Origin of the sequence: Corallococcus sp. bb12-1 (assembly GCF_026626765.1) — a bacterium.
Classification (GTDB): domain Bacteria; phylum Myxococcota; class Myxococcia; order Myxococcales; family Myxococcaceae; genus Corallococcus; species Corallococcus terminator.
Genome location: NZ_JAPNJZ010000037.1, coordinates 115,344 through 173,014 on the forward strand (window position 1 = coordinate 115,344; position 57,671 = coordinate 173,014).

Sequence of the window (57,671 nt, forward strand, 5' to 3'; positions counted from 1 at the left end):
CTGGCTCCTATCCTCGTTGTTGCTGCTCTCCGCATGCGCCACCACGCCCTCCGTGCCTCCTGGGGAGAATGGCGTGGATCCCCTGCATCAGGTGCGGCGCGTGCAGGTGGCCCAGGGCGTGGAGCTGGAGGTGCTCGACTACGGCGGCAAGGGACCGGCGCTCGTGTTCCTGCCGGGGATGGGCAGCACTGCGCATGTCTACGACGTGCTGGCGCCCGAGTTCGTCGCCACGCACCACGTCTACGCGTTCACCCGTCGCGGGTACGGCGCGTCGAGCTGGCCCGCCACCGGCTACGACAGCGCCACGCTGGGGCACGACGTGCTGGTCGCGCTCGACGGGCTGGGGCTCGCGAAGGCGACGCTCGCGGGGCACTCGCTGGCGGGGGATGAGTTGAACTGGCTGGGCAGCCACCACCCGGATCGCGTGGAGGCGCTCATCTTCCTGGACGCCACGGACAACCGGGGGGAGATCGCCGGGTTCCTGAAGGACGGGCCCCTGCCGCCGCTGCCGTTCTCCGTGCTCGATGGCCAGCCCTCACGCGAGGCCGTGTCCGCCATCCTGACGCGTGACCTGGGCGGCAGCTTCCCGCCGCACGAAATTGATCAGGCGTACGAGTTCGACGCCGCGACGGGCGCCTACCTGCGCTACCACCGGCTCCCCGAAGCGACGGAGCTGTCGGTGCGCGGCGCGGCACTGCCGGACTTCGCTAAGCTGAAAGGGCCGGTGCTGGCCCTCTCCGACGGGCAGGCGTTCTCCGCCTGGGTCGGAGCCCTGGCCACGCGTGAAGGTGTGCCCGCGGACCTGGCGGAACGCGCCCGGGCCTTCCTTCCCGAACTGAGCCAGCACGAGGCCGCGCAGGACGCGCTGCTCCAGGGCATGCCGAACTGGAAGCTCGTGAAGCTGGACGGCGCCGGCCACTACCTGTGGCTCACGCGGCACGCGGAGGTCGTGTCCGCGATGCGCGACTTCCTCGCTCGCTGACGCCGAAGCGCCGTCCGCAGGCCAGGCCCGGTGTGATGGGAGCGCCTCGCGCGCCGGATCCGCCTGACGGCTGAATGGAAGGGCGATGCCATCACCCACAGGGCAGCCGGCCCGGCGTGCTCCGGGTCCTCCCCTCTGCCCGGACGATGACACCGGGACGCAGTGACTAGTTTCAAGGCGTCACCTCCTGGCGTTCCGAATGAGCGCCTGGGGGCCCCGTGGACCGGAGGGCGCAGCCGCTGGAGGTGCCCTTCCTGGTGGTGGCGCAGCGGGAGCTGGCCCGCGGCGACCGGCCCGCGGTGACGGCGCGCATGTCGCGCGCGCAGGGCGAAGGTCGCCATCCGTCCGTGACGGGGAGCCGCGTGCTCCAACCGGAGGTCCGATGCTCAAGCCCTTCGAGGTGCACGTCCAGGCCGAACCGCTGATGCGCTTCGAGCCCGGACTGGATGCGGCCGGTTGGAGCGCGCTCCAGGCGCATGCCGCTCGGGCCCGGGCCCTCATGGCGGGCCGCACGTTCTGGAACGTGAGCTCCACGGCGCGGGGCGGCGGCGTGGCGGAGCTGATCCCCCGGCTGGTCGCCTACGCGCGCGGGGTGGGCGTGGACGCGCGCTGGCTGGTGCTGACCGGGACCCCGGAGTTCTTCCACATCACCAAGCGGCTGCACCATGCGCTGCATGGCTCGCGCGGGGATGGGTCGCCGTTGGGGGCCGGCGAGCACGACCGGTACGACGAGGTGCTCCGCGACAACGTGGAGGAGCTGCTGGTCCTGGTGCAGCCCGGGGACGTGGTGCTGCTGCACGATCCGCAGACCCTGGGGCTGGCGCCCGCGCTGGCCTCGGCGGGCGCCCGCGTGGTCTGGCGCTGTCACGTGGGCTGTGACACGCCCAACGCGGAGGTGGCGCGGGCGTGGGAGTTCCTCGCGCCGGGCCTGTCCGCCACCCGGCTCACCGTCTTCACCCGCGCCGCCTACGTGCCGCCCCAGTGCGCGGACCGCGCCATCGTCATCCAGCCCTCCATCGACATCTTCGCGGTGAAGAACCAGCCCCTGGCGCCCGAGGTCGCGCGCGCCATCCTCGCCACGACCGGCCTGCTGCGCGGGGCGCCGGACGCGCCCGAGCCGGTCTTCATCCGCGCGGACGGGGTGCCCGCGCGCGTGTCGCGGGGCGCGGACATCGTGCGGCTGGGCGCCGAGCCAGCGCCCGACACCCCCCTGGTGGTGCAGGTGTCGCGATGGGATCCGCTGAAGGACCCGGCGGGCGTGATGAGCGGGTTCGCGCTGCTGCTGCGGCAGTCGCCCGACCTGCGCGCGCAGCTGGTGCTCGCCGGTCCGGCGGTGACCTCCGTGGCGGACGATCCGGAAGCGACGTCCACGCTCCAGGACGTCATCTCCCTGTGGCGGCAGCAGCCCCACTTCGTGCGCCAGCGCGTCCACCTGGCGTGCCTGCCCATGGGGGACCTGGAGGAGAACGCCGCCATCGTCAACGCGCTCCAGCGCCACGCGGCCGTGGTGGCGCAGAAGAGCCTCCAGGAGGGCTTCGGGCTCACCATCACGGAGGCCATGTGGAAGGCCCGCCCCGTGGTGGCGAGCGCGGTGGGCGGCCTCCAGGACCAGGTGGTCCACGGAGACAACGGGCTGCTCGTGCGCGACCCCGGGGACCGGGCGGAGTTCGCGGGCGCGGTGCGCTCGCTCCTGGAGGATCCGGAGCGCGCCGCCCGCCTGGGCCGCCGGGCCCACGAGCACGTCCGCGCCCACTTCACCGCCGTGCGCCACCTCACGGACTTCGTGCGCCTCATCGAGCGGCTGGACGCGCGAGGCTGAAGGCGTGGCGTCACCCCGGGACGCGGGCGACGACACCAAGGCTTCCGCTCTTCGTGCTGCCGCTCCCGCCATCGAGTTCGGCCCGGACCGCTTCAGAAGGGGACGTGGGGCTCCGACCCCTGCGGCGCGGGGCCGAGGTCGCCCACCAGCGCCAGCGCTTCGGCCAGGCTCGCGGCCCAGCGCCGGATCTGCTCCAGGTCGCGCCAGTCCCCGGCGTGCTCGCGCGCTCGCGCTGGCGTCCCTCGGCGATGGGCTTGCGAGGTGCACGCCGCCCAGGGCCTTGGTGAGCATGAACTCCGCGATGAGGTGGCTCGTGTCTCCCGTCGCGGGGGCCACGGTGAACATGACGCCCGAGCGCGATGAGTCCACCATGGCCTATCGAGCAGTCATCCAGTCATCGGGGAAATCGGATCCGGGTATCAGCTCGCGTCGGTGCGGACCACGGCCGGCGCGGGCTCCGGCTCCACGTCCAGGGGCTGACCCAGACAGTCCTCGCCGTCCAGGGGCGCGGGCGTGCTGCGCGGTCGGTATTCCCAGTGCCATGGTTCCGAGGCCACCGTGCGGCGAAAGCCGAAGCGGCAGGCATTGCCCGCGAGCCACGCAGAGGTGGGCGAGTCCAGGTCATTGCCTACGACGAGGTCCACCGCCAGCCCACGGTTGTGATTGGAACGGCCCGGCCGCGCGGCCTTGGGCCCCCGGCCTTTGCGGTACAGGCGCCACAGGTAGCGCTGCTGCTGGTACGAACGCCATGCGCTCGTGATGAGCAGCGACTGCCCCGCAGAGCGAGCCTCCGTGGCCATGCGCTCGAAGGCGGCGGCTGCGTCGCGGTGCATCCGGTGGCCGCTGTGGACGCGCACCAGCCGGGACCCCGGAGCCTTGGCCTTGCGGACCTTCACATCCTTCGCGAACCCGGCGGGCGCCAGGAGACAGACGAGGAGCACGAGGCCCCAACGAAGCAGGGGAACCGACATTCGGAGGTCCAAGCAGTGGGCGAGGACACGAAGGTGCCGTGTTTATTCCGCGCTGAAAAGCAGGCGGGCCGCCGAGCGCTCCACGCCCGTACCCGGATGCCCTGACGCTCGGTGAGCCCTAGAAGAGCGTGAGCTGGGGGGACGGTGCCGGACCGTCCCGGGGCGGCAGCACGGTGAAGCCGTGAGCGCGGGCCCAGTCCTCGCTCGGGCCCTTCCAGTGGTGTGCCTCCATGCGCACGTGGCCCTTGTCATCGAAGGCGATCCCTTCGGCCTCCAGCAGCTCGCGCTGGCGAGCTCCGGACGTGCTGATACCTCCGGTGCGGTTGATGATCCGCTGCCAGGGCACGCTCGCCGCGCGCGAACCCAGCGCGGCCATCGCGTGGCCCACGGTGCGCGCATCGCAGCCCTGTCCGACGATGGCGGCGATGTCGCCATAGGTGGCCACCTGTCCGGACGGCACCTGTTCACAGACGACGTAGATGCGCTCGAAGGGGTCCTGCGTATCAGTGGGGGACGCCATCGGGGCCTCCGGGTTTGGGTTGTGCGGGGAGTACCCTACCCGGAACGTAGTCCGATGTCCTCTGTCAGCGTCCGTTGTCGGCCCCCACGGCCTCGGTCGCCACCCTGTCCGTGGACCTTCCGCGACGATTGAGAAGACCGACGAGGTAGAGCGTCGCGTAGCCGTGCGCCGCGGCGGCGTGATTCTCCAGATCAGCCTCGCCGGTCTCTCAGCCGCGTGTACGTGTACGACACCACCAGCAGCATCACCCCCAGGAGGATGAAGGTCAGCACCCGCTGATCCGGGGGCAGCCGCGCCACGTCCACCAGCACCAGTCGCCCCAGCGCGAGCCCCATCACCGCCAGCGCGGCCAGCCGGTACCACCGCTCGCGCACCGCGAAGCCCAGGCCGAAGAGCAGGAACGCGGCGATGACCCAGCCCAGCGTGACGAGCCCGGACGGCATCCGCGCGCCCACCAGCGCCACCAGTGCCAGGCCCGCGCCCACCGCGCCCACCGCCGTGAACAGCGTCCGTGTTTCCGGTTCAGGCAGGCCGGCCACGCGCACCGTCGCGCCGCGCTCCACCAGCACGAACGCCACCACCAGCCCGGCGAGCAGCGTCAGCCGTCCCGGCGTCTCCCACTCACAGGCCGCCAGCGCCACGAAGAGGGTGAGCACGCCCACGCCGCGCAGCACCGGGGACTCCACCCCGCGCGCTGCCAGTCCCGCGACGAGCCCCGTCACCGTCCACGCCGCCACCAGCGCCACGTCCTCGTAGCGGGCGGGCATCGCGAGCGCGAGCGTCACCGCCCCCAGCGCCAGGTATGCGTGCATCAGCCCCACGGGCGCGCGCTGGAGCCGGGCCACCAGCGCCCCCGCGCCGTGCGCCACGGCGACGATGAGCAGGAAGCGGAAGAGGTGCGACTCCTGCTCCTGGGCCACCTCGTACGCGCCCAGCGACGTGAGCCCCACCCAGTTGAGCAGGGTGAACGCGAGGCTCGCGCGCAGGGGCAGCTCTCGCGGACGGGCGAGCAGCGCCACGGAGAACAGCAGGAAGTAGAGCGCGAGGAAGCCCAGGCTCAGGGCAAGCCGGCTCTCCTCGGGCGCGCCGGGGGCCATGTGGCCTGTTCTCACCGCCCAGACGACGTGCGTGCTGTAGACGGCCACGAGGCTGGACAGCGGCACGATGACCCAGCGGTTGCGCACGAGGAAGAACAGCGCGCCCGCCGCGAGCAGCGTCGTGGACAGCAACGTGAACGCGGTGATGTCACTGAGCATCCCCGTGTGCAGCCCCAGGAACAACGCGATGCCCGCCACCGTCTCCGACTGCATCCGGTGCGCGATGGTGACGATGGCCACCACGAACGCCGCGAGCAGCACCAGCGCCAGCACCTGGCTGTCGATGACCCGCACCGACGGAATGAAGTGCAGCGCGTAGGTGACGAAGTACGCGAGCGCCAGCCCTCCGCCGAAGACGATGCGGCCGAACAGCTCATTGCGCCGAGACAGCCACAGTCCGAACGCCCCCAACCCCGCGCTCAACAGGTAGCCCGCGCCCACGCGCGCCAGCATCCCCAGCTCCCCGAAGCGGTAGGTGATGAGGTACGCGATGCCGATGATGAGCGCCACGATGCCCAGCCGGCTCAGCCAGTAGGTGCCGACGTGTGACTCCAGGTCCCGCTGCTCGGGCGCGGCCACCGGGGGGGCGACGGCGGGGGGCGCGGAGGCGGGAAGGGGAGCACCGGGGGCTTCCAGCCTCGCGAGCCGCGTCTCCAACGCCGCGACCGTGGCCTCCAGCCGCTTCACCGTCTCCCGGAGGTCCTGCCCATCACCTTCGTCCGACATGGACTTCCTTCGTGTTCCGGCAGGGACTTGCGTGTGTTCACTCGTCAAGAGCGTCACGCACCGGGGTGTGATGGAACCATGAATTCCATCTCCTATGCTCGCCGGAAATGAAAACGCTTCGACGGATGATGTCGACCTTCGTGCTTCTGCTGCTGGGCTCGGGTTGCACCAGCGTGGTCACCATCCACTACCGGCAGATCCACAATGTCCGGGTGTTGCACGAGGGCGTCAACCAGTACAACGCCCGCGGGAAGTACGTCCTGTATCAAATCACCCGCATCGATAACAAAGACACCAAGGCAATCCCTTTCTACTTCAAGCTCGACAAGGTGTATGTCTCGGCGGGCGCGGATTACTCTCCTAGTCCCCCTGCCTATCCCAATGGCGCTACACCCATGCAGGCGTTCCAGGCCCCGCCGGGCGCGACGGTGGCCCCGGGCGGGTCGACCTTCTATGGCGGTGATTTCGTCATCGACGTGGAGTCGTCCAACGAGGCCAGTGTCGACCAGCACGCCCAGTTCAACCTGCTCTACCGCAGTGACCCTGGCGAACATGTGGTGCTGACCCGTGAACCCGCGCTGCGCCCGGACCAGGCCAATCTCTACCAGCCCATCTCTCCCGGGGAGGCCTACTGGACGGACAACCTTCCGGAATGGGCCCTGACAGAGTTCCTGGCCTGCAACCGGAGCGGCAGGGACACCCACTCCAAGCCCTGCGTCCCACAGTGACGGGCCCGGCCCCCAAGGCACGAGGGGCCGGTCGTCGCGGCGGCGTCAGGCGAGGTTGTGGAAGACGTGCTGCACGTCTTCGTCCTGCTCCAGCATGTCCACCAGTTTGAGGACCTCGTGGGCCTGCTCCTCGGGCAGCTCCTTGAGGGTGCCTTCCAGGGGGATGTACTCGGACTCCGCGGACAGGGGCGAGAGGCCCTTGGCTTCGATGGCCGCCTGGAGCTTGCCGAAGTCGCCGAATTCGCAGCGCAGGAGGAGCTGCTTCTCTCCCTTCTCGCCCGTCGTCTCGCCCATCTCCTGGAGGCCGTGGTCGATGAGTTCCAGCTCCAGCGTCTCCAGGTCCAACCCTTCGGGGTCCAGGCGGATGGCGCCCATGCGCTTGAACATGCGGGACACGCCGCCGGAGGTGGCCATGCTTCCGCCCAGCTTGGTGAACGGGAAGCGGACGTTGGCCACGGTGCGCACGATGTTGTCCGTCGCCGTCTCCACCAGCACGCCGACGCCGTGGGGCGCGTAGCCCTCGTAGAGGACGATCTGGTAGTCGGCCTGGTCCTGGCCGCTGGCGCGTTTGATCGCGCTCTCCACGTTGTTCTTCGGCATGTTCGCCGCGCGGGCATTCTGGATGGCCCGGCGCAGCGCGGAGTTGGAGGTCGGGTCCGGTCCGCCAGCCTTCACCGCGATCACGATGTCCTTCGTGATGCGCGTGAAGACCTTCGCCATCTTGTTCCAGCGGGCGAACATCGTCGCCTTGCGTGTCTCGAAAATGCGTCCCATGGTGCCTCCGATTATATCGCGGCCCGTCCCGGTGGGTCGGGTTTCGCACGTCACGCGCGCGGGAAGCGGCTCGCCAGCGCGTCGGCCAGGGGACCCGCCCCCGTGCGCAGGGGGTCCACGCAGGGCAGGCCGTGCGCGCGCCCGGTGGCTTCCAGGAGCGTGAGGGCCGCGTCCTCGGCCAGGTGTTCGGTGTTGATGGCGATGCCGGTGCACTGGATGGCGGGGTTCGTCAGCCGGCCCTCCAGCACCGTGCGGTCGATGACCTCTTGAATCGACGGCAGCGCGTGCTTCACGCCGCGCATCGTGGTGCGCGTGGGTTCGTGGCAGACGATGAAGGCGTCCGGCTGCGCGCCGTGCAGAAGGCCCAGCGTGACGCCCGCGAAGGACGGGTGGAACAGTGAGCCCTGGCCCTCCACCACGTCCCAGTGGTCCGCGTCGTTGTCCGGCGTGAGCCATTCCGCCGCGCCCGCGACGAAGTCGGACACCACCGCGTCCAGCGCCACGCCGCGCCCGGAGATGAGGATGCCCGTCTGGCCCGTGGCCCGGAAGTCGGCCTTCCACCCGCGATGGCGCAGCTCCTTCTCCAGCGCCAGCGCCGTGTACTTCTTGCCCACCGCGCAGTCGGTGCCCACGGTCAGCACGCGCAATCCCTGGCGCTTCGTGCCCTTGCCGGTGGCGAAGTCCTGGTCCGGAAACCGCACGTCGTGCAGCTTGCTCCCGTGCCGCGCCGCCGCCTCCGCCACCGCGGGCAGGGACCCCAGCCGCTTGTGCAGCCCGGTGGCCACGTCCAGCCCGGCCTCCAGTGCCTGCACCAGCGTGGCGACCCACGCGTCCGCGAGCACGCCGCCCGCGTTCACCACGCCCACCACCAGCGTGCGCGCGCCCCGGGCCTTCGCCTGCGGGATGTCCATGTCGGGCAGACCACAGTCCGCCACGCACCCGGGCAGCCGCAGCTGTCCCACGCACCACTCGGGTCGCCAATCCACGATGCCGTGTGCCGTCTTGGCCGCGAGCTGATCCTTCACGTCCCCCAGGAACAGCAGATAGGGCTTGTCGATGTCCACGCTTCAGCGCCTTAGCACGGCGTGAAAAGGCCGTGGAAATGGCGCGGGGAATAAGCGCGACACCGGACGTAACAGGTCAGGGCCCAACACCGTCCTGCTCATCCACGCCCCCCTCCGGAGTCATCCCATGCGCTTCACCACTTCCGCCGCCTTCCTGTTCGCCGCCTCGCTCGCCACCGCCTGTGGAGGCCCGCTGGAGGAGGGCGCCGCGTTGACAGGAGCGGAGGGCGAGGTCGCCAGCGCCAGCGAGGAGCTGATCGTGCTCCCGCCGGTCCTCCCCTGTCTCACCAGCAGCACGGTGCTGGCGCAGCCGGACGGCGCGACGGTCCCCTACGTCTGGAACTGCCGGAAGACGGGCTTCGTCTCCACCCATGCCACGTCGGTGGACGCCACCTATCACCAGACGTCCTGCGTCGACCGCTTCGTGGTGGATGTGACGAACATCGGTGGCCGGCTCGCCAAGCCCTTCGTGGAGGCGGCCCCGACCTCCGCTCCGACCTCCAGGTCGGCCTGCGAGAACCAGTCCGTCTCCGCCGATGCCTGGGCGGTGACCACCTCCACCTGGATCTACCTGGGCGCGGTGACGGGCACGGGTTCGTGGCTCCCCTCGGCCATCCCGGGCATCCCGGGCTACTGCCGGACGCGCTTCTACGTCCCGGGCGACTCGGGCTACTCCAAGGTGCGGGTGACGGGCATCGCGACGTCGTACGGGACCAAGATCCCCGTGCGCGTGGGCGCGGAAATCCTCGAAGGAAACCCCTGCTAATCCCCAGGTAGGGAATACGCGCTGCCTCCGGCGTAACCCAAGGGGAGCCCCATCCCGGGCCCCCTTTCTTCGCCCCACCTTCCGAAAGCCCATCCCATGCGCACCTCCCCGACCTTCGCCCTCCTGTTCGCCGCCTCGCTCGCCACCGCTTGTGGAGGCCCGTTGGAGGATGCGCCCCCTCCTGTTGGGGACGATTCCATCGAAAGCCAGGAGCAGGGCGTGGACGAGTCCTGCGTGGGCTCGGGCGTGGTGTTGGCGCAGCCGGACGGCACGTCGGTCACGGCCATCTATCCGCGCTGCTCGACCGCGGACTTCGCCGGAACGTCCACCAATGGCTCCTACGATCAGACGTCGTGCCCCCGCCGCTTCGTGACGGAGATCACGAACCTGAACGGCACGTACGCCCGGCCCTTCGTGGAAGCCATCCCCTCGACGTCCAACATCACCGAGAGCGGTTGCAAGGGCATGCTGGTCGCGGGCGCCGCGTTCGGCTACGCCAACGGGTACTGGTACAGCCTGGGCAATGTCAGCGCGGCGGGCATCTGGCACCCGGCGGGCACGGGCCCCATCTCCTTCCCGGCCTACTGCCAACTGGGCTTCAACATCGGCAATGGCGGGTCGGGCTATAGCAAGATCCGGGTGACGGGCATCGGGGCCGCACTCGGTGTCTTCCCCACCCGGGTGCGCACGGGCGTGAACATCGGAAACGGCCCCTGCTAGCCCCCCGGGCGGCCCTGCGAGAGGGGCCTACCTGCCCGGTGGGAACCGCACGGGCGGGTATCGTCGGACTTCGCGGCCGGGGCGGGGCCTGCTAGGAACAGCCCCGTGGTGTTCCGCCCGAGATCGCCCCGTGCAGTCCCCCGGCCCGGGGAGTCCTCCGAAACCGTGAAGGAGGGAGGCCCGACCTCCCGCGAGGACGCCGCTGAATTCCAGGCGCTCATCGCCCGGTGCGCACCCGCGTTGGAAGAGCGGGCCCGCATCCTGTGTCGGGGGCGCAGTCCCTCCGACGCGAAGGACCTGTTGCAGGAAACCTACGAGCGGGCCTTCCGCGCGTTTCATACGTATGACCGGTCCGCGCCTCCCATGGCGTGGCTGGCGTCCATCCTCGTTCGACGCTTCCTCGATTGGTGCCGGCACGACCGGCGCCACCCCCACGAGGAGTTCACCGACGCGATGGGGGACACCCTGGCGGAGGCCGAAGCGCCGCCGGAAATCTGGGCGCACTACACGCTTGAAGACGTGTGGGGCGCGGTGGAACAGCTTCCCCCGGAGCTGCGCGAGGTGGTTCGCATGAAGGACATGGAGCGACAGAGCTACGCGGAGATCAGCCGACGGCTGGGCATCCCGTCCATGACGGTGGGCACCCGCCTGTTCCGCGCCCGCAAGAAGCTCAAGGAGCTGCTCCTCGCGCGACAGGGAAGCGCCGGGGTCCCGTCGTGACTCCGATGTGTGAACAGCTCGCCGCCTTCGTGGACGGAGAGCTGACCCCCGAGGAGGCCCAGGCGTTCAGCGTCCACCTGGCTGACTGCTCGGAGTGCCAGGCGGGCTTGGAGGATCAGGTGCAGGCCAGCGTCGCGGTGCAGGCCGCCGCGGACGCCCGCCCGGCCCAGCGCCCCCAGCCGGCGCCCGTCGCCCGTCCCGAGGCGCGTCCCCGCTTCCGTCCGTCCTGGGACCGCCGCCGCGTGGCCGGTTTCGCCGCGGCGGCCGCGGCCGTGGTGCTCGCCGTGCTGGCGGTGGTGCGGCCGTGGCGTGGAACCGAAGCGCCCAGGGAGCTGCCCTTCGCGCTCGCCTCCGCGCGTCCCCTGGAGGGCCGGCCCAGCCACCCCGCGCTGGAGGGCTACCGCGCCCTGGCCACGATGCGCAGCGGCACGGCCGGGCGGATGGAGTTGGACCTGGCGAAGCTGGCGGCGCTGGAGCAGCGCGGGGACCCGCACGGGATCGCGACCGCGTACCTGGCCTCCGGCGACTTCGAGCGCGCGGAGCGCATCCTGGAAGGGTTGCCCCCGTCGCCGGCCGTCCAGGGAGACCGGGCGCTGGCGGCCCTGGGCCTGGGCCTGCCGGAGCGCGCGCTGGGTCTGCTGGATGCGGCGCTGGAGACCGCGCCGGACGACGCGCGACTGCACTGGAACCGGGGGCTCGCGCTCCAGGCCCTCTCGTTGGAGCTGGCCTCCGCGGCGGAGTTCCAGCGGGTGGCACGGGCGAAGGAGCCGGGTTGGAGCACGGAGGCGGATGCTCGCGCGGACGGCCTGCGCGCCGGAGCGCTGGCGCGGCGCGACTCGTGGCAGGCGATGAACGCGGCCGGCATGGCCCTGGCGTTGGAGGGCACGCCGTATCCCTCCACGATGGCGCGGCGCAACCCGGACCTGGCGCGGCTGTACCTCTACCATGCGCTGCGCGCGGCGCCCTCCGCGGAGCGCGTGCGGGCGCTGCTGCCGCTGGCGTCGGTGCTGGATGAAGCCACCCGGACGAAGACGGCCACCGCCTATGTGACGCGCGTGGCGGAGGCGGACTTCAGCCGGCGCGGACCGCTGGCCCAGACCTACCACGCGGTGCTGGAGGGCACGCAGACGCTGGAGGGCGCGAAGGCGGACGCGTATCTGGCGAAGCTGCGGCGCTCCAGCGAGCGCGACCTGCTGCTGGGCGCGCTCCTGCTCCTGCGGCAGGAGGACCGGCACGTGGACGAGCTGGCCACGCTGGTGCGTCAGTCCAGCGAGCCCGCCTGGTACGAAGCGCCGCTCGCCCGGGGCCGGGCCCAGGCCGCGCTGGCCCGGGGCGACACGGAGACGGCGGAGAAGTCGCTCACGCAAGGCCTGGCGTCGTGCCGGAGCGCGGGCTTCCAGTACCGCTGCGTGGACCTGCAGCAGCACCTGGCCGCGCTCTACAACCGGTTGGACCGGCGCAAGGAGGCCGAAGGGCTGGCCAGGTCCGCGCTGGAAGAGGCGTTCCGGACCGACAGCTGGTTCCAGGAAGAGGTGCTGCTGTCGGACCTGGTGACGAGCGCGCGGCTGAGCCACGCCCCGGCGCTGGCCCGCGCGTACCTGGACGAATACGTCCAGCACGCGCCGGAGGACTGCGCGCGGCGTTCGGAGTACCACCACGCCCGGGCGCTCCTGGCGGTGGAGGACCTGGACGCGAAGGCGGCCCGGCGTGAAGTGCAGGACGCCATCGGCTGTCCCACCGCGCCCACGATGCTGGAGATCGCCGTCGCGGGCGACCTCTTGCGGTTGGAGGGCGGCACGGTACCGGGCCGAGAGCTGGACCGGGTGCGTGAGCGCATCCGCGTCCTGCGCGACGACGCTTCCCTGTCGGCCGGTGACCGGCTGCTCCTGGATCATCTGGAAGGCCGCATCCTCATCGAGCGCGACCGCGAGACGGGCCAGCGGCTCCTGCGCGGCGTCATCACCGGCTCCGCGCTGAAGCGCTCCTCCGACATCGAGGCGCGCAAGGCCTGGTCGCACAGCCACCACGTGCTGGTGATGGACGCGGGGCGCGCGAAGGAATGGGACGCGGCGGTGGCGCTGCTCGCGGAGGAGCTGGATCGCACCGCGCCCACGTCCTGTCTGCTGGCGCTGGCGGGCCAGGATGAGCGGCTGCTCTTCGTCGCCCGCGGGCCGGACGGCAAGGCGGAAGGGTTGTACCTCAACGCCCTGAAGCGGCCCCTGCGCGAAGAGGTGCCGGGCGTGCCCGAGCGCCTGCGCAAGGTGGTGGCCGCGTGCGAGTCGGTGCGCGTGCTCGCGGAGCCCATCCTCCAGGGGCGCCCCGGGCTGCTGCCTCCGGACCGGGCCTGGAGCTACCTGGCCCCCGGAGGGCAAGGCGTCGCCGCGCCGGCCATCGCGCCCGCGCCCAAGCGGCTCCTGGTGTCGGACGTGGAGCCGCCCGCGTCCCTGGGCCTGCCGCGCCTGATGCCGTGGAAGGGCGTGGCGGGGCCCAACGACGTGCACCTGCGCGGGCGCGCGGCGACGCCCGAAGCGGTGCTCGCGGAGATGGAGGACGCCACGGAGGTGGAGCTGCACACGCACGGGCTCTCCGGCACCGGCCTGTCCGACGCGGCCTTCCTGGCGCTGTCCCCGGATGGGGCCGGCCACTACGCGCTGACCGCGGAGGACCTGGAGGGTCACACGCTCAAGGGGGCCCCGGTGGTGCTGCTGGCCGCGTGCGACGCGAATGTCGGAGCGTGGCGCTACCATGCCGTGTGGAGCCTGCCGTCCGCGCTCATCCAGGCGGGCGCGCGCGCGGTGGTGGCACCGTCAACCCAGGTGCCGGACGTGGAGGCCGGGGCCTTCTTCCAGTCACTGCTGGAGACCCTGCGTCGCGGCGTTCCACCCGCGCAGGCGCTCCGGGACACGCGGGCCCGGTGGCTGCGGCAGGGCAGCGCGAAGTGGGTCCAGGACCTGGTCGCGTTCGAATAGGCTCCGCTGTCCGCGAATAACGACGGCCCTGCGCGTAAGGGATCCGGGAGGACTCATGCACCAGCGTTGGAAGTCCGCAGTGGGAGCGATGGCAGTGGGCGTGGTCGCGTTGACGGCGGCGAGCGCCGGGGCCCAGGGCAAGGGTGTGAAGCTGGCGCCCCGCACGACGCCCGTCGCCAGTCCGGCGGCCAAGAGCAGTGGCTCCGTGGACGTGGCGGTGGACGAGGGCGCGGCGGGCACGAAGCTGTACCGGTTCGACCGCGGCAGCGGGAAGCTCACGCTGGTGAAGTCGCTCAGCAAGACGGAAGCGGCCAGCACCGTGTCCCGATTCAAGGACCTCCAGGTCGCGCGGAGCCAGGCTCCCGCGTCGAAGCGCGATCTGGTCATCGCCGTCGCTCCGGAGGGCAAGCCCCCCAAGGGCGGGCCTCCGGGCGGATCGGATCCGGACCCCATCGTCCAGGCGGACATCAAAGCGCTCGACAGCGCGCTCGCGGGCCTGAAGCTGGGCAAAGATGCGAAGGTGATGGTCGGTTCTCCGCAGGCGCGTTAGGCCCGGTCGGCCTGCGTCGGGAAGTCTGGGGGCCGCGGCTCCGGGGTGGTGGCAGGTGTCCTCGCCCCGGGGGGCCGCGGCCTTCGTGTTTGTGGATGTCCCCGGACGCCCGCGTTCAGCTCGCGACGCGCGGAGTGTCCGCCCCGGCCCCTCGCCTGCATTCCCCGCACCCGTCACGCCTTGCCCCACGTACAACGTGCTCACACTTTTCGTGCGTGAGGGGGCCAGGCTCGCCCGTTTGTCTTTGACGTCCTCCTCCGTCCGAACGACCAGCGGGTGTCGTCCGGCCAACCCGCGAAAGCAGGGGAGGGTGCACATGGGGATCATCGAAAACGGGCGCCGTGGTGTCGTGGCGCGGTGTTCGGCGTGGGGCGTGATGCTGTCGTTGGTGGGAGGCGTGATGGGGACGGGCTGTGGCCCCACCGCCCAGGAGCCCGCGCCGCCTGATCCGGCGGGCACCGTGGAGCAGGCGGCCCTGAGCTACAACAGCCTGTCCTACAATGGCCTGTCGTTCAACGGGCTGTCTTTCAATGGCTTGTCTTTCAATGGGCTGTCTTTCAATGGACTGGCGTCGGCGGAGTTCGCGGCGTGGTTCGAGGAGGATCCGGTGCTGGCCGACGAGGTCATGCACTACGTCATCCGCTGCGCCGTGCCGGAGGGAGAGGCGCGCACGTTCACTGATGGCCGGACGGAAGCGCGGCACACGTGGACGGGCTCATTGGGATTGGCGCCGACCTGGGCCGGGGGCAAGCCGGCGACGGTGGCCGAACAGCAGCTCATCTCCGCGTGCCTCGCGGCGCACGCCAACCCGTTCGGCGTGAGCGTGCCCATCTCCGTGCAGGGCCGTAACGGGGCGGGGGTGACGATCCCCTCCACGCCCGCGGAGCTGGCGGAGTTTTCGCGGCCGGAGTCGTGCTTCTTCGGCAACCTCTTCAAGGGCGAGGGCGTCTACGCGGGCAGCCAGAATCCGCCGCTCGACGGCACCCAGAGCACGACGCGCGCGTGCGCGGTGGTGGATGGCTCCGGGATGCCGCGCCGGAACTGCGCGCCGCTCGTCTACGTGGGCAGCTGCGCGGCGTCCTGCACGCCGGATGGCACCTCCGGCCTGTCTTTCCTGAACTGCGCGGTGGGGGGCGTCACCTACAAACCGCTCACCACGCGCGTGCGGGACGCGGACCTGGCGGTCTGCGGAGATGGTACCTGTCAGGTGACGGAGGCGTGTGGCGCGTCCAGCACGTACGACGCGTGCGCGGCCGACTGCGGAGCGTGTCCCTGACGGCGGGGCGCTGCTGCTTCAGCCGGTGTGGGAGCCCAGCCCGGAGGTCGCGCCCGCGCGCAGCCTCTCGTGGAGCGCGTCGGTCAGCAGGTACCAGAACTGCACGTTGCCGAAGCTGAGGATGTCGCCGCCCTGGAGCGACACCTCGCGCCGCCCGATGGTGCTGGCATTGACGAAGGTGCCGTTGGTGGAGCCGAGGTCCCGCACGGTGCAGCGGGATTCGGCGCGGCTCCACCGCAGCTCCGCGTGCTGCTTGGAGACGGAGGCGTCGTCTAGCACCAGCTCGCAGTCCATCCTCCGGCCGATGCGCAGCGCATCCGAGTCCTTGAGGGTGGGCAGGGTGGCGACGAGCAGGTCGTCGAATTCGAAGAGCAGGGTGAGCATGCCCTGCTCGATGTCGCCTGGATCCGCCATGCGGGTGGGGGCGAGCACGGCGGCGGACAGCTCCGCGGGCGGGCGCTGCACCAGGGCGAAGGGGCCCAGTTGATGCTGGAAGGTGCCCACGGGCAGGGCGGAGGCGAGGGCGCGCATTTCCTGGACGGACAACACGGCGGGCAGCCTAACGGGTCAGCCGCCGGGCGCACAGCCGTTACCGGACGATGGGGGTACGGCTTTCGTTGACCCGCTTGTCACTCGTTCCCTACATTGGTCGTTTCCAGGCGGCGGCCGGGTTCCAGGAGGGAGCCCCGGTCCCGGATTTCTGGGCAGCCAGGTGATGGAAGGAGCGGTGTCGATGAGCGGCGACAGCATGCCGATGACCCCCCACGGTTTGCGGAAGCTCAAGGACGAGCTGAAGCACCTCCAGTCCGTGGAGCGCGGGAAGATTTCGCGTGAGATTGAAGTCGCGCGTGCGCACGGCGACCTGCGGGAGAACGCCGAGTACCACGCGGCCAAGGAGAAGCAGTCCCACATCGAGGGGCGCATCCTGACCCTCGGCGACTGGATTGCCCGTTCGGAGGTCATCGACCCGGCGAAGCTGGGCGGCGACAAGATCATCTTCGGCGCCAGCGTGGAGCTGACGGACCCGGAGACGGACAAGTCCATCACCTACCGGCTGGTGGGTGAGACCGAGGCGGACCTGAAGAAGCGGTGGATCGCCGTCACCTCGCCGGTGGCGCGTGCGCTCATCGGCAAGAAGGTGGGCGACGTCGCCACGGTGAACAGCCCGGGCGGCGTCCGGGAGCTGGAGGTCGTGAAGATCTTCTTCGAGGATCCACAGGACGACGCCCCGCCCGCCGAGGGGTGACGCCTGGTCGTCCGGGTGTCTTCCGGGGGAGTGGGCATGGGCTCGCTCCCCCGGTTTCGTTTTCCGGGCGGCGTCAGGCCCACTTCGTAGGATGGAGGCTGGAAATCGCGTGAACCACCCGCTCGCCAGCCTCGTTGGGCCCCTGAAATACGCCTGTCAGCGCGACTTCGCGCAGTTGGGCATCGTGAAGGACCTCCGCACCCTGATGGAGCGCACCCTGGCGGGGGCCAGCGGCGTGGACGCGCGTGCGCTCGATGATCTGCGGGCGGCCCTGCCTCACGTGGATCCCCCCGCGCCCCCCGAGCACCGCAAGGCGGCGCTGCGGCAGGTGCTGGGCGCGCTGAAGCTCAGCGGCGTGGCGCTTCCGGAGGAACTGGAGCGGGTGGTCGTCACGGGGGAACTCAACGCCGTGGCGGCGGGCTTCCCCCGGGCGCCAGAGCGTGCGCACGTGATTGAGGGGGAGCTGGCCGCCGCGCTTCCGCGCCGGAGGGTGACGCCGCCTCAAGGGGTGGCGCAGGCGGGCCGGAACGTCGTGCCGCCCTGGAAGTCCCAGGAGCCGGTGGTGTCCCCGGTCGGTGGGGCTCGTGCTCCAGATGCGGTCGGCGGGGCCACCGGCCGCGCTGGGTCCGCACCGCCGCGCATGGCTGAGCCCTCGCCTCGTGGGACGCGTCCCGCGGGGACCGCGACGACCCGGGCTTCTGGCCCCAGCGGTCCGCCCGCACGCGAGTCGATGTCCCGGACGGGCGTCGGGGCCGACCCTCGCAATGGGCTCCCCACGGCGGAGGGCGCCGCTCCCGCCGAGAAGGGCAAGAAGAAGAAGAAGGCCAAGGCCGTGGGCGCCGAAGCGTCACGCTCCGAGGCGAAGCTCCTGTCCATCGCGCCGCGCTCCGGCCCCCTGTCCGCGCCGCTCAAGACGTTGGGCAAGCGCCTGGGGCCGCGCCTCGTCGCCGTGCTGGACAAGAAGGGCCTGCGCCGCACGGGCGACATCCTGTTTCTGTTGCCACGCTGTTACGAAGACCGCCGCCGGCTGCGGACCATCGCGGAGCTGATTCCTGGCGAGCGCGGCGTGACGGTGGGCACGGTGAGGACCGCGGACTTCGTTCCGGGGCGCGGTGGCAAGCGGATGTTCCGCGCCGTCGTGGGGGACCGCTCCGGCAGCATCGCCGCGACGTACTTCCACGCGGGGCCGTGGCTCAAGAGCCGCTTCTCCGTAGGCAAGCAGTTGGTGCTCTCCGGAGAGGTCCGCGCCTCCATGAATGGCCGGGAGATGGCCCACCCGGAGCTGGAGCCCGCCGAGGACCTGGAGTCCACGACGTCCGTCCACTTCCACCGCATCGTCCCCATCTACCCGGGCTTCGAGCGCGGCGAACAGCGCTCGTTCCGCGAGCTGGCCGCGCGCATCAGCGAACAGCACGCGCACCATCTGGAAGAGCCGCTGCCCGCGGACCTGCGCCGCCGCTACCACCTGATGGGGCTGCCGGACGCGCTGCGCTTCATCCACTTCCCGCCCGAGGACGCGGACCTGGAGGCGCTGGACGCGCACCAGAGCCCCGCGCACCGCCGGCTCGCGTTCGACGAGCTGTTCTTCCTCCAGCTCGGCATGGCGCTCAAGCGTCAGGACGTGAAGGCGGAGGAGGGCATCGCCTTCGATGTCGCCCCGGCGCGCCTGGACAAGGCCCGCGCCGCGCTGCCCTTCGAGCTCACCGGGGCCCAGGCGCGCGTGGTGGGGGACCTGGCGCGGGACATGGCGCGGCCGGAGCCGATGAGCCGGCTGGTGCAGGGAGATGTCGGCAGCGGCAAGACGGCGGTGGCGCTGGTGGCCGCGATGGTGGCGTTGCAGGACGGCTACCAGGTGGCGGTGATGGCCCCCACGGAGATCCTCGCCGAACAGCACGAGCGCACCTTCCGCCGCATCCTGGAGCCCCTGGGCTTCCGCGTGGGGCTGGTGAGCGCGGCGGGCACCGCGAAGCACAAGCGCACGGTGCGCGAGGGCGTGGCGAGCGGCGAGCTGCACCTCGCGGTGGGCACGCACGCGCTGCTCGAAGGCGGCGTGTCCTTCCAGAAGCTGGGGCTGGTGGTCATCGACGAGCAGCACCGCTTCGGCGTGCTCCAGCGCCAGACGCTGATGGGCAAGGGCGTGATGCCGGACGTGCTGGTGATGACGGCCACGCCCATTCCGCGCACGCTCGCGATGACGCTGTACGGCGACCTGGACGTGTCCATCATCGACCAGCTCCCCCCGGGCCGCACGCCCATCACCACGCGCGTCTTCAACAACCAGTACCGCGCGCGCGTCTACGAAGCGGTGGCGGCGGAGCTGGCCAAGGGCCATCAGGCCTACGTCGTGTATCCGCTGGTGGAGGAGTCGGAGAAGCTGGACCTGGAGGACGCCACCCAGGGCGCGGGGAAGTTGCAGGCGGTGTTCCCCACCGCGAGCGTGGGCCTGCTGCACGGGCGCATGAAGGCGGAGGAGAAGGACGCCGTGATGGAGGCCTTCCGCGAGAAGCAGATCCAACTGCTCGTGTGCACCACCGTGGTGGAGGTGGGCGTGGACGTGCCCAACGCGTCCGTCATGGTGGTGGAGTCCGCGGAGCGCTTCGGCCTGTCGCAGCTGCACCAGCTGCGCGGCCGGGTGGGCCGGGGCGCGGCCGCCAGCTTCTGCTTCCTGGTGGCGGGGGCCGCGCGCTCCAGGGAGTCCACCGAGCGGCTGGGCGTGATGGAGCGCAGCAGCGACGGCTTCGTCATCGCGGAGAAGGACCTGGAGATCCGCGGCCCCGGCGAGTTCCTGGGCACGCGGCAGAGCGGCCTGCCGGAGCTGGCCGTGGCCAATCTGGTGCGCGACGGCGACCTGCTGTCGCTCGCGCAGGTGGAGGCGCGGCGGATCATGGACCGCGATCCGAAGCTCCAGGAGCCGGAGCACCAGGGGCTGGTGAAGGCGCTGGAGGAGCGCTGGGAGGGGCGACTGGCGTTGGCCCGGGTGGGGTAGGAACCGGGGGGCCTTGGAGCTTTGGGCCCGCCCGTCGGGTTGTCCGCGACTGTCGGCGTGCTTACGTTTCCTCCGGAGAATGACGGGGGACCGCGCGATGGGAGACTGGGGCCGAGCGGAGTATCTGGCACGGCAGGGCATTCGAGACAGACGGGTGCTCGCGGCGATCGCCAACCTGAACCGCGTGGACTTCGTGCCCGTCCAGGAGCGGGACGTGGCCCACGAGGACGTGCCCCTGCCCATCGGCCATGGGCAGACCATCAGCCAACCCTACGTGGTCGCCTTGATGAGTGAAGCCCTGCGCCTGCGCGGCTGTGAGCGGGTGCTGGAGATCGGCACCGGCTCCGGCTACCAGACGGCGGTGCTGGCCCTGCTGGCCCGCGAAGTCTTCACGGTGGAGATCGTCCCGGAGCTGGCCCGGCCCGCCCGGCGCCTGTTGCACCGGCTGGGCTTCAACAACGTCTTCTTCCGGGAGGGCGATGGGTCGCTCGGCTGGCCCGAGGGCGCACCCTATGACGCCATCATCGCCACCGCCGCGCCCCCGGACATTCCTCGCGCGCTCCTGCGACAGCTCAAGCGGGGGGGACGGATGGTCATCCCCGTGGGCGCCGTGAACGAAACGCAGGAGCTGCTGCGCATCCGTCGCGGTCAACCCGGGCTGCTGCCCAAGGTGGAGCGCCTGTTGCCGGTGCGCTTCGTGCCCATGACGGGCCAGGCCTCGCCCGTGCACTGAGGGACAGGGGGCGCGCCTGCACGCCCACCCTTCATTTCCCGGCTCGCGTTGCCGTGCGGGGAGGGGACCGATAACGTCCCGGTCATGATCATCTGCCCGGTCTGCGACCACGTGCAGTCGGAAGGCGAAGAGTGCGACGGCTGTGGCAAGCGCTTCCCTGGCCTCGTGAGCACGGAAGCCCCTGTCGTGGTGCAGCTGGCCGAATTGGAGCTGACGCACCACGCGGGAGGCCGCGCGGAGGTGGAGTCCGCGCCGCTGGCGGACCTGGACCTGACGCGGCTGCGCTCGGGACCGGACCTGCCGGCCATGTTCGTGCCCGACCTGGAGCTGACGAGCACGGGCGCCACGGGCGCGGTGTCCGTGGATCCGATGGCGGACCTGGACACGGGCCGCGCGCCGGATGACGGCGTCCGCACCGTCGTGCCGGTGGGGGCGGTGACGTGCCGCTACTGTCGCCACGTGCAGGCCGAAGGGCTGCTGTGTGACGGCTGCGGCATGCGCCTGCCCCGCGTGCGCGTGGCGGCGCCGGTGGCCGCGAAGGGCCGAGCGCAGGAGGGCGAGCGCGTTCCCTGTCCCTCCTGCCACACCCCCTCGTATCCGGGCCGCTCGTGCGTGGCGTGCGGCACGAGGGTGGAGGTGGAGGCGTGAGCGCCCTGACCGCGCACTACGCGTGCAGCGAGGGGTGCGGCTTCACCGCCTCGCTGTGGGACGTGGTGTACCGCTGCCCCCGGTGCGAAGGCCTGCTGGAGGTGGCGCACGACGAGGCCGCCCTGCGCGCCGTGCCGGCGGCGGAGTGGAAGCGCCGCTTCGAGTCCCGGTTCGCGACCTCCCGGCTGCCGGACGGCTCTGGCGTGTGGGGCAAGCGCGAGTGGGCGCTGCCCGAGCTGCCGATGGAGGACATCGTCTCGCTGGGCGAGGGGCGCGTGCCGCTCAAGCCGCTGCCCCGGATGGCGGCGGAGCTGGGCTTGAGTTCGCTGATGTTGAAGGAGTGCGGCGTCTCCCCGACGGGCAGCTTCAAGGACTGGGGGATGACCGTCCTGGTGTCCGCGGTGAAGCACCTGCGCTCGCGCGGGACGCCCATCCGCGCGGTGGCGTGCGCGTCCACCGGCGACACGTCCGCGGCGCTGTCCGCGTACGCAGCGGCGGCGGGCATCCCAGCGGTGGTGTTCCTGCCGAAGAACAAGGTGTCGCTCGCGCAGTTGGTGCAGCCCATCGCCAACGGGGCGCGGGTGCTGTCGCTGGACACGGACTTCGACGGCTGCATGAAGCTGGTGCAGGCGGTGACGGCGGACACGGGGCTGTACCTGGCGAACTCGATGAACTCGCTGCGCATCGAGGGCCAGAAGATGATCGCCGTGGAGCTGTGCCAGGACCTGGGCTGGGAGCCGCCGGACTGGATCGTCATCCCGGGTGGCAATCTGGGCAACGCGAGCGCGCTGGGCCGGGGGCTGGACCTGCTGCACGCGCTGGGGCTCATCACCCGCCGGCCGCGCATCGCGGTGGCGCAGGCGCAGCGGGCCAACCCCCTGTTGCGCTCCTTCCGGGGCGGCTTCCAGGAGCTGACGCCGATGCAGGCGGAGGCGACGCTCGCGTCGGCCATCCAGATTGGCAACCCGGTGTCCTACCGCCGCGCGGTGAAGATGCTGCGCGCCTTCGACGGCGTGGTGGAGGAGGCGACGGAGTCGGAGCTTTCGAACGCGGCGGCCCGGGCGGACCGCGAGGGCACCTTCGCCTGTCCCCAGACGGGCGTGGCGCTGGCGGCGGTGGAGAAGCTGGTGGCCCAGGGCGTGATGGCGAAGGGGGCCAGCGTCGCGGTGGTGGCCACCGCGCATGGCCTGAAGTTCGCTGACTTCAAGGTGGGCTACCACCGGGGGACGCTGGCGGACGTGAAGGCCGCGCACGCGAACCCACCGGTGGAGCTGCCCGCGGACCTGTCGGCGGTGCGCGCGGCCCTGAAGGACCTGGGCTGACGCGTGGCAGGGCCCGGGGCTTGGGCCCCGGGCGGTAGGGACGTTCCGCGGCTACTCGACCGTGAGCGGGATGCGCGACTCGATGGTGAGCCCGAAGCCGGCGAGGCCCCGGTAGGTCATGTCCGTGTTGGTCATCAGGCGCATGGCGCGGATGCCCAGGTCGGTGAGGATCTGGCAGCCCATGCCCACATCGCGGGACTCGTGGGCCGTGCGGGAGGGGGGCGCGTTGCTGCCGTCGCCCGCGCGCTTGTGGTGGATGCCGAAGTCGTCGCCGTGCATGCCGGGCAGGTAGACGATGACGCCGGAGCCGGCCTTCGCGACCTGCTCCAGGGAGCGGTCCAGCAGCTGGTGGCACTTGCAGTCCGGAGAGCCGAACACGTCGCCCATGGCGCACGCGGCGTGCAGGCGGACCAGGGGGGCGGGGTTGGCGTGCTCCGGGTCACCCTTCACGAGCACCAGCGACTTGGCTCCGTCGGGCGTCCACGAGTAGGTGAGGGCGGTGAACTCGCCGTGGCGGGTGCGCACCACGTCCTGGCCCGGCTCGCGGCGCACGAGGCGGTCCTTGCGGCTGCGGTACTGGATGAGGTCCGCGATGGTGACGAGGGACAGCTGGTGCTCGCGCGCGAAGAGCTTGAGGTCCGGCATGCGCTGCATGGTGCCGTCGTCCTTCACGAGCTCGCAGAGGATGCCGGAGGGCTGGAGGCCGGCGAGCCGGGCCAGGTCCACGGCGGCCTCGGTGTGGCCCGCGCGGCGCAGCACGCCGCCCTCGCGGTAGCGCAGGGGGAAGATGTGGCCGGGGCGCAGGAAGTCGTCCGCGGTGCTGTTCGGGTCCGCGAGGGCGCGGATCGTCTTGGCGCGGTCCGACGCGGAGACGCCGGTGGTGGTGCCGTGGCGGAAGTCCACGGAGACGGTGAACGCGGTGCGATGGGACTCGGTGTTCTCCGCGACCATCTGGGGCAGGCGCAGCGCGTCCAGCCGTTCGGCGAGCATGGGCTGGCAGATGATGCCGCTGGTGTGGCGGACCATGAAGGCGAGCTGCTCGGGCGTGGCCAGCTCGGCGGCCATGATGAGGTCGCCCTCGTTCTCGCGGTCCTCGTCATCGGCGACGACGACGCACTTGCCAGCCTGGATGTCGCGGATGGCCTCCTCGATGGTGTTCAACTCGGAGTCTTGGCTCATGGCGGAGGTGCTCATCCTGCTGACGGCGTGGAGGGGCATGGTGCGCGGCATGTAACGCGAGGGGGGTGGGGTGGCAAGCCATGCCCGGGGACCAGGCAAGCGTCCGTTCAATGGCAGGGATGAGGGGAAGCTGTGACTGCGGGTCCGGGTAGGTGTCGGGCGCCCGGCCGGCGACTCGACGGCCCGGCATGGGTGATGTAGGGTGCCCGGCTCCGTGAGCGCAGACCATCAGGAAAAGCGGGCCCGGTTCGACCAGCTGCAGGAAAGCCTGGCGACCCGGCAGAGCACGACGCACTTCACCCATGCGGGCATCTCCGTCATCGCCTTCATGCTGATTTCAGGCGCGGCCGGGAAGCTGTTCTACGACTCGCTGCGCACGCCGTATCTGGCCTGGGGCACGGCGCTGCTGGCGCTGGGGCTCCTGGTGTATGGCTACGTGAGCTACCGCAAGGGTCGAGTGGTGCTGGACGACGAGCTCAAGCGCTACGAGACGCTGCTGGCGCTGCGCCACGAGCTGCACCTGGACAACCCCGCCGCGCTGCTTCCCCGGTGAGCGCCGCGAAGAAGGTGTCACGCCCGGGGCGGTTCATCGTCCTGGAGGGCCTGGATGGCGCGGGCACCACCACGCAGACGGAGCGGCTGGCCGCGGCGCTGCGCGCGGACGGGCACGGCGTGGTGACGACGCGCGAGCCCTCCGACGGGCCCGTGGGCACGATGTTGCGCCAGGCCCTCACGGGGCGCCTGGGATTGCCGCAGGGACGCGGGCCGCTGGCGCCGGAGACCCTGGCGCTGCTGTTCGCGGCGGACCGCACGGACCACCTGCACGCGCGGGTGTTGCCGGCGCTGGAGGAGGGCAAGGTCGTGCTGTGTGACCGCTACGTGCTGTCCTCGCTGGCGTACCAGGGCGCGAGCCTGCCCATGGCGTGGGTGGACACGGTGAACGCGCACGCGGTGTCGCCGGACCTGACGCTGTTCGTGGGCGTGGATCCGAAGGTCGCGGCGAAGCGCCGGGCCGTGCGCGGTGGCCCCGCGGAGCTGTTCGAAGCGGACGAGGCCCAGCGGAGAATCGCGAAGCAGTACCTGAAGGCCATCACGCTCCGGGAGAAGCGGGAGCGCATCGTGCGCATCGACGGGGAGCTGTCCGTGGCGGCGGTGACGGATGCGTGCCTGACGGAAGTGCGGCGGGTGCTCGCGCGCAAGCGCTGAGCCTACGCCTCCTGCGCCACCACAACCGTGGAGAGGGGGCCGTGGAGCCTCGCGAGCAAACCGCAGCCGTACCAAGACTTCTGCCAGTTCGATACGCCCGCCTTCGGCGAGCCGCGCCCAGAGTGCCGTGGAGACACGCGGCGGGCCCCTGACGGCAGCGCACGCAGGAGCATCTTCCCCATCCCACATGGCCGCGAGGGGTTTCCAATCTAGAATACGATGACAGCGCTCTGAAGGGGGGCAAGGGCCATCCTGGATGGCATTGGGCTCCAGCGGGGGGCGATGAGGGGCTCGCGCGGTTCCTCTCGAAGTCCGCCAGCAGCATTTGGGTGCTCTCAACCGAAGCGTCCCCTGATTGAGAGAGACGCCTCACTGCTCGCCCTATGGATTGACGCGTCTGTCAGGGACTTCCTATGCTGACAGGATGTGGGCCTTGAAGAACCAGACGCCCTACGCTGTGGGGCGAAACTGGACCCGGGATAAGCACGGCATGCATTGGTGGATCGTTGCCGTCAAGGCAACCTTCGATATCTCACCAGCTGGGCGACTCAGGCTGGCGGATGATCAACCGCCGCCAGTGCTTGCACCTGAATACTTTGGCGAGCCAGGCAGGTCGAGTTTGCTCTACGATTCGGAACTCCTCGCGGCGAAGCCGGGCACGGACATCCTGGTGCACGCACACGCACATGCTCCCGGCGGGAGGTCGGCTCCGATGGTGCCGGTCGCGCTCCGTGTTGGGCCACTGCGTAAGGAGTTGCTCGTCCACGGAGATCGCACCTACGAGCGGGGGCTGCTCGGCGTGGTGCCAACCCGGCCACAGCCATTCACCCTGCGTCCCATTCGCTATGAATTTGCGTTCGGGGGGATGGACCTGTTCGACCCTGATCCTCGTCATCAGGGCCTGGATGACCGAAACCCCCTTGGACGGGGCTTTGCCCGTCGAGGGGCTCACCTGGTGGAACGGCCGGCTCACTCCATCGAATATCCCCGTGGCGCCCCGGCAGAGATGGGGCCCGCAGGATTCGGACCGATTGATGCTTCGTGGATGCCGCGGCGCAAGCTGGCGGGGACGTACGACGCATGGTGGGAGCAGTCGAAGAAGCCGCTGTTGCCGGATGACTACGACCCCACCTTCGCGCTCAGTGCGCCCACGGACCAGCGGACCGAGAAGCCGCTCATTGGCGGAGAGCGTGTCGAGCTGTTGAACATGACTCCCGACGGCGTCTCGCGCTTCGAGCTGCCACACATCTCACTTGGATTTACCACCCGCATCCTCTCGCGGCGCGAGCAGCACGGCGCACGCTTGGTGACGGTGCTCATGGCGCCGGAAGAACGGCGCCTGTCTTTAGTGTGGCAGTCCGTGTTGCGAGTTTCCTCTTTGGAGGCGGACTATCTTGATGAAACGGAAATCATTGAGCCGAGGCGCGCGAAATGAATGCACACGTCGAGGTGGTGGCTGTCGGTGCGCGAACACCTGTCGGGCTCACTGCCGCAGGCAGCGCCGCTGCCGTGCGCGCTGGCATCTCACGCTGCGCCGAGTACCCGTTCATCGACCTGCGCGGCGAGCAGGTCGTGGTCGCTGCCGACGCACTGCTGGAGACCTCGCTTGAGGGGCGGGACCGTCTCCTGCCCATGGCCGAGAGCGTGCTCGATGAGCTGGAGTCCCGACTGGGAGAGAAGATTCTCTATGGAGGCCGGCTTACCCTGCTGCTCGCACTTCCGGAAGTCCGCCCAGGATTCTCCGAAAGCGATGCGTCCTGGGTTGTCCAGTCCCTGGAGGCGCGCCTCCGGGGGAAGACGTCCAATGTTCGCGTCGAGCTTGCCGGGCGCGGGCATTCCGGAGCGCTCAGGGCGGTCGAGCAGGTGATGAAGGAGTGTACTGAAGGCCGGGACAACCTGTTCCTGGTGGTGGGGGCGGACAGCTACCACCACTCGGAGACGTTCATGTGGCTGGAGCGAAATCGCCGGTTCGCGCAGCCGGGGGTCCGCAGCGGATTCATTCCTGGAGAGGGGGCGGGAGGGCTCGCGCTGATGAGTGCGGGGTTGCGCCGTCGCCTGGGCCTTCCCCGACTGGCCATCGTGCGCGGGGTGTGCACGGCACAGGAGGAGCGCCTGCGCGATAGCGATACAGGCTCTTTCGGTGTCGGAATGACTCAGGCTGTGCGGGGGGCCCTCGCGGGGCTCGACCCGACCCAGGAGTGTGTGGACACCGTGTACGCGGACATCAATGGCGAGCGTTACCGAAGCGAGGAATGGGCCTTTGTCGCGCTGCGAGCGCCGCAGGGATGGAAAACTTCTGGATACAAGGCCCCGAGTGACTGCTGGGGCGACATGGGTGCCGCATTTGGGGCGCTCGGAGGCGTGCTGGCGGTCCAGGCGTTCGCACGGAGGTACGCGCGAGGCCCGCGTGCGCTGGTGATGGCAGGCTCTGATTCCGGGCTACGGGGGGCGATGCTCCTGCAGGCTCCGCAGGATCCATGAGAGGGGGAAGTCCCAATGGCGAAAGTGTCAGTGAATGCTCCAAAGACCCCGGTCACCGAGGGGAGCAGCGGGGCTGCCGCAGCGACGCTGCCCAATGTCTGCAAGATGCCAGGGCCCCCTGCGCCGTTTGTACCGATGCCGCTACCCAACATCGGCAAGAGCGGATCGGACCCGAAGAACTACTCAAAGAGCGTGACGATTGAGGGAAAGAAGGTGGCCATCCGGGGAGCCACCTTCGGTTCGATGGGGGACGTGGCCAGCAAGGGGACTGGGGGCGGGATTGTCTCCGCCAATGTAGAGGGCCCGACGAGCTTCGCGGGCCCTGGATCCATGGATGTGAAGATCGAAGGGAAGAACGTCCAATTGTTGGGTGACCCCATGCTCAACAACTGCGGACCGAGCGGCAGCCCGGCCAACTCGGCGACGCTGATGGGCGTCATTCAGGTCCCCGGCAGGATGCTCACGGCCGTCACGGGGGAGAAGGAGTGCCCTCTCTGCGATGAAAAGCATCAATCCAATGGCGCGCTGAATGAGACAGACGCGACAAGGGAGGATGCCAAGGCACTGGCGAAGGCGCTTGCCAAGAACAACAAGGGGCCTGACCAAACCCGGAAGTTCCCCTCGTCGAGAACTGAAACAGGAAGAATGCTTGGAGTGGTCCGGTGCGTGTGCAGCCAGCGTTATGCGGATCACTCAAGCAGGACGGAAAAGGTATTCCGCGAGATCGTCAAGGATGACCTCAAATGGCATGCCCCTGCGGATGGTGGCCTCGACATTTCGATCGTCCGCAAGAATATAGGGACAGGACAGAGCGAGAACGTTAAAATCAAAAAGGTCAAAGCATTCATCAATAAAGTCTGCGAGAGACAGGGCCAGGATCCAAGTCGAGTGGATGCAGCATGGAATCGGGCCGCTCGCCTCCATGAAAATTGGCTTCTGGATACAACACAGCCAGCGCACTATCCCCCAGGAAGCTGTGCTGGCCCCAAGGCACTCGTGCTTGCAGTCGATCATGGGGCTTCTGTCAGTGGGCTCACCGAGCGGTGGTTCCATAGCGCCGGCCAGCGGACCGACGGGAGAGTCGAGTACCTCAGGAGTGACCGGAGTGAGCCGACTCTCGGCTCCTTTGGCCACGGAGAAAGTGTCCCACCCTGCGGAACGTGCAATATCATTCTGCCTCTGATGCTCTGCACCAAAGGCAAGGCAGAGGACAATAAATGTCAGCACTAGAGCAAGAGGCAGAGGTCGCGCTGGAGGCGTTGCTCCTGAGAGTCGTGCCTGGGCTCGCGGAGCTGTGGAAGGGCTCCACGCCCGATGCCATTGCGCAAGTCGAGAAGATAGCAGGCCGTCCCTTGCCGTCCTTCTATCGCTGGTTCCTCACCCGCATGGGGCAAAGCATGGGACCTCTGGCGTATCCTACGCTCGATTTTTCGACACAACGAGTGCTCGACTGCCATGCCAGGGGCTGGGTTGAGCCTCATCCACGGCTCTTGCTGATTGCGTATGACTCCAATGGCATGATGCCCATGCCCCTCTTCTATGACCTTGATGCACCGGCACGTGGCGATGCGCTGGTAGCGTCAAAAGAGGAGGGAGCCGATGAGGATGACCTCTACGAGAAGTTCGAGACTTTGCGCGAGATGCTGGCATGGGGCGCGCTTTCCAGATTTCGACTTCGGAAGATGCCTCAGACGTGCAACGGCACCTTCTCTGGGGACTCCCCCGACCTTCTCGCACTCATCGAGCCGGTGATGAGCAGCCTGGGGTTCACGCAGCCGATTCCCACTGGGCCTTACTGCGGCCTCTATGAGCGCGACAATGCAGTGATGATCTGTATGGGGATGCCAAGACACGGAGCCGACATGTCACGCTCCTTCGAATTTGGAGCCACCAACGCTGGAGTCCTCAGAAAGGTCCTGGGCGAAATCGCAGCAGCGTCCTTGCTGGATCTCCGAGTCGATGAGTGGTTTCCGGCGTCCACGTGAAACGCCGAGGCAGGTGCCTGGGCTGTGACCGAGAACGCGATCGGTTTCCTTCTCCTGCGGCCGCGAACATGGACATGTGGTGCTGTGAGCCACATGCGGGGCGAATCGAGGGCAATTCAAGCCAGGGATGGCTGCGTTCTTCTGAGACACCCGAGGACATCAGGCGGTCCGCGCGACGACCCGGAAGCCCCGCATGAGCGCCCACAGCAGCTCCAGCATGGAGCTGTCACGGGCCAGGCGGGGAACCGCCAGCCACGTGCCCATGGGCGCGTTGCCCATGCGTGAATCCATGGTGCCGAAGAACCGGGCCACGTCCGTGTGCGACACCCTCACGCCCGCGAGGCTCCCGCCATCACCCGCCGGGTAGAGGACGGAGGCGAGGTCCTCCGGCGTCGTGCCCGCGCGCGGAGGCCCGAGCACTCCCAGTTCGAACGCCTCCTCCGAGTCCACGAAGACGGTGCGCACGCCCTCCGCCGTCAGGGCGCTGTCCCGGTGGGACTGCGTGACGAGCACCCGAGCTCCCGAGTCCTCCAGCACCGAGGCCCACATGGCGCGCGGGGCGTCCGGGTCCAGCGCGATGCAGACCCCGCCGGCCTTGAGGATGCCGAGCATCGCCACCACCATCCCGGCGCAGCGCTCCACGCTCAGGCCCACGCGCACCTCCGGCGCCACGCCCTGCTCACGCAGATGCCACGCCAGCGCGTCGCTGCGCGCGTCCAGCTCCGCGTAGGTGAGCGTCTCGTCGTCACCCGCCACCGCCACGGCGTCCGGCGTGCGGGCCACCTGCGCGCGGAACTGCGCGGGAAGGCAGCGGGCGTCGTCCGGGGAAGGGACCTCCGCCGGCTCGCTCCAGTCGGTGTGGGTCGCCTGCTCCAGCTCATGGCACGGCATCAGGACCCGTTCATCCTCCGAGCCCGCCTGCAACCGCGCCCCCAGCGCCTGGGCCCGGGCCTCCAGGTGCGCGAAGCTCCACTCCTCCGTGGTGCTCTCCGCGTCCCCCGTCTCCTGGAACCAGTAGAGCCGCGCGGCGCCCTGCTTTTCAGCGCGCGGGCAGAGGAGATCGACGAGGCTCGAAGTCAAGCCGAAGTTGTTCTCGCTGCCATCTGCTGAATTCATGGAAAATCACCTTAGCACGGAAAAGTCCTGATTGCTCGCGACCCTCTCATGCGGGGCTGACATTCCTGGTGCCGGGGTGGGATGGACAACCGTGCGCGGCCACCGTGAGGGGTCCGATGGGGTAGAGTCCGGCGCTCCATGGAGCGCACCGGCGCGGCGGCGATCATCATCGGCAACGAGGTCCTCACCGCGAAGGTGAAGGACGAGAACGGGCCCCACCTCATCCAGCGCCTGCGCGAGCTGGGCATCCCGCTGCGCTCGGTGGAGACCATCCTGGACGACGTGGACGCCATCGTGGACGCGGTGGCGCGAGCCCGGCGGCGGGCCCGCTACGTCTTCACCAGCGGCGGCATTGGCCCTACCCACGACGACGTCACGGTGCGCGCGGTGGCGCTCGCGCTGGGCCGCTCCGTGGTGCGCCTGCCGGAGATGGTCTCCGCGCTGCACGCCCGCGCGGGCAACACGCCGGTGACGCCGGAGGGCCTGCGGCTGGCGGACGCGCCCGAGGGCACGGTGCTGCTGGCCCAGCCGGGGATGTGGTTCCCGGTGCTGACGGTGGACGACATCTACCTGCTGCCCGGGGTCCCGCAGCTCTTCCGGTTGCAACTGGAGACGGTGCTCTCACGGCTGAGCGGCACGCCGGTGCACCTGGTCAGCCTGTTCTTCAACCTGGGCGAGAGTGCCCTGGCGGGAGTGTTGGATCGCGTGGCGCTGGACATGCCCCACGTGGCCATCGGCTCGTATCCGGTGTTCGACGCGAGCATGGACTACCGGGTGAAGGTGACGGTGGAAGCCCCGGAGCGGGCCCACGTGGATGACGCCGTGGGTCGCATGCTCGGGGCACTCCCGACGGACGCGCTGGTCCGCCGGGAGTAGTCGGCACCGCCGGTTCGGAAGCTACAGCGACAGGCCCATCCGCTGACGCAGGCGGTAGAAGTCGTCGGTGAGCATCCACGTGAGCAGGGCGCGCAGGTCGGCGCGCTCGCGCACCGCCTGGAGGATGGGTTCGGAGCCCTCCTGGCGGTTCGTCGGGATGTTCGGATCCTCGCGCAGCACCATGGTGAGGCCCACGGACGGGTCCCCGCACACCAGCAGGCCCGCGCGGTCGGCGGAGAAGTTGAGCGCGTCCACCACGGACGCCACGTCCAGCTTCGGCTGTTCGGCCAGCGTCTGCGCGGGGCCTTCCAGGGCCTTGAGCGCCTTGCGCGAGAACGCCTTCTTGAGCTGCTTCGTGGTGTCGTCGTTGCGCCGGCCCAGGCCGTTGAACTGCGGCGCGTGGATGCGGATGGCATTGCCGAACAGGTCGGATGTCTCGCCGTCGGACAGCTTGGCGAGCACGGCCGTCTTGTTGAGCAGGCCCAGCACTGCCTTGCCGATGAGGAACTTCTGCTCGCGGGCATTGAAGCGGCGCACCACGTCCTGGCCCACGCAGAGGGACAGGGGCTCCGTCGTCTCCAACTGCATCATCCCGCGGCGGGCGAGGTAGACCTCGAACTCCTCCACGCCGAAGTTCTGCGCCACCACGCGCACGGCCTTGAACACGGCCGAGTCCGGCTTGAGCTTGTCTGTCTTCGGGTTGACCCCGAGCATCTCGAACTGTGGCGGGTAGACCTTGCTGAGCTGGTCGCCCACGGCGCGCAAGAGCTCCGTCATCTGCCCGCGAGCGGCCGGGTGCATCAACACCGTGTCCACGTCCGTCTGGCTCAGGCCCTCGCGAGGCTCCTGCGGCTGCCGGGCGCGGCCCTCCGTATAGAACGACTGCTCCACCTCGTTGGTGGCGCGCATGAACGTGAGCACCGCCGAGATGGCGAACGCCTTGTCCTGCTGCTTCTGCGCCTCCCACAGCTTGAACAGCGCGTGCAGGCTCTCCACGCGGCCCGGATCCTGGCGCAGCAGCTGCCGGTGCTCCTCGATGGCCAGCGGGTAGCTGTTGGTGTCGCGGCCGTACAGCTCCGCCAGCGCGGCGCGGGCCTGGGTGTTCTGCGCATCCTGTTCGACGACCTGGCGGTAGATGGCCGTCGCGCGAGCGGGCTCCGACAGGGGGCCGGCGTAGAGGCTCGCCACGCGCATGCGCAGGGACGCGGCGCGCTTGACGTCCGAGGCCACCGTGGCGGCGGCCTGGGCGTCCAGCATCTGCGCCAGCTCCGGCAGGTTGCGGGCCCGCTCGTAGAGGGCCACCAGCCGGTCCACCAGCGCGGGCTCGCCCGGCGTCAGCTCCAGCGCCTTGCGGTACAGCGCCGTGGCGGAGGCGGCATCACCCAGGCCTTCGTCGTGGATGCGCGCCAGCTCCACCGTGAAGCGCGCGCGGGCGTCGGTGGGCAGGTCCTGATCCAACAGCCGACGCAGGCAGTCCACCGCGCCGCCGAAGTTGCGGCCCTGCGCGTACACCGTGGCCAGCCGCTCCAGGGCTTCAGGGTGGCGGGGCAGGGTGGCCAGCGCCGTCTGGAGGTGCGCGGCCGCGCGGTTCAGGTCGTTCAGGTGCGTCTGGTAGAGGCCACCCAGGGTCAGGTGGTGCTGCGCGAGCACGCGAGGGTCGCCGCCCTGCTGCACGCGCTGGCTGAGCATCGCCGCGGCTTCGGCGTACTGCTGGCCTTCGAGCAGCAGCAGGCCGCGCGTCTCCAGGGCGTCGGGGAAGCCGGGCCGGGCGGCCAGGGCCTTCTCCAGCACCGCGAGCGCGCGGTTGCGGTCACCCAGGGCCACGTTGTGCAACCGGGCCGCGGTGACGTACGCCGCCGCCGCTGCTTCCGCGTCACGCTGCGCGAGCCGGGCCTCGGCGCGCCGTTCGTGCAGGGCCGCGAGGTCGGAGGAACCGCCGCGCTGCGCGAGCAGCTCCTCCAGGCCGGTGGCCGCGCCCGGGTGCAGCGGGTCGCGCTCCAGCGCCATGCGGTAGAGGGCCGCGCCGCCGTCCGGATCATTCAGCTTCTGGACCGCGAGCTTCGCGGCGGCGACGAACCCTTCGATGGCGCCCTTGGCATCGCGGCTCGCCTTGGCCTCGGTCTCCAGCATGGTGCGCGCGGTGGCGAAGTCGGAGCGGCGCAGGGCCACGCGGCGAGCCCCCTGGAGCGCGGGGAGGCACTGCGCCTGGAGCTCCAGCGCCTGATGGTAGAGGGCGGCGGCCTGCTCCAGGTTGCCGTTCTTGCCTTCGGCCAGCTCGGCGGCGCGGAGCAGCAGCTCCAGGGCCTCGGTGGGGTCGGTCGTCACGGCGAGCCGCATGGCGTACATGCGCGACAGACCGGCGGTGTCGCCCGTCTGGCGCAGCACGCGCTCCAGGCCGAACGCGAGGCGCGCGTCGCTGGGGTCCTCGTCGAAGGCGCGCTGGTACACGTCCAGGGTGCGCTCGGTGGGCGGGCCCTTCTCCTGATCCGCGGCGGCCAGCAGGCGCAGGGCGCTGGACAGGCGGGGGTCCGTCACGCGGTCCGCGATGCGGCTTCTCAGCTCGGCGCGGCGGGGGCGGTCCGACACGCGGATGCGCTCCAGCAGGGTGAGGGCGGAGAAGTTGCCCGGCTCCAGGCCCAGCACGGATTCGCAGCACTGCGCCGCGCGGGACGGCTCCTGGAAGCGGTCCAGGTAGAGCCGCGCGAGCTTCAGGTACGCGGTGACCTTGGCGGACGGCGTCTGGCCCACCTGCGTCTCGCGGTCGAGGATGGCGACCAGCTCCTTCACGTTGTCCTGCGTGACGTACAGGCGCTCCAGCGCGCGCAGCGTGGCGGCGTGGCCGGGCGTGAGGCGCAGCACTTCCTGGTAGCCGTCGATGGCCAGCTCCGGACGGGCGAGCTGGTCCTCCCAGATGGCGGCGGCCTGGTAGAGCGCGTTGGCGCGCTCCAGCGGGTCGGTGCGGTTGGCGGCGTCCGCGCGCAGCACCTCCACCAGGTTCTCCCACGCGCCGTGGGCCCGGTGGATGCGCGCGAGCGCACGCAGCGCCGGGAAGTAGCTGGGCGCCAGCATCAGCGCCTCCTGGTACGACGCGAGCGCCTCGTTCTCCTGCTTCAGGCGGTGCTCGTACAGCTCGCCAATCTTGTAGATGAGCGCGGCGGCCTGGTCGGTGGAGGTGGAGATCTCCGACTCGGCCCGGTACATGTCGATGAGCTTCTCCCAGCGGGCGTCCTGCGCGTACAGCCGGCCCAGGGCCTTGAGCGCGGGGAGGTACGAGGGCGACAGCGCGAGCACGCGTTCGTACGCGCTGATGGCGCCCACGCGGTCCTTGAGGTGCTCATCGAGGATTTCGGCGTTGCGGTGCAGCAGCGACAGGACCTGCTTGGTGTCGCCGGCGAAGGACGCCTCCAGGTCGTTGGTCTCCAGGAGTTCGCGGTAGCGCCCGGCGCGCTCGTAGAGGCGGGCCAGGTTGCGCAGGGTGGGCAGGTGATCCGACGCGAGATCGAGGATGCGCTTCATGCACTCGATGGCGTGGTCCAGGTCTCCCAGACGGTCTTCGTAGATGACCGCCATCTTGTTGAGGGTGGTGATGAGCTGATCGCGGTCGTTGGTCTGGAGCAGGTCCTGCTCGAACATCGACACGAGCTCGGCGAAGCGGCCCTGGCGCTCGTAGAGGCGGGTGAGGGCCTTCTGCGCGGGGAGGTAGCCGGGCTGGAGCTGGAGGCACGCGTTGTAGCGCGCGATGGCGTCCTCCGGGCGGCCCAGGCGCTCTTCCAGAATCTCGGCCGCCTTGTACATGCGCGCGGCCTTGCCCTTGGCGTCCTCGGCGGCGGTGACCTCCGCGTCGAAGACGACGACGAGGCCTTCCCAGTTCTTCATCCGGTAGGACAGCTTGCCCAGGCCCGCGAGCGCGGCGGCATGGCTGGGGATGCGGGCGAGGATGGCCTGGTAGCGGGCGGCGGCCTCCTGGTCGCGCTTGAGGTCGTCCTCGTACAGCGCGGCGAGGCGCAGGTTGATGGCGACCAGTTCGCTCTCGTCGTTGATGGAGCCCACCCACGCGAGCAGCACGTCCGCCAGCTCCTCGAAGCGGCCCTGCGTCTCGTAGATGCCGGCGAGCGCGGAGAGGACGAGCGGTTCGTGGGGGCTCACGCGGCGCGCGGCGAGCAGCGCGGACAGGGCATCGTCCTTGCGGCCCAGGCGGTCGTGGACCTTGGCGATGTGGAGGTAGGCGGGAGCGCCCTGGGAGCCCTGGCCCTCGGCCTCGGCGAAGAGGGCGGCGAGCAGCTCGTCGGTGCGGCCATCGCGTTCGGCGACGCGCTTGACGGCGGCCTGGAGCAGCGGGTCGGAGCGGTCGAGCGCGAACGCCTCGCGGAACACGACGGCGGCGGCGTCCTTGTTCTTGAGGCGCTCCTCCAGGAGCATGCCCGCGGCGGTGAGGTAGTGCGCGCGCAGGCCCGGCGGAACGACGGCGGCGGCGAGCAACTGGTAGATCTCCACCAGGGCCGCGGCGTCATTGCGCGTGGCGTAGACGGATTCGAGCTGGGTGAGGAGGGTGATGTCGGTGGGCTTGCGGTCCAGGGCCTGGCGCAGGGCATCCGCGGCGTCGTTGTCGCGGGACAGGCGCTCTTCGAGGATGGAGCCCTTCTCGAAGAGGAGGGAGGCCTGGAGGCGGGCATCGTCGGAGGCGATGAGCTCCGCGTCGATGAGCTGGACGACCATCTGCCAGTTGCCGACGTCGGCGAAGAGGCGACGGGCGGCGCGGATGTTGGCGAGGAAGCGAGGCGCCAGCTTGTAGGCGTTCTGGAACGCGACGGCGGCGTTGCGGGGATTCTTGAGCGGCTCTTCCCAGAGCAGGCCCACCTCATGGAAGAGGAGGGCGGCCGTCTGCGGTTCGGTGGTGGCGAGCGCCTTGGCCTCGCGCTCCATGGAAGCGATGCGCTCGCGGGCATCGTCCTCGGCGCTGGCGGTGGGGGCGGGGAGGGTGGTCACGTTCTGGGCGAGTGCCTCGGTCGCGCCGGCCTGTTCGTGGGCTCCGGGGGGAGCCACCGGGGCGGGGGACGAAGGCCGCGTGACGTCATTGCGCTCGCTCATGGAAGCCGGCTCCAGAAACAGAAGTTGTCGAGGGGAACTGAACGGGAGTTCGTACCACGCGCTCGGCCGGCCCCTCAACTTCCCGTCTTTCCTGATGATTTGAGTGCCGGAAGGCTGGGCGGACGGGCAGGCGGGCGGTGCCAGCGCGAGGCGCGCGGGCTGCTGGGACGCGCTGTGTTGCCCGGGGCGGGAGGGGCGTGGTTGGCTCCCTGCTCCCCGTGAGCCCACCGCAGACCGATCCGCCGATTCCCATCGCCGCGAAGAGCCGGCAGTCGTTGGAGCAGTACATCGGGCTCTGCGAGTCGCTGGGTCGCTATCAGGTGCAGGACGTGCTGGTGGTGCGCAGCTACGCGGGGGACCTCCAGTTGTGGGTCAACCCGTCGTATCCGGACTACCGCAAGGCGTGGGTGAGCGCGTTCGGAGCGGTGCCGACGGGGCACGACGTGGACCACGTGTACTCGAAGGCCCGGGGCGTGCTGTACGGGTACGGCTACGTGCGGCTGGCGCTGGTGGACGGAGGCATCAACAAGGGCAGCGGCACGTTCGAGAAGCTGATGGGGCAGGTGTACCAGGAGAACGTGAGCCAGGGCTTCGCGATGCAGCCCCCGGAGATCCGGTACGCGGACGACGTGCAGGAATTGAAGTTGAAGCACGTGTCGTTCAAGCCGCGCCAGAAGTACGCGGAGAGCACGAAGCCAGGGCAGGCGATTTTGGGAGGCACGAGGCTGACGGGAACCACGAAGCCCCTGACGCCCCTGGCGCAGCGGGTGGTGATGCCCCTGGCGACACCGACACCGCGGAATGTGGCCACGCCGAAGCCGCTGGTGACGCCGAAGCCAGTGACGCCGCTGGTGCCGAAGCGTCAGCTCCAGGTGACGGCAGTGACGGTGCACCGGACGGGCAGTGAGGTCCGTGTCACCACCGCGCCGAAGTCCTACGAGTGGTCCGGAGCGGTGGTGGAGTGGCTCATGAGCGCGCTCATCGCTTCCGTGAACTACAAGCGGACCCAGGAGGCGCTGGACAAGATCCTGGCGGGAGTGGAGTCGCACATCCCGAAGGACGGCGGCGTGCTGATCGCGACCGTGTACGAACAGCCGGGCAACGCGGCTCAGTACGGCTATTCGACGGAGCTGTTCCTGTACGCATACGTCATGGCGTACGGGGCGACGGCGCAGGAGGCGTACCAGCGCTATCAGCTGGACCTGGCGCTCCGGGGCGGCGCGACGTTGTCACCAGCGGCCCGGAAGTCCTGGACGAAGGTGGAGCACCACGTCTGGGTTCGCGCCGGCAGGCCCGGGTGAGCCCTCCCTCGACGTAGGCGGGGACCGCGGGTTCAAGGCCCCCGTGGTGTTCAGTCCGAATTATTTGCTACAGTCCCCTTGGATTTTTCCATGAGGCTAGGGGGGACCGTGGGTGAGGATTTCAGCACGCGGCGCGGCATGGTGCGGGGGCACCGGGGTCCGATTGCCATCGTCGGGATGTCGGGGCGTTTTCCGGGGGCCCGCGAGTTGGGGGCGTTCTGGGCGAACCTGAGCCAGGGGGTCGACTCGGTGACCGGGGGCCCCCGTGAGCGCTGGGGGCTGGACGCCTCCAGCGACAGTCCTTCAGCGCTTCGCGGGGGGTTCCTCGATGCTGTCGAGGACTTCGATCCAGGCTTCTTCGGTCTGTCTTCCAGGGACGCGGCGCGGATGGACCCCCAGCAGCGCCTGTTGCTGGAGCACTGCTGGATGGCCCTGGAGGACTCTGGCCTTCCCACCACGGGCGAGCGACGCAGGGCCGGCGTATTCATGGGCCTGCGTGCGTCGGACTACCCGTCTGGCCTCGATGGCGCCCATGAGGAACATCCCCGACTGCTGTCGGGCGATGACGCCTCGCAGTTGCTGGCCCGCGTGTCCCGGTTGCTCGGCCTCCAGGGTCCGGGGCTCGTGGTGGATGCCTCCTGTGCGTCCTCGCTCGTCGCCATCCACCTGGCTTGCGAGCAATTGTCGACAGGCTCCCTGGAGTGGGCGCTGGCGGGAGGGGCCTTCGTCATGGCCACCGCCCGGATGCATCGCGCGGCGCTCCATGCGGGGAGCGCGCCCCTCACCCCCCTGACGGAGGGTTTCGTTCCCGCCGAGGGCGTGGGCGTGGTGGTCCTCAAGCCCCTGGAGCGGGCGCTGGCTGACGGCGACCGTATCCATGGCGTCATCCGAGGCAGCGACACCGTCCAGGGCGGGCGGCTCCCGGGCGAGCCACCCTCCAATGATTCGCACTCCCGCTCCGACTTCATCCGCGCCGTCTACCAGCAGGCCGAAATCGAGCCGGAGACGGTCTCGTACCTGGAGGCACACGGCATTGGAGTCCGTCGCAGGGATGACGTGGAGCTCGAAGCCCTCTCACGGGTGTTCCCGTCGCGGACCGACCCCTGTTCCATCGGTTCGGTCGGGGGCAACGTGGGCCACGCTGCGGCGGCCGCGGGCATGGCCGGGCTGCTCAAGATCCTCCTCGCCTTCGAACACCGGCAGCTCCCCCCCTCGCTCCACTCCTTCGCGGAATCGGACCCCGCCCGCTTCGAGCGGACGCCCTTCCGGGTCCCCACGAAACCCTGCCCCTGGGTGGGGACGGAAGGGGCTCCGCGCCGGGCCGCCATCAGTGCCTTCAGCCCCAGCGGCACCGACTGCCACCTCATCCTGGAGGAGCCACCGCTGCCGCTGCCGCGCGCGGCCGACCCCGGACGGCCCGCGTATGTGTTCATCCTCTCCGCGCGGAGCGACGAGGCGTTGGGCCGGTTCGCCTCGGAGCTCATCGAGAGGCTGGGGCGCTCCCTGTCGGACGGCGACGCGCCACATCCGGGGGATGTCGCCTTCACCCTGGCGCGTGGGAGGGGCACGCTGGCGCGGCGCGCGGCCTTCGTCGCCTCGGATCTCCAGGAGTTCATTTCCCTCCTGACGCATTACCGGGACACGCCCGCGGCGCGACCGGGGCCGGGCCCGGGGCCGGGAGCGCTCTCTGATTCCTCCAGGAACCTGCTGCGTGAGATGAACGGGCGGCTGCTCCGGAGTCTGGACCTGGAGGCGCCGGGCGACGTCTGGCGCGAAACGCTCAAGGCCTCGGCCGAATTGTATGTGCTTGGCGTGGACCTGGAGCGGTCCGTCTTGTTTCCAGACGGGGTCTATCGATGTGTCGCCCTGCCCACCCATCCGTTCGCCCGGGAGCGTTGCTGGCTCCAGGGACCGGTCCCTCGGGCTTCGCTTCCGGCCGGCACCGTTCCTGTTCCGAGCGAGTCCCTGGCTCCGCGAAGTGTGGGGCCCGCGCCGGTTCCGGTGTCCGTCCCGACGGAGAGCCCCGACGAAGCGCCGTCCCCCGTCACGCTCCTCCCCGAGAACGCGCTCCTGCTCGAGAAGGGTTGGGGTGTCGTGGAAGAGCAGGCGCACCCAGCGGCCCTGGAGTTGGAAGGCACCCTGGTCGTGCTGGTCAACGAGGAGACCCTCGCGCTGGCGCAAGAGGCGCTCGCGTCCCTTCGCGACACCCGACTGTTCCTCATCGCGAACCGCGGAAACGCGTGCCCCGGCGTGCATGCCCTGCTCGACTTCGATCGCTACGAGGCCGGTGTCCGGCTGGGTGAGGAGCTCAACGCCCGTCGCGGACCGCTCGCGGGCATCATCGACCTCTCCGACCTGCGGACCGCTCCCCACGCGGAGGAAGAGGACGGCTCCAGGCGGATGGAGACGTTCGGCCGGATTGGCATGTTGCAGACGCTCCTGAAGCGCAGCCGGACCGAGTCCTTCGCGCTGCTGCACTTCACCCGGGGGCTGCGCACCTTCATGGGCTCCGGTGCGCTGGACCTCGGCGGTGGGGTGATGGCGGCCCTGGTGGGCAAGCTGGGGGCGGAGTACCCGGCATTGCATGCCCGCACCGTGGACCTGGAGAAGGTTCCGGACAGCGCGGTCGCGCTGGAGTCGTTGCTCCGCGAGGAACACGCCGACCAGGACTCCGGAGGCGAAGTCCTCCACCGCAGGGGCCGGCGCTACGTGCCTCGAATGCATACCCTGTTGAGCACGCCCGGTCCCGCGCCGCGCATGTCCTCCGAAAAGGTGTATGTCATCACGGGCGGCGTGCGTGGCATTGGCCTCGAGGTCGCCCGGCATCTGGTGTCCCGGGGGGCCCGGCGGCTGGTCCTCATGGGTTTGCAACCGTTGCCGCCCCAGGACCAATGGGATGCGCTCCTTGCGCAGGAGGGCTGCGCACCGGAGCTGCGGGAACGCCTTGCCCCCTTGCGTGCCCTGAGGGCCCGGGGCGTGCGCCTGCGGATCCACTGCGGAGCGCTGACGGACTTCGTGGCGTTGGAGGCGCTCTTCGGAGAGGTGCGTGCCTCGCTCGGTCCCATCGCGGGCTGCGTCCACTCCGCGGGCGCGGTCTTCTTCACTCCGCCTGCTTTCACCAGCAAGCCCGTGGGCCAACTGCTCCGGGTGCTCGAACCCAAGGTGGAGGGGCTGCTCACGCTCGAGCGCGCACTCGCCAGGGATCCGCTGGAGTTCTTCGTCCTCTTCTCCTCGGTTTCGGCCCTGGCTCCGTCGTTGGCTGTGGGCCTGCTGGACTACTCGGCCGCCAACGAGTTCATGAACCTGTGGGTCGAACACCGGCGCGCCGCGGGCCGGGTCTCCCATCAGTCCATCCTCTGGCCCAACTGGAAGGACGTGGGCATGGGCGAGGTGAAGAGCCCCGCCTATCAGGCGCTGGGCCTGGCGGCGCACTCCACCGCGGATGGCCTGGCCCTGCTGGACGCCACGCTCGCCTCCGGGCGTGCCGTGCTCCTGCCTGCCATTGTCGAGCCGAACCTTTTTTCTCCTGACGACCTGCTGCGGTCGCGCAACCGGTCGCCTCCCGTCCGCGACCTGCCGCGCGCGAGCCCTCCGGCCGCCCCCCCTTCGCCGGAGCTGCCAGCCCCGGTGGTTCCGAGGGTGGCGCCAGCGTCCGCTTCGCGAATCTCCTCGGGACAGGAGCTGCTCGCCTTCACCACGCGGTGGCTTCGCCAGTTGTTCGCGAAAGAGCTCCAGGTGCCTCAGGAGCAGATTGCTTCCGATGCGGACTTCGAGACCCTGGGCCTGGACTCCATTCTCGTCATCGAAGTGGTGATGAAACTGGATGAGTGGTTGGGCGTGAAACTCGACCCTTCACTCCCCCTGCTGCACCGGACCCTGACGGAGCTCGGGGGACATCTCGTGGAGGCGTATCCCGAGGCCGTCCTGGAGGCCCATGCGCGCAGCGTGCCCTCCGTGGCCGTCCCCCTGGAGTCCGAGCGCCTCGCGCGGAAGCCGGAGCCCGTGGCGCCGCCGCTCCCGGCGCCAACCCCCCCGGTGCCCCAGCCCCCGCCTTCCGCCGGAGGCCTGGAGCCCATCGCCGTGATTGGCATGGCCTGTCATTTCCCGGGCTCGACCGACCTGGAGGCCTATTGGCGGGTGCTGCGGGAAGGGCGCGACCTCATCACCGAGGTGCCTGCGTCGCGCTGGCGGATCGCGGACTTCCATTCCCCCACCCATCAGCCCGGCCGGAGCATCGGCAGGTGGGGTGGCTTCATCGAGGGAATCGAACTCTTCGATCCGGACTACTTCCAGATCGCCCGGGCGGACGCTCCCTGCATCGATCCCCTGATGCGGCAGTTCCTGGAGGTCAGCGTCCAGGGTCTCCGGCACGCGGGGTATGCGCCACGCGAGGTGGCGGGCAGACGCGTGGGCGTGTTCGTCGGCTCGCGGATGAGTGGCTATTCCGCGCGCATGCCGGCGCCCACCCGCAATGGTGTCATTGGCTCGGGACAGAACTTCATCGCCGCCCACGTGTCCCATTTCCTCGACCTGAAGGGACCGGGCCTGGTGGTGGACACCGCGTGCTCCTCCTCGCTCGTCGCCATCCACCTGGCCTGCCAGAGCTTGCGCTCGGGGGAGTCCGAGCTGGCGCTGGCGGGAGGCGTGGACATCCTGCTCGATGAGGCCGTCTACCTGACGCTCAGCGAAAGCCGCGCGCTGTCCCGCGATGGCCGGTGCAAGACCTTCGACGAGAAGGCGGATGGCTTCGTGCCCGGTGAAGGCGCGGGCGTCGTCCTGCTCAAGCCGCTCCGCAAGGCCCTGGCCGACGGCGACCGCATCTACGGCGTCATCGACGCGACCGCCGTCAACAATGATGGACACACCATGGGGGCCACCACCCCCAACCCCGCGGGGCAGCGCGCCGTCATCGAGGAGGCCCTGCGCCAGGGCCGCGTCGATCCCCGGACGCTCGGCTACGTGGAGGCGCACGGCACCGGGACCATGCTCGGGGATCCCATCGAGCTCAAGTCTCTCACGGAGGTGCTCGCCCCGGCGGGGGTGCCCCCGGGCTCCTGCGCGGTGGGCACCGTCAAGAGCAACTTCGGGCACCTGCTGAGCGCGGCGGGCGTCGCGGGCTTCATCAAGGTGGTGCTCTCCTTGATGCATCGCGAACTGCCCCCCACGCTGCATTGCACGACGCCCAACCCGCGCTTCCACTTCGAGTCCTCGCCGCTCTTCCCCAACACCCGACTCCGGCCGTGGGAGCCGCGCGGCGGAGTGCGCCGGGCAGGACTCAGCGCGTTTGGCTTTGGCGGGACCAACGCGCATGCGCTCGTGAGCGAGGCACCCGACGAGCAGCAGCCCGTGCGCGCGCCCCTGTCTCCCGTGGTCTTCAACCGCCAGCGCTACTGGTTGGAGGCTTTGTCCCGGCGGGCCGCGCCCGTCCAGGAGCCGCCCGGGGAGTCCACCCCCCGGCGGAAGCTCGCCGCGCTGGAGTTCGGCGCGACGGGCTGACGTGGGGGGCGGTGAAGCGGAACGTCAGCTCCAGACCAGGGGGAAGGTGGACAGGCCCCGGAAGCTGAGATTCATGTTCCAGTCCTCGGTGTCGTTCTTGGGGCGCACGTTGGGGATGCGCTTCAGGAGCGTCTCGAAGCCGACGGGGATCTCCGCGCGCGCGAGGAAGGCGCCCGGGCAGACGTGGATGCCCGTGCCGAAGCCCAGGTGCGGGTTCTTCTCGCGCGTGAGGTCCAGCTCATCCGGCCGGTCGAAGAAGGCGGGATCGCGGTTGGCCGCGGCCACCATGGGCATGATGCCCTGGCCCTTCTTGATCTGCTTGCCACCCAGCTCGAAGTCACACGCGGCGATGCGGGTGGGCGCCTGGGCCGGCGACGTGAAGCGGTAGAGCTCCTCGCCCGCGGCCCGGTTGATCTGGGGATTCTGCTTCTGCCGCTCCAACTGCTCGGGGTGCTTGAACATCGCGAGCAGGCCCGTGCTGATGACATTCTGCGTGGTGGTGTGGCCCCCCGCGAGCAGCAGGACCATCTGGGCCACCACCTCTTCCAGGGTCAGCTTGTTGTCCTCGCGCCACGCCTTGACGAGGTAGGAGATGAAGTCCTCGCGCGGGCGCTCCAGGCGGTCATTGATGGCGCGGGTGATGTATTCGGTCATCCCCAGCAGCGCTTCCTGGCCCTTCAGCATGACGTCCAGGTTGTCGATGCGGCCCGTGGCCCGGGCCAGATCCACGCTCCAGGCCTTGAACGTCGGCAGGTCCGAGCGGTCCATGCCCAGGATCTCCACCGAGAAGAGCATGGCGGGCAGCGCGTAGGCGTAATCATTGACGAAGTCCATCTCCCCCTTGTCGTAGACTTGGTCGATGAGCCAGTTGGCGGTCTGCTGGGCCCGCTGATGGATGTCCTTGACGTTGTCGGGGCGGAAGGCCTGGTTGATGAGGCCGCGCAGCCGCTTGTGTTCAGGGTTGTCCTTCATCACGGCCCACATCGAGAAGTGGGTGATGATGGGCCGCAGGTGTTGCATGAACTCGTCGTTGACGACGAAGGTCTCGCTGCTCTGGCTGGAGAAGCGGGTCGTGTCCTTCAAGGCCACCTGGACGTCTTCATACCGGGTGAGCAACCAGTGTCGCGTCTCCTCGCTCCAATACACAGGCTCCTGCTCCCGCAGTTGCTTGTAGAAAGGGTAGGGATTGACGTGGAACTCCGGGCTCAGGATGTTGACATGCAACTTCTGGGTCTGGCTCATGGGGTGTCTTTCCTCTTGAGAGCGGCGGGCGCGGAGCGTGGACAGGGCCCTGGACGGGCTCACGACCGTGGCAGGATAACCGAAGCCCCGCTCCCGGTTCATGGGGGCGGGCCCTGTTTCACCGGGGTGTAAGTCGGATTAACCTCCAGGGTTCGTGACGGACGGCGGAAGCGGGTGTGACACATGACGACGTTCGTGTTTCCGGGGCAGGGCTCGCAGAAGCGGGGGATGGGCGGGGAGCTGCTCGCGAGGCATCCAGGCCTGGCGGCCCAGGCTGACGCGCTGCTGGGGTATCGGCTGGCGGACGTGTGTCAGGACGCCCGCCTGGATGAGACGCGATACACGCAGCCCGTGCTGTTCGTTTTGAACTCGCTCGCCTGGCTGGAGCAGCGGGAGCGCCATGGGCGCGATCCAGACCATGCCATGGGGCACAGCCTGGGAGAGTACAACGCCCTGTTCGCCGCGGGGGCCTTCGACTTCGCGACGGGCGTCCTCCTGGTGCGCAAGCGCGGGGAGTTGATGGCGCAGGCGAGCGGGGGCGGCATGGCCGCGGTGGTGGGCCTCTCCGTGGAGCGCATCGTCGAGCTGTTGGAGCGGCTGGGGGTGCGCACCCTGGATCTGGCCAACGACAACACGCCGAGCCAGCAGGTCCTCTCCGGACCGAAGGAGGATCTGGAGCGCGCGGCGCCGGAGCTGCGCGCGGCGGGGGCCAACGTCATCCTGCTCAAGGTGAGCGCCGCGTTCCACTCGCGCTACATGCGCCCCGCGCGCGACGCCTTCGCGGCCTTCCTGCGGGAGTTCTCCTTCGCTCCCCTTCGCTTCCCGGTGATCTCCAACGTGGAGGCCCGTCCCTACGATGAGGCACGGCTGCCCGAGCTGCTGGCCCGGCAGATCGACTCACCGGTGCGGTGGACGCAGAGCGTGCGCTCCCTGCTCGCCCAGGGCGAGCAGGAGTTCGTGGAGGTGGGGCACGGTCGGATCCTCACCGGGCTCATCGGGCAGATCCGTCAGGCGCCCCTCGGGGCCGCGCCCGCCATCGAGCCCCCGTCCCCACGGCAAGCGCCCCCGCCGGTTCCCGCGCCTGCTCCCGTGAGCGCGCAGGGGGTTCGCGCGGGGACGTTGGGCAGCAAGGCCTTCCGTGATGCGTATGGCGTGCGGCTCTCCTACGTGGCGGGCTCCATGTACAAGGGGATTTCTTCGCGCGAGCTGGTGGTGCGCATGGGCCGCGCGGGGTTGCTGGGCTTCTTCGGCACCGGGGGGGTTCCGCTCGCGCGCATTGAAGAAGAGCTTCTGGCCATCCAGGCCGCGCTGCGTCCGGGCGAAGCCTACGGCATGAACCTGTTGCACAGCCCAGAGCGCCCGGAGCGCGAGGAGCGACTGGTGGACCTCTTCCTGCGCCTGGGGGTGCGCAACGTCGAGGCCTCGGCCTTCCTGCAACTGACGCCGGCCCTGGTCCGCTTCCGGATGAAGGGCGTGCGGCGGCGCGACGATGGCCAGGTCGAGGCCCCGAACCGGCTCATCGCCAAGGTCTCCCGGCCGGAGGTCGCCGAGGCCTTCATGGGGCCGCCCCCACAGGGCCTGCTGGAGGGGCTCGTGCGCGCCGGCCAGTTGTCCCTGGAGGAGGCCCGGCTCGCCCGCGAGCTGCCCATGGCCGGGGATGTCTGCGTGGAGTCCGACTCCGGAGGCCATACCGACCAGGGGGTCGCCAGTGCCCTGTTTCCCGCGATGAGCCTGCTGCGCGACCGGATGATGGCGGAGCACCGCTACCCGACGCGCATCCGTCTGGGCGCGGCGGGAGGCATCGGGACTCCCCAGGCGGCGGCCTCGGCCTTCCTGATGGGCGCGGACTTCATCGTGACGGGCTCCATCAACCAGTGCACCGTGGAGGCGGCGACCAGCGAACCCGTCAAGGAGCTGCTGGAGACGCTCGACGTGCAGGACGTCACCTGCGCACCCGCGGGGGACATGTTCGAGCTGGGGGCGAAGATCCAGGTGGTGCGCAAGGGGCTCTTCTTCCCGGCGCGCGCCAACCGCCTGTACGCGCTCTACCAACAGCACCCGTCCCTGGAGGCCCTGGACGCGGAGACCCGGCAGCAGCTCCAGGAGAAGGTCTTCCGACGTGGCTTCGACGAGGTCTGGGCGGAGACGCGCCAGCACTACCTGCGCGTCGAACCGGAGGTGGTGGCGCGTGCCGAGCGCAATCCCCGGAAGAAGATGGCCCTGGTCTTCCGCTGGTACTTCGTCCACACCTCGCGCCTGGCCCTGAGCGGGAGCCGCGAGCAGCGCACCGACTACCAGATCCACTGTGGGCCGGCGATGGGCGCCTTCAATCAATGGGTGCGAGGCACGCCGCTCGCCTCGTGGCGCGCCCGGCATGTGGATGCCATCGCCGACAAGCTCATGGCGGCCACGGCGGAGTGGCTGGAGGAGCGCTTCCAGGTCATGCGCGGGGGAGCCTGAGCCGCGCTCCCCGAGGGGGGGCCCTCAGTGCAGCAGGGCGCCGAAATAGGTGTCCAGCCCCTCCGGCGCGCCCAGGGGGAAGCGCGTGGCGAGGTGGGCGTCGGGGCGGATCACCACGCAGCCCGCGCGCTTCACCCCGAGCGCCCGGTGGGCCTTCCCGTGGGCGTCCGTCCAGACCTTGCCGAGCCCTCCGCCATCGAACCCCGGCGCGACCTGTCCGTTGAAGACGAAGTGGGAGGTGAGCCATTCGCCGTGCTTGTCGCGGGCGTGGGTGGCCATGGCCCGCATCGCCGCCGTGTCGGGCCGCTCGCCGCCCAGGATGAGCAGCGTGTGGTGATCCGCGCGGAGCACCTCATAGAGCGGGGTGGCCGTGCCGGCGTCCAACAGCAGGTGTGGCGCGCGATCTCCGGGCCGCGCTCCACCGCGCTCGAAGGAGGCCCGGGAGGCGCGGGTGCCCCGTGGGTCGAGCGCTGGCTGCACCACGGGGCTGTGGCGGTAGTGCACGTCGAGCTGTGACGTGCCCAGGACGTTCCTCAGGTTCAGCGCGGGCAGGTTCAGCAGGTGCAGTTGCTTGCGCGCCAGGAAGCGCAGCAGGGGGTTCGCGCCAAAGACGAGCGTGGTGAGCCGGTCGTTCTGCGCGAACATCGTCACGGCGGCCGCGTGGCGCTCCGCATGGTAGCTGTCGAGCAGGGCGGTGCTGGCCTTGCCGCGAACCGCGAACCGCAGCTTCCAGGCCAGGTTGATGGCGTCCAGCACCCCGGTGTTGAGGCCCTGCGCGGCGATGGGCGTGTTCACGTGGGCCGCGTCACCCGCCACGAAGACCCGGCCCACCCGGTACTGGGAGACCAGCCGCTGGCTCGGGCGGTAGTGGGTGAGCCACAGCGGCGCTTCGAGTTGCCAATGGCCCAGGCCCAGGGGCGTCATGATGTCGCGGAACTCCTCCAGCGTGGGCACCTGTCCCGCGAGCGGTGAGCCCGGCGGACGCGCGGCGATGAGCCGGTAGTAGTCGTTGCCCAGGTTCAGCACCACGAAGGGGAAGCGGTCCAGGATGAAGCCGTGGCGCTCATCGCGGGCGAGCGACATGTTGGGGATGCGCACATCGGTCATGATCCAGTTGTCGTCATGACGCGCGCCGCTGAAGCCCAGGTCGAGCGCCGCGCGGACCCGGCTGTGCCCGCCATCGCAGCCCACCAGGAACGGCACGGTGATCTCCTCCGAGCCACCTCCCGTCCGCACCAGCCGCGCCGTCACCCCCCCAGCGTCCTGATGCAGGCCTTCCAGGGCGGTGGCGCGCTCCACGGTGATGCCCCGCTCGCCCAGCACCTGGACCAACACCCGCTCCGTCTGGCCCTGGTGCAGGTGCAGGTAGAAGGCGAAGGCGCTGTCCAGCCGGTCGTAGCGCAGCACCGTGACGCGCTCGCGGCCCACGTGCATGTTCATCACCCGGTTGATGACCCCGTCCTTCAGGAGCCGATCCGCGACGCCCAGCATCTGGAAGATCTCCAGGGTCCGGGGCTGGAGCGTCACCGCCTTGGACTCGCCGGAGAACGAGGGCTCCTTGTCGATGATGCGCACCCGGACGCCCTGCTGGTCGAGCGCCAGCGCGAGGCACAGCCCCACCGGACCCGCCCCGACGATCAACACCTCCGTCGGGTCGCTCATGGCGCCAGCACCGGGGCCCGCGACTTCGGCACGCCGGCCAGGAAGGAGACGCGCGCGCCCATGAAGCCCGTCAGCTGGCGCAGCTCCCAGTCGTAGCCCTCGTGTCCCTCGACCTGCTGGATGAGCGCCTCCCACTCCTTCAGGTGGTAGGCGCGCAGGTGCGAAACCACCCCGTCGAAGAGGAAGCACAGCGAGCCCAGGGGGGCCACGACGCCCAGCAGCACGCGGCGCAGGTTGAGGGGGCGGATGCCTCCCAGGCTCAACCAGGCGCTGATCAGCGGCGTCGCGGCGCAGAAGCGCAGGATGGACAGCAGGTCGCGCTGGACGGGCTCCAGGAACACGATGGGCTGCTGCTTGGCCACCGCGTCCGCCAGGATTCCCCGCACCGCCGGGGGCTGGAAGTGGTGCACGGCGTTGACGATGAGGCGAAGTCCCGACAGGTGGCCGGGAACGTCCAGCACGTCCACGGAGCTCTTGACGTGACTGACGTGGCCTCCGCTCTCGCGCTCGATTTCAGCGAATCGTTCCAGGGACGGGTACTTGTCCGAAAGCTGGATGTGGACGTCCTGCCTCCCCAGGTGCCTGGACAGGGCCAGCATCAGGCCGCCGTCTCCCGCGCACATCGCCTGGATGGACGTGAGGCCATGCCGCTCCATCACCCCCGCGAGCGCGTCGAAGCCGCCGTCGTACATCCGCAGCCGCACGGACATGTGGTGCAGGAACTCCATGATGGTCTTGCGCAGCGGGGAGGGCAGCCACGGCAGGTCGTTGAATTCGAAGAGGTGGGCGCGTTGCATGGAGCACCGTTCGCGTTGTGGGAGTCAGGGAGGGAAGGAAGGCGTTTGCGTCGAAAGGGCGGAGGCGATCCGCTGGAGCAGCCAGGCCTGGGCCTGGTTCGCGCGCAGGAAGAAATGATCGCCCGGCGTCACATGGCGGTGGAAGGCCCCCAGGGTGAGTGCGCGCCAGGACGAGGAGGCCTCGTCGGTGATGCGGTCATCGGAGGCGCCGTGCAGCACGGTGATGGGAAAGGCGAACGGGGGTTCGGGTTGGTACCGGTAGCCCTCCATCAACTTCAGGTCCGCGAGCATCATGGGGAGCAGTGCCCGCGCGAAGTCGGTGTCCCGGCCCGCCATCATCCGTCCCTCGGACGTGTTCATCGCGATGTCGAGCAGCGGCGCGAGCGGCTCGCGCGTCCCGGGGTCTGGCACCCCGTCGAAGCCGGCCTCGCGGAAGCGCCGCTGGAGGCCGTCCAGGAAGGGCCCGGGACAGAGGAAGGGCGCGCTGGCGCCTCCCACGATGAGGTGTTCAGGCTGGGGCAGCCCTTGCGCGCGCAGCCGGCTCGCGACCAGGAACGCGATCAACGCGCCCAGGCTGTGTCCGTAGAAGGCGAAGGGCAGGTCCAACTGGGGCCGCAGCGCGGCCTCGAGCTGGGGCAGCAGCGCCTCCAGGCGGTGCAGGGGCGACTCGTGGATGCGGGATTCACGTCCCGGCAGTTGCACCGGCCACACCTCGATGTGTTCGGGCAGCCGCGCCCAGTCCAGGTAGAGCGAGGCGCCGCCGCCGCCGTAGGGGAAGCAGAACAGGCGCATGCGGGGCCGGGGTCGGCGCACCACGTGGGCGAACCAGTCACCGGGCTCCGCGCCCGCTGTCCCGGGGAGGGGGGCCGGAGCGCCCTGCGCTGGCGCGAGGTCGTGCAGCAGGGCGCGGGTGAGGCTGTCGATGCTCGGGCCTTCGAGCAGCACCTCCGCGGGGACCCGCAGCGACAGGGTCTCCTCGATGTCCCGCCGCAAGGACAGTCCGGTGATTGAATCGAGTCCCAGGTCGCGCAGTGGCACCTGGAGCCCCAGGGCGTCCTGCTCCAACTGGAGGTGATGCGCGGCGCGCGCGGACAGGAACGCCACGACCTTCGCGCGTCGGGCGTCCGGATCCATCCCGGCCAGGGGGCCCTGGAGGCGGGGGCGTTCGGCCGGGGCGTCCTCGTGGAGGGCCTTTTCGAGTGCCTCCACGTGCTCGGTGCTCAGCAGCCGCAGCTGGTGCCCCCGGGCCTCGGCGACCAGGCGGTTCGCGCTGTCCAGGAGCCGGAAGTGGCCGGTGATGCGCCCGTTCGCGTCGGGAGGTCCGGGGAAGGTGATGTGGCACCAGAGCGTTTCATCCGCCGGGGCGTGGTGGAGCTGGAACGACTCCCAGCCCACCACCATGAAGCGCATGCGCTCCGCGAGGTGGGCGGCCCCCGCCACGGCGAAGAGCTGCGCGCACGCGTCGAGGATGCCCGGGTGGAAGCCCAGCGCGTGTGAGGACTGCTCCGTGCGGTGCCGCGGCCGGAACCGGGCCAGGGCTTCTCCGTCGCGGAAGCGCACCTCTTCCACCCACTTCACGCTCTCGCCCAGGTCGAAGGACAGCTCGGCGAGCCGTCGGTAGAAGGTGGCGCCGTCCCAGCGCGTGCCTCCTTCCAGGAGGGGTGGGGCGGCCGGAGTCTCCGGGGTCTGCACCGCGCGCTCCAGCACCGCCTGGACGTGGAGGGTCCAGGTGCCGCGTGGATCCGCGCGGCCATGGAGCAGGAGCTTCGAGCGGTCCCCCTCCAGGGGTTCGACCCCGAGGCGCAGTTCGCGCTCCTCGTCGGGCGCCACGTGCAGCGCGACCAGGTAGCGCACGTCCCGCAGCGCGAACGAGGTGAAGCCCAGGTGTTGACGGATGGCCCGGGTCAGCAGCTCCTGCCAGTGGCCGACGTGGGCGATGCCGTGGTTGTCGGCCAGCTCCGGCAGGCGCGCGTGGCTGAGCTGGTAGGCGAACTCGCGGTCGCGGCGGGGCGAGTGCAGCGGCGTGCCGTCGAACACGTGGCCCTGGACGCTCTTCGTCCCGCCGGGGCGGGCCTCCACGGGGGGCGTTGGCAGCCAGTAGGGCTTGCGCTGGAACGGGTAGGTCGGCGGCGGGCGTTCCGGACGGGGCATCCCTTCGGTGAAGGGGCGTCGCGCCGGGGCGAGCCCCCGGGTGTGGAGCTGCGCCACGCACTCCAGCAGCGTCCGCCAGGGCGCGTCCTCCGAGGTGGCCGGCAGCCAGGGACGCCCCGTGTCGCCCAACGCCACGATGATCCGGCGCTCGGGGGAGGCCAGCCCCGCGAGGGCCGCGTCCCAATCCCCTGTCGCGATGCTGGGCTCCGCCCACGTGTCGGCGTGCGTCGCCTCGCGGGCGTCGATGAGCGCGTCGGTCCTGGTGATCAGCAGCCGGAGGCGGGGCGCGGCCAGTTGCTCCGGCTCCAGGGTGAAGGCGCCATGGAGACCCAGGTCGCGCAGCAGGCAGCGCAGCGCGTCCCGGAGCATCAGCACGCCCGCCTCGCAGGCCGCGACATGGAGGCCCAGGCCGTCAGCCAGCAGCGCATCGGGTTGGTAACCCCAGTGCCCCAGCAGCTTGAGCAGGGCATACCGGGCGCGGAAGGTGGTGAGCTCCCGCGCCTCCATCACGCGGGGGGCTCCGCCCGACAGCTCCGCGGCCACGGTGCCACACGCGTCGAAGGCCGCCGCGAAGACGGGCTCCACCGGGTAGAGCGCCGCCACGGTGGCGCGGAGGTCTCCCGCGTGGGGAATGGCGAACGCGAGTCGGGGGATGGCGGCCTGCTCGACGACGCCGCGCAAGAGGCCGTCGACCCGCGCTCCTTCCGCGAGCGCCAGGAGTCCGGCGCGAAGCTCCTCGCCATTGGAGGCCACGACCGCGGCGCGGTGTTCCAGGTGGCCGCGTGCGGACACAGCGGCGGCGCAGGTCGCGCCCAGCAGGTGCTCCGGCTCCCGGGACAGGTGCTCCCCCCAGGAGCGGGCCAGGGCGCGCAGCGCGGTGTCATCCCGCGCCGAGAGCGGGAGCAGGTGCATGGGCCGCTGGCGTGAATCGGGAGGAGGGGGCGAGGCGGGGGGCTCGCCCACGATGACGTGGACGTTGGTGCCGGAGAAACCGAACGCGCTCACGCCAGCCGTTCGCCCCTCCGCGTCCCATTGCAGCGTGTCCCAGGGGAGCCGGGCGCGCATGCGCTCCAGGCGGATGTGGGGGTTGAGCTGGCGAAGGTGGGGCTGTTTCGGAATGGCCCGGTGCTGGAGACAGAGCACGGTCTTGATGAGGCCCGCGATGCCGGCGGCGGCTTCCAGGTGTCCCAGGTTGGCCTTGAGCGCGCCGACGGTGAACGCGTCCACGGACGCCGGGCGCTGCCCGTACACGGCACCCAGGGCCTGCATCTCGATGGGGTCTCCCAGCGAAGTGCCCGTGCCGTGGGCCTCCACGTAGGAGATGCGCTGGGGCTCCAGCCCCGCCGACTCCAGCGCCTTGCGCAGGAGCGCCTGCTGGGCGAGCCCGTTGGGAACGGTCAGGCCGCTGCTGGCACCATCATGGTTGGCCGCCGAGCCCAGCAGCACGGCCAGCACGGGATCTCCGTCCCGCCGGGCGTCGGCCAGCCGCTTGAGCACGATCATCCCGCCGCCCTCGGCGCGGCCGTAGCCGTCCGCGGAGGCGTCGAAGGTCTTGCAGCGGCCATCCGGTGCCAGGGCGCGCAGCCGGCACAGCGAGACGAACGTGTACGGCGACAACATGAGGTTGACGCCGCCGGCCAGGGCCACGGTGGACTCGCCCCGAAGGAGGCTGGCGCACGCCAGGTGGACGGCCATCAGCGACGACGAGCACGCGGTGTCCACGGTGAGGGCGGGCCCCTGGAGTCCCAGTCGATGGGCGATCCTCCCCGAGGCGATGTTGGCCGCCAGGCCCGTGGCGGTATAGGCGTTGAACTGCCCCGCGGCGCGAGGGAGCAGTGCGTACTCGGCGCTCCCCATGCCCACGAAGACGCCCACGGGGCTGCCCGCGAGGCTGTCGGGCGCGAGGCCCGCCCGCTCCAGGGCTTCCCAGGACACCTCCAACAGCAGTCGCTGCTGGGGATCCATGTCCGCGGCTTCGCGCGGGGAGATGCCGAAGAGCCGCGCATCGAAGTCCTCGGGGGGTTCGCGCAGGAACCCCGCCTGCCGCACGTAGATGCTGCCCGCGGTGTCGGGATCCGCGTGGAAGAAGGCCTCGGTGTCCCAGCGTCGCGCGGGCACGTCGACGATGGCGTCGCCTCCCTCCAAGAGAAACCGCCACAGCGCTTCGGGACTGTCGCACCCACCGGGAAACCGGCACGCCATCCCGATGATGGCGATGGGCTCGTGCCCTCCGGTCGGGGCCGGCGCGGGGCGGGGCGCCGACACCGGCGCGGGCGCGTGAAGGGGGACCTCCGCCGCCGGGGCGGGCTCCCGCGCGACAGCGCCGTCCCGGATGCCGAACCGCTGGACGATGGTGTCGCGGGCCCCGTGGAACACCACGCGCTGGCAGCCCTCCTGGGCCAGCGCCTCCTCGAACACCGACAGCCCGAGCGCGGTGGGCAGCGGCGTCAGACCGCCACGGCGCTCCATGAAGCGCAACGTCCGCGCGTCCACGCGCATGCCGCCCTCGGCCCACAAGGGCCAGTTGAACGACACCGTGCGCCCGTGCCGTTCACCCCGGGCCCGCCGCGCCTCGCGCTCCACGGCGAAGGCATCGAGGAAGGCGTTGGCGAAGGCGTAGTCGCTCTGGCCCACGTTCCCGGTGATGGCGGCCGTCGAGGAGAAGAGGGCGAAGAAGTCCAGGGGCAGGTGGCGGCTGGCCTCATCGAGGTGGAGCGTGCCGTGCACCTTGGGGCCGAGCACCGCGGCCCACTGCTCCTTCTCCTTGGCCGTCACCAGCGCGTCGCGCGTCACTCCCGCCGCGTGGATGATGCCGTGCACCGTCCCCAATCGCTCGCAGGCCTCGCGGACCCCGCGCGCGGCGGAGTCCCGGTCGCTGACGTCCGCTCGAACGTAGAACACCTCCGCGCCCGTCGCGCGCAGCGCCTCCAGCCGCAGGCGCCGGGCCTCGTCGAGCTCCCCTCGGCCCGTGAGCGCGATCCGCGCCTGGACCGTGCGCACCAGGTGCTCGGCCAGGAGCAGTCCCAGGCCGCCCGCCCCTCCGGTGATGAGGTAGGCCCCGCCGTGTCTCAGCGGTGACGGCCGCGGCGTCGCGGGGGGCAGCTCCACCAGCTCCCGCACCTGCCGCCGGTCCGCGATGTACCGGGCTTCGACGTCGTCTTGCGCGCTGTTGGCCAGGGCCAGGCGCGCCACCTCGGAGGGCGTGCGTGCCTCCGGGCCCAGCGCCAGGGTCTGGAAGCCAAGCCGTGGCGCCTCCAGGCCGAGCGCCCGACAGAATCCGCCCAGCGCGGCATCCGCGGGCGGCCGTACTGCGTCCTCCGTGGGGTGCAGATAGCCCAGGCGCATCACCGCGTCGGACGTGTGCGCGAGCATTCCCTGCGCGAGGCCCAGCAGGTGCTCGAAGCCGAGGGTGGGCTTCTTCCCGGAGTCCTCGTCGAGCGCGCCGAGGTGGAAGACGTGGCTGGGTTGGACGCCCCTCGCGTTCAGCGAGGCGAGCACTTGTCGCACCTGCCGCGCGTCCGCGGGATCGAACTCGGGGCCCGCGTCGGTTTCGGCGAAGCGCTGACCCAGGCGCGCGCTCACCACCGGCACCTCGAGTCCTCGCGCGCGCAGGTGTTCGCGGAAGGCGTTGGCGTGGCGCTCGTCTCCACCCACGAGCACGACGCCGCGAGGCGCGCTCCCGGGGGACGCCGCGAAGGGCGCGTCACGCCATTGCTGCTGGGCGAGCACCACTTGCGCGGGAGCTTCGACGCGGAGCTCGGCCGGTGCTTCGGCCACGGTGGGGAGCCGTTCGAGGAGGAAGTCCGCCAGCGCTCGTGGGGTGGGGTGATCGAAGGCGAGCGTGGGGTAGAACTCAAGCCCGAGCTCGGTCTCCAGTTGTTCCACCAACTGCGTGGCCTGCACCGACTCCATCCCCAGGTCGAAGAAGCCTTCGTCCGGGGACGGCCGGGTGGACGGGGCGAAGGCCAGGACGCGGGCCACCACTTCGCCGATCAGGTGGAGCAGCAGGGTGTGCCGTTCGGCCTGGGGGGCCTGCCCCAGTTGCTCCCGCATCGACAGGTTGTGTCGTGGCTCGGGCCGGGCAGCGGCGGGAGGCGGACCCGCGGGCGGCGTCGTGGGGGATGACGGCCCCGACGATTCGATCCAATGGCGCTCCCCCGCGAAGGGATACGTGGGGAGCCGGAGCTTGCGCGGCGGCTGTTCCCCGTACAGGGCCCGCCAGGGCCAGTGCGTGCCCTGGATCCAGGCGCGCGCGAGGGAGGTGTGCTCGCCCCGTTCGACGAGCGCCAGCAGACCGGACCGCGAGGGCGCGGTCTCCGCCACCTGCGAGGACGTGAGGGTGGCCGTGAAGATCCCCTGCGCCTGGAGCGCCGCCGGGTCGGCTTCGTGCGCCAGGTAGGTGCGCAACCTGTCGCGGGTGGTTACCAGGTCCTGTGCCACGAAGGCGAGCCGGGCGGACATCGCCTCCCGTCCCTCTTGCAGCGTGAACGCCAGCGCCTCGAATTCGCCCGCGCCCCAGTCCGTTCGGGTCTCCAGGACGTCGAGCAGCCGCCGCGCCTGGACGCGCAACCGTTCGGGCGTGCGAGCGGACAGCACGATGACGCCGGGCCGCATGGAGGGGGGACTGCTCCGGGGCGGAGGCGCATCCCAGGATTCGACGATGAGGTGCACGTTGACGCCGCCCGCGCCGAAGCTGCTGATGCCTGCGCGCAGCGGCTCTCCGGGCCGCGCGTTCCACGGTGTGGCTTCGCGCTGGACCTGGAAGGGAGTGCTCGCGAAGTCGATGTGCGGGTTGAGCCGTCCGCCATGGATGAGGGTGGGGGCCAGTCGCCGGTGCCGCATCTGTAGGAGGACCTTGTGGAGCTGGGCGATGCCCGCCGCGGACTCCAGGTGCCCGATGCTCGCCTTGACCGAGCCGATGGCGCAGAAGCCCCGGTCCTGCGTGTGGCCTCGGAACGCGTCCGTCAGGCCGGTGACCTCGATGGGGTCTCCCAGACTGGTGCCCGTCCCATGCGCCTCCACGTAACCGAGCGTCCGGGCATCCACCCCGGCGCGGCGCAGCGCGGTGGAGATGACCTCGGTCTGGGCCACGGGGTTGGGCACCGTGTAGCCATGGGTCTTCCCGTCGTGGTTGTGCGCGCTGCCCTTGATGACCGCGTGGATGGTGTCCCCATCGCGCAGGGCCAGGGCCAGGGGCTTGAGGAGCACGGCGCCCACGCCCTCCCCGGGGACGTACCCGTCGCCGCCCTCGGCGAAGCTGCGGCAGCGGCCATCGCTGGAGGCGAAGCGGTTGGCGCAGAGCATCACGTACTTGCTCGGGTGCAGCGACAGGTTCACGCCGCCCGCGATCGCCACCTCGCACGCGCCGGAGCGCAGGCTCTCACAGGCGAGGTGGATGGCGTTGAGCGACGAGGAGCAGGCGGTGTCCAGCGTGAGGCTGGGACCGCTCAGGTTGAGCGCGTACGACACCCGGTTGGCGATGGAGAACGACTGGGTGTTGAACGGGATGCGGTGGCCCCGCGCCCATTCCTGGGCGCCGAAGAGGGCGTACTCGTTGTAGGTGACGCCGACGAACACGCCCACCGGCGCGCGTTGATCTCCCGCGTCCGCCCTGGCCAGTCCCGCGCGGGTGTAGCCCGCGTCCTCCACGCACGACCATGCGGTCTCCAGGAACAGGCGCTCCTGGGGGTCCATGTAGCGGGCGACCAGCGGGGAGATCTGGAAGAAGGCCGCGTCGAAGCGGTCCACCCGGTCCAGGAAGCCGCCCCACTTCGCATAGATGGAACCCGGCTCGCGGCGCGTGGCGTCGAACAGGGGGCGGTAGTCCCAACGCTCCGAGGGAATCTCCTCGATGCAGTCCCGACCCGCTTCGAGGTTGCGCCAGAAGTGCTCCAGGTCCTCCGCCTGGGGATAGCGGCCACTCATCCCGATGACGGCGATGTCCCCTCGCACGGGCTCCGGCGCCTTCGCCGGGGAGGGGAGGGCGCCCTGACGCGCGAGCCGCTGGACCTGCT

The 57,671-nt window shown here is 70.3% G+C and carries 37 protein-coding genes (2 of these 37 cut by a window edge); 24 read left to right on the top strand and 13 right to left on the bottom strand.

The window, feature by feature from the left end; genetic code table 11:
• Nucleotides 1-982 carry the 3' portion of an alpha/beta fold hydrolase gene (locus OV208_RS40970; RefSeq protein WP_267579418.1) on the top strand. Its footprint begins 11 nt before the window's first position, so the window shows 982 of its 993 coding nt (coding positions 12-993); its start codon lies beyond the left edge, outside the window; the stop codon is at nt 980-982.
• A gap of 382 nt (nt 983-1,364) precedes the next feature.
• Nucleotides 1,365-2,801 carry a glycosyltransferase gene (locus OV208_RS40975; protein ID WP_267579419.1) on the top strand — a complete coding sequence of 479 codons (1,437 nt, stop codon included), beginning with the start codon at nt 1,365-1,367 and terminating at the stop codon, nt 2,799-2,801.
• 419 nt (nt 2,802-3,220) lie between these two features.
• Here OV208_RS40975 and OV208_RS40980 read toward each other — a convergent pair whose 3' ends face one another.
• The 3 genes from OV208_RS40980 to OV208_RS40990 all read right to left on the bottom strand — a co-directional run bounded on the left by OV208_RS40980 (nt 3,221) and on the right by OV208_RS40990 (nt 6,115).
• The gene (locus OV208_RS40980; protein WP_267579420.1) at nt 3,221-3,772 is read right to left on the bottom strand and encodes a M15 family metallopeptidase; all 552 of its coding nucleotides are present in this window, start codon (nt 3,770-3,772) and stop codon (nt 3,221-3,223) included.
• Nucleotides 3,773-3,890: 118 nt separating this feature from the next.
• Nucleotides 3,891-4,292, bottom strand: coding sequence for an MGMT family protein (locus tag OV208_RS40985; RefSeq protein ID WP_267579421.1), 402 nt, complete (start codon nt 4,290-4,292; stop codon nt 3,891-3,893).
• Nucleotides 4,293-4,483: 191 nt separating this feature from the next.
• Complete coding sequence (locus OV208_RS40990) at nt 4,484-6,115, bottom strand: DUF2339 domain-containing protein (RefSeq protein WP_267579422.1); 1,632 nt, start codon at nt 6,113-6,115, stop codon at nt 4,484-4,486.
• Between the two features lie 125 nt (nt 6,116-6,240).
• On the opposite strand from OV208_RS40990, the gene OV208_RS40995 reads away from it, so the two are divergent.
• Nucleotides 6,241-6,843: a hypothetical protein gene (locus OV208_RS40995; RefSeq protein ID WP_267579423.1), complete on the top strand. Its 603-nt coding sequence runs from the start codon at nt 6,241-6,243 to the stop codon at nt 6,841-6,843.
• 45 nt (nt 6,844-6,888) lie between these two features.
• Here the strand turns inward: OV208_RS40995 and OV208_RS41000 are convergent, their stop codons facing one another.
• On the bottom strand, nt 6,889-7,617 hold the full coding sequence (locus OV208_RS41000; protein ID WP_267579424.1) for a YebC/PmpR family DNA-binding transcriptional regulator: 729 nt from the start codon (nt 7,615-7,617) through the stop codon (nt 6,889-6,891).
• Nucleotides 7,618-7,667: 50 nt separating this feature from the next.
• Nucleotides 7,668-8,681: an N-acetyltransferase DgcN gene (dgcN, locus tag OV208_RS41005; RefSeq protein WP_267579425.1), complete on the bottom strand. Its 1,014-nt coding sequence runs from the start codon at nt 8,679-8,681 to the stop codon at nt 7,668-7,670.
• A gap of 127 nt (nt 8,682-8,808) precedes the next feature.
• On the opposite strand from dgcN, the gene OV208_RS41010 reads away from it, so the two are divergent.
• The 6 genes from OV208_RS41010 to OV208_RS41035 all read left to right on the top strand — a co-directional run bounded on the left by OV208_RS41010 (nt 8,809) and on the right by OV208_RS41035 (nt 15,682).
• Nucleotides 8,809-9,447, top strand: coding sequence for a hypothetical protein (locus OV208_RS41010; protein WP_267579426.1), 639 nt, complete (start codon nt 8,809-8,811; stop codon nt 9,445-9,447).
• A 96-nt stretch (nt 9,448-9,543) separates the two neighbouring features.
• Nucleotides 9,544-10,167 carry a hypothetical protein gene (locus OV208_RS41015; RefSeq protein ID WP_267579427.1) on the top strand — a complete coding sequence of 208 codons (624 nt, stop codon included), beginning with the start codon at nt 9,544-9,546 and terminating at the stop codon, nt 10,165-10,167.
• 165 nt (nt 10,168-10,332) lie between these two features.
• Nucleotides 10,333-10,887 (top strand): RNA polymerase sigma factor, encoded by a 555-nt coding sequence (locus tag OV208_RS41020; RefSeq protein WP_267579428.1) that lies wholly within the window; start codon nt 10,333-10,335, stop codon nt 10,885-10,887.
• 5 nt (nt 10,888-10,892) lie between these two features.
• Nucleotides 10,893-13,856: a CHAT domain-containing protein gene (locus OV208_RS41025; protein WP_267579466.1), complete on the top strand. Its 2,964-nt coding sequence runs from the start codon at nt 10,893-10,895 to the stop codon at nt 13,854-13,856.
• Between the two features lie 79 nt (nt 13,857-13,935).
• A complete protein-coding gene (locus tag OV208_RS41030; protein WP_267579429.1) occupies nt 13,936-14,406 on the top strand; it encodes a hypothetical protein in 471 nt (156 codons plus the stop codon).
• Nucleotides 14,407-14,722: 316 nt separating this feature from the next.
• Nucleotides 14,723-15,682 (top strand): hypothetical protein, encoded by a 960-nt coding sequence (locus OV208_RS41035; protein ID WP_267579430.1) that lies wholly within the window; start codon nt 14,723-14,725, stop codon nt 15,680-15,682.
• A gap of 18 nt (nt 15,683-15,700) precedes the next feature.
• Here the strand turns inward: OV208_RS41035 and OV208_RS41040 are convergent, their stop codons facing one another.
• Complete coding sequence (locus OV208_RS41040) at nt 15,701-16,231, bottom strand: FHA domain-containing protein (RefSeq protein WP_267579431.1); 531 nt, start codon at nt 16,229-16,231, stop codon at nt 15,701-15,703.
• Between the two features lie 184 nt (nt 16,232-16,415).
• Between OV208_RS41040 and greA the strand changes: the two genes are divergently transcribed.
• The 5 genes from greA (at nt 16,416) to thrC (ending at nt 22,617) form a co-directional block, all read left to right on the top strand.
• Nucleotides 16,416-16,928 (top strand): transcription elongation factor GreA, encoded by a 513-nt coding sequence (greA, locus tag OV208_RS41045; RefSeq protein ID WP_267579432.1) that lies wholly within the window; start codon nt 16,416-16,418, stop codon nt 16,926-16,928.
• A gap of 109 nt (nt 16,929-17,037) precedes the next feature.
• Nucleotides 17,038-19,914: an ATP-dependent DNA helicase RecG gene (gene recG / locus OV208_RS41050; protein WP_267579433.1), complete on the top strand. Its 2,877-nt coding sequence runs from the start codon at nt 17,038-17,040 to the stop codon at nt 19,912-19,914.
• Nucleotides 19,915-20,011: 97 nt separating this feature from the next.
• Nucleotides 20,012-20,647, top strand: coding sequence for a protein-L-isoaspartate(D-aspartate) O-methyltransferase (locus OV208_RS41055; RefSeq protein WP_267579467.1), 636 nt, complete (start codon nt 20,012-20,014; stop codon nt 20,645-20,647).
• Nucleotides 20,648-20,731: 84 nt separating this feature from the next.
• Nucleotides 20,732-21,295: a hypothetical protein gene (locus tag OV208_RS41060; protein ID WP_267579434.1), complete on the top strand. Its 564-nt coding sequence runs from the start codon at nt 20,732-20,734 to the stop codon at nt 21,293-21,295.
• On the top strand, nt 21,292-22,617 hold the full coding sequence (thrC, locus tag OV208_RS41065; protein WP_267579435.1) for a threonine synthase: 1,326 nt from the start codon (nt 21,292-21,294) through the stop codon (nt 22,615-22,617). The genes OV208_RS41060 and thrC overlap by 4 nt, the downstream gene beginning before the upstream one ends.
• 51 nt (nt 22,618-22,668) lie before the next feature.
• On the opposite strand, the gene ribB is transcribed toward thrC, so the two are convergent.
• On the bottom strand, nt 22,669-23,796 hold the full coding sequence (gene ribB / locus OV208_RS41070) for a 3,4-dihydroxy-2-butanone-4-phosphate synthase (protein ID WP_267579436.1): 1,128 nt from the start codon (nt 23,794-23,796) through the stop codon (nt 22,669-22,671).
• 214 nt (nt 23,797-24,010) lie between these two features.
• Here ribB and OV208_RS41075 point away from each other — a divergent pair, with 214 nt between their 5' ends.
• From OV208_RS41075 to OV208_RS41100, 6 genes are all read left to right on the top strand, one after another.
• Nucleotides 24,011-24,349 carry a hypothetical protein gene (locus OV208_RS41075; RefSeq protein ID WP_267579437.1) on the top strand — a complete coding sequence of 113 codons (339 nt, stop codon included), beginning with the start codon at nt 24,011-24,013 and terminating at the stop codon, nt 24,347-24,349.
• The gene (gene tmk, locus OV208_RS41080; protein ID WP_267579438.1) at nt 24,346-25,002 is read left to right on the top strand and encodes a dTMP kinase; all 657 of its coding nucleotides are present in this window, start codon (nt 24,346-24,348) and stop codon (nt 25,000-25,002) included. The genes OV208_RS41075 and tmk overlap by 4 nt, the downstream gene beginning before the upstream one ends.
• Nucleotides 25,003-25,426: 424 nt before the next feature.
• Nucleotides 25,427-26,437, top strand: coding sequence for a DUF2169 family type VI secretion system accessory protein (locus OV208_RS41085; RefSeq protein ID WP_267579439.1), 1,011 nt, complete (start codon nt 25,427-25,429; stop codon nt 26,435-26,437).
• On the top strand, nt 26,434-27,483 hold the full coding sequence (locus OV208_RS41090) for a hypothetical protein (RefSeq protein ID WP_267579440.1): 1,050 nt from the start codon (nt 26,434-26,436) through the stop codon (nt 27,481-27,483). The genes OV208_RS41085 and OV208_RS41090 overlap by 4 nt, the downstream gene beginning before the upstream one ends.
• Nucleotides 27,484-27,498: 15 nt before the next feature.
• On the top strand, nt 27,499-28,713 hold the full coding sequence (locus OV208_RS41095) for a DUF4150 domain-containing protein (RefSeq protein ID WP_267579441.1): 1,215 nt from the start codon (nt 27,499-27,501) through the stop codon (nt 28,711-28,713).
• The gene (locus OV208_RS41100) at nt 28,701-29,468 is read left to right on the top strand and encodes an SMI1/KNR4 family protein (RefSeq protein ID WP_267579442.1); all 768 of its coding nucleotides are present in this window, start codon (nt 28,701-28,703) and stop codon (nt 29,466-29,468) included. Before OV208_RS41095 ends, OV208_RS41100 begins: the two co-directional genes overlap by 13 nt.
• A 159-nt stretch (nt 29,469-29,627) precedes the next feature.
• On the opposite strand, the gene OV208_RS41105 is transcribed toward OV208_RS41100, so the two are convergent.
• Nucleotides 29,628-30,584, bottom strand: coding sequence for an AMP-binding protein (locus OV208_RS41105; protein WP_267579443.1), 957 nt, complete (start codon nt 30,582-30,584; stop codon nt 29,628-29,630).
• 138 nt (nt 30,585-30,722) lie between these two features.
• Here OV208_RS41105 and OV208_RS41110 point away from each other — a divergent pair, with 138 nt between their 5' ends.
• Complete coding sequence (locus tag OV208_RS41110) at nt 30,723-31,460, top strand: competence/damage-inducible protein A (RefSeq protein WP_267579444.1); 738 nt, start codon at nt 30,723-30,725, stop codon at nt 31,458-31,460.
• A 21-nt stretch (nt 31,461-31,481) separates the two neighbouring features.
• Here OV208_RS41110 and OV208_RS41115 read toward each other — a convergent pair whose 3' ends face one another.
• Entirely contained in the window at nt 31,482-36,548 is a 5,067-nt protein-coding gene (locus tag OV208_RS41115; protein ID WP_267579445.1) for a tetratricopeptide repeat protein, read from the bottom strand.
• Between the two features lie 218 nt (nt 36,549-36,766).
• Between OV208_RS41115 and OV208_RS41120 the strand changes: the two genes are divergently transcribed.
• Entirely contained in the window at nt 36,767-37,849 is a 1,083-nt protein-coding gene (locus OV208_RS41120) for a hypothetical protein (protein ID WP_267579446.1), read from the top strand.
• Nucleotides 37,850-37,957: 108 nt separating this feature from the next.
• Nucleotides 37,958-43,345 (top strand): type I polyketide synthase, encoded by a 5,388-nt coding sequence (locus OV208_RS41125; RefSeq protein WP_267579447.1) that lies wholly within the window; start codon nt 37,958-37,960, stop codon nt 43,343-43,345.
• A gap of 24 nt (nt 43,346-43,369) precedes the next feature.
• On the opposite strand, the gene OV208_RS41130 is transcribed toward OV208_RS41125, so the two are convergent.
• Nucleotides 43,370-44,587 (bottom strand): cytochrome P450, encoded by a 1,218-nt coding sequence (locus tag OV208_RS41130; protein WP_267579448.1) that lies wholly within the window; start codon nt 44,585-44,587, stop codon nt 43,370-43,372.
• Nucleotides 44,588-44,770: 183 nt separating this feature from the next.
• Here OV208_RS41130 and fabD point away from each other — a divergent pair, with 183 nt between their 5' ends.
• Nucleotides 44,771-47,047, top strand: coding sequence for an ACP S-malonyltransferase (gene fabD, locus OV208_RS41135; protein WP_267579449.1), 2,277 nt, complete (start codon nt 44,771-44,773; stop codon nt 47,045-47,047).
• Between the two features lie 24 nt (nt 47,048-47,071).
• Here fabD and OV208_RS41140 read toward each other — a convergent pair whose 3' ends face one another.
• The 3 genes in view from OV208_RS41140 to OV208_RS41150 are tightly spaced (at most 24 nt apart) and all read right to left on the bottom strand, a layout consistent with a single transcriptional unit that may run on beyond the window.
• Complete coding sequence (locus OV208_RS41140) at nt 47,072-48,709, bottom strand: FAD-dependent monooxygenase (RefSeq protein ID WP_267579450.1); 1,638 nt, start codon at nt 48,707-48,709, stop codon at nt 47,072-47,074.
• Nucleotides 48,706-49,506 (bottom strand): hypothetical protein, encoded by an 801-nt coding sequence (locus tag OV208_RS41145; RefSeq protein WP_267579451.1) that lies wholly within the window; start codon nt 49,504-49,506, stop codon nt 48,706-48,708. Before OV208_RS41145 ends, OV208_RS41140 begins: the two co-directional genes overlap by 4 nt.
• A 24-nt stretch (nt 49,507-49,530) precedes the next feature.
• Nucleotides 49,531-57,671, bottom strand: the final stretch of a protein-coding gene (locus OV208_RS41150) for an SDR family NAD(P)-dependent oxidoreductase (protein ID WP_267579452.1). Its footprint extends 8,257 nt past the window's final position; 8,141 of the gene's 16,398 nt are visible here — the last part of the coding sequence; its start codon lies off the right edge, out of view; it ends in the stop codon at nt 49,531-49,533.

Excerpts from the sequence above, each read along its gene's own strand:
- OV208_RS41095 (WP_267579441.1), top strand. The coding sequence starts at position 27,499 with ATGGCGAAAGTGTCAGTGAATGCTCCAAAGACCCCGGTCACCGAGGGG.
- OV208_RS41145 (WP_267579451.1), bottom strand. The coding sequence starts at position 49,506 with ATGCAACGCGCCCACCTCTTCGAATTCAACGACCTGCCGTGGCTGCCC.
- OV208_RS41130 (WP_267579448.1), bottom strand. The coding sequence starts at position 44,587 with ATGAGCCAGACCCAGAAGTTGCATGTCAACATCCTGAGCCCGGAGTTC.
- ribB (WP_267579436.1), bottom strand. The coding sequence starts at position 23,796 with ATGAGCCAAGACTCCGAGTTGAACACCATCGAGGAGGCCATCCGCGAC.
- OV208_RS41100 (WP_267579442.1), top strand. The coding sequence starts at position 28,701 with ATGTCAGCACTAGAGCAAGAGGCAGAGGTCGCGCTGGAGGCGTTGCTC.
- OV208_RS41110 (WP_267579444.1), top strand. The coding sequence starts at position 30,723 with ATGGAGCGCACCGGCGCGGCGGCGATCATCATCGGCAACGAGGTCCTC.
- OV208_RS41085 (WP_267579439.1), top strand. The coding sequence starts at position 25,427 with ATGTGGGCCTTGAAGAACCAGACGCCCTACGCTGTGGGGCGAAACTGG.
- fabD (WP_267579449.1), top strand. The coding sequence starts at position 44,771 with ATGACGACGTTCGTGTTTCCGGGGCAGGGCTCGCAGAAGCGGGGGATG.
- OV208_RS40985 (WP_267579421.1), bottom strand. The coding sequence starts at position 4,292 with ATGGCGTCCCCCACTGATACGCAGGACCCCTTCGAGCGCATCTACGTC.
- OV208_RS40995 (WP_267579423.1), top strand. The coding sequence starts at position 6,241 with ATGATGTCGACCTTCGTGCTTCTGCTGCTGGGCTCGGGTTGCACCAGC.
- greA (WP_267579432.1), top strand. The coding sequence starts at position 16,416 with ATGAGCGGCGACAGCATGCCGATGACCCCCCACGGTTTGCGGAAGCTC.
- OV208_RS41115 (WP_267579445.1), bottom strand. The coding sequence starts at position 36,548 with ATGAGCGAGCGCAATGACGTCACGCGGCCTTCGTCCCCCGCCCCGGTG.
- OV208_RS41000 (WP_267579424.1), bottom strand. The coding sequence starts at position 7,617 with ATGGGACGCATTTTCGAGACACGCAAGGCGACGATGTTCGCCCGCTGG.
- OV208_RS40990 (WP_267579422.1), bottom strand. The coding sequence starts at position 6,115 with ATGTCGGACGAAGGTGATGGGCAGGACCTCCGGGAGACGGTGAAGCGG.
- OV208_RS41055 (WP_267579467.1), top strand. The coding sequence starts at position 20,012 with ATGGGAGACTGGGGCCGAGCGGAGTATCTGGCACGGCAGGGCATTCGA.
- OV208_RS41060 (WP_267579434.1), top strand. The coding sequence starts at position 20,732 with ATGATCATCTGCCCGGTCTGCGACCACGTGCAGTCGGAAGGCGAAGAG.
- OV208_RS41025 (WP_267579466.1), top strand. The coding sequence starts at position 10,893 with ATGTGTGAACAGCTCGCCGCCTTCGTGGACGGAGAGCTGACCCCCGAG.
- OV208_RS41010 (WP_267579426.1), top strand. The coding sequence starts at position 8,809 with ATGCGCTTCACCACTTCCGCCGCCTTCCTGTTCGCCGCCTCGCTCGCC.
- OV208_RS41035 (WP_267579430.1), top strand. The coding sequence starts at position 14,723 with ATGGGGATCATCGAAAACGGGCGCCGTGGTGTCGTGGCGCGGTGTTCG.
- OV208_RS41105 (WP_267579443.1), bottom strand. The coding sequence starts at position 30,584 with ATGAATTCAGCAGATGGCAGCGAGAACAACTTCGGCTTGACTTCGAGC.
- OV208_RS41090 (WP_267579440.1), top strand. The coding sequence starts at position 26,434 with ATGAATGCACACGTCGAGGTGGTGGCTGTCGGTGCGCGAACACCTGTC.
- OV208_RS40975 (WP_267579419.1), top strand. The coding sequence starts at position 1,365 with ATGCTCAAGCCCTTCGAGGTGCACGTCCAGGCCGAACCGCTGATGCGC.
- OV208_RS41015 (WP_267579427.1), top strand. The coding sequence starts at position 9,544 with ATGCGCACCTCCCCGACCTTCGCCCTCCTGTTCGCCGCCTCGCTCGCC.
- OV208_RS40980 (WP_267579420.1), bottom strand. The coding sequence starts at position 3,772 with ATGTCGGTTCCCCTGCTTCGTTGGGGCCTCGTGCTCCTCGTCTGTCTC.
- OV208_RS41140 (WP_267579450.1), bottom strand. The coding sequence starts at position 48,709 with ATGAGCGACCCGACGGAGGTGTTGATCGTCGGGGCGGGTCCGGTGGGG.